A 55,954-nucleotide genomic window follows, 5' to 3' on the forward strand; every position below is an offset into this window, starting at 1 on the left:
TTGGTGGGTACGACCTCCATGCTACGGGTAACGGTCCAGCCCTTCCCCCCCCCCCCCCCCCTCGGGCCGCTGGTTGTCGCCAACGAGGGCCACCGCTTCATGGCCGCGGAACAATTGCGCCAGGTGGGCTGCGCGCCGGCCGCGATTCTGCTCGAGCCCGTCGGCCGCAACACCGCGCCGGCCATCGCCATTGCAGCGCTGGAGGCCACGGCAGCAGGCGCCGACCCCTTGCTCTTGGTACTGCCATCTGACCACGTGATCAACGACGACGTGGGCTTCCGCGCTGCGGTGCGCGTGGCTGAGCCGGCGGCGCAGGCCGGTCGACTCGTCACTTTCGGCATCGTCCCGACCGGCCCGGAAACGGGTTATGGCTACATCCGTGCGGGCACACCGTTGTCAATGGAGTCCGGCGTGCGCGCCGTGGCGGAGTTCGTCGAGAAGCCCGACGCCGTGACTGCTGGGGCCTATGTGACCTCGGGCGAACACGTGTGGAACAGCGGCATGTTCCTGTTCCGGGCCTCGGTGTATCTTGCGGAACTTGAGCGCCACCAACCGGCGATGCTGGCTGCCTGCCGTGCCGCGTTGGCCGGGGCCAAGCGCGATGAGGATTTTGTGCGTTTGGACAAGGCGGCGTTTGAAGCGTGTCCGTCGGACTCCATCGACTATGCGGTGATGGAGAAGACGGCCGATGCCGCGGTGCTGGCGATGGACGTGGGGTGGAACGATGTCGGCAGCTGGTCGGCGCTGTGGCAGGTGGCCGAGCAGGACGATGACGGCAACGCCCACCACGGTGACGTGGTGGCAAAGAACTGTCGCAACACCCTGGCTTGGGGTGACGGCCGGTTGGTTGCACTACTAGGGCTGAAGGACGTGGTGGTGGTGGACACCGCCGACGCGGTGCTGGTGGTCCACAAGGACCACGTGCAGGATGTCAAGGCGATAGTGTCCGAGCTCAAAGCGGCCGGCCGCGCTGAGCCGACGGTGCATCGCAAGGTTTACCGGCCATGGGGTAGCTACGACTCGATCGACATGGGCGAGCGTTTCCAGGTGAAGCGCATTACCGTGAAGCCGGGCGCGCAACTGAGCCTGCAGATGCACCACCATCGCGCCGAGCACTGGGTCGTCGTCAGCGGCACCGGTCGCATAACGCGGGGTGAAGAAGTGATCCTGCTGACTGAGAACCAGAGCACTTACATTCCGTTGGGCGTGACTCACCGGCTGGAGAACCCTGGTCGGTTGCCGCTCGAATTGATCGAGGTCCAGTCCGGAAGCTACCTCGGCGAAGACGATATCGTCCGCTTCGAGGATGTGTACGGGCGTAGGTGATGGTTCGCTCCCGTGAGCAATTCACTGAGTGGCGCGTTACGGGTGATGGGCTTTGCCATAATCGCGCCACAAGATTGCAATTGCGCCACAATGAGGCGTAATCCCGGGGCCGTCTTAGTTCGGCCACTGACTGCAGCTGCAAGTGGAGACGAGAATTGATGTCTGGCCGTGATATGACCGGGCGCAAGATCGTCCTCTTCGCCAACACCGACTGGTATCTCTACAACTTTCGCCGTTCGCTGGCCCTGGCGCTGCAGGCGCATGGCTATGACCTGTTGCTGATTTCACCACCCGGTCCGTACGGGGAGAAGCTGCGCGCCCTCGGCCTGCGGTGGGAGCCGGTGCCGATGGACCGCCGCAGCCTCAACCCGCTGCGCGAGGCGAAGTTGCTGGCATGGCTGGTGTCGTTGTTCCGCAGGGAGCGCCCGGCGCTGGTGCACGGCTTCACCATCAAGTGCGCGGTGTACGGATCGCTTGCCGCGCGCCTAGCTGGCGTGCCGGCGCGCGTCAACGCCGTGGCCGGCATGGGTTACGTGTTCACCAGCAACGATACCAAGGCCCGCGTGCTGCGCCCGCTGGTACGCTCGTTGCTGCGTACCGCGCTGGATGGTGACAACGCGCGGCTGATACTGCAGAACCCGGATGACGTGGCGCTGTTCGGCGCTGCGGGGCTTGTGGATCGCGAGCATGTCCGCCTGATTCCTGGTTCCGGGGTGGACTGCTCGCGATTTGTTGCACGCGAAGGCGAGCGCGATTCCTCGCGGCCGCTGCGCGTGCTGCTGGCCGCGCGCCTGCTGAGAGACAAGGGGCTGGCGGAATTCGTGGAGGCTGCGCGGAGGCTGCGGGACGAGGGCAGGGCGATCGAGTTCCTGCTTGCCGGCGACCCCGACCCGGGAAATCCCGCCGCGGTGCCGGAAGCCACCGTGCGCGCATGGGCGGAAGAGGGTGTGCTGAAGTGGCTCGGTCACGTCGATGACATGTCGGCGCTGTTCGCGTCGGTCGACGTGGTGGTGCTGCCCAGCTATCGCGAAGGCCTGCCGAAGGGCTTGATCGAGGCCGCCGCCTGCGGGCTGCCGCTGGTGACTACCGATGTGCCCGGCTGCCGCGAAGTGGTGAGCGACGGGGTCGACGGACTGCTGGTGCGGGTGCGCGACGCCGGTGCGCTCGCGAAGGCCATTGCGCGGCTGCAGGATGATCCGGAGCTGGCCGCACGCCTAGGCAAGGCTGCGCGTGCCAAGGCGCTGGCGGAATTCGACGAGAAGATCGTCATCGAACGCACCATGGCTGTGTATCGCGATTTGCTGCCCGCGCCATGACCGGCACCGATGTGCTGCTGGCGTTTTTGGCGTTGGGTGTGGCAAGGGGGCGCATGCCAAGAATGGATTCACATCTGATGGCAGTCGGGGGAGGTGAGTCATGAGCGAATTGAATGCCAACGCGCAACCAGCAATTGGCATGCACGGACCCGCCTCAGAGGACAGTAAACTCCGACGGAATCAGCTTGTTGATCTGGTCAAAGGACTGGCAATTATCGGTGTCGTTTGGATTCATGCAGGTCTACCAGCTGCAGGAATATTCAGATTCTCGGTCCCGGTATTCGTGGGCCTCTGGGCTTTTTACCTTGAACGTTCGTGGATGCGTGGTGAAACGCATCAGCGTATGTACATGCGATTTCGTAGGCTTTTTATCCCCTATGCCCTCTGGACCCTGCTTTACTTGTCGATCAAGTATACGATCGATGAAGCTATGGCAATGCCCGTGCATACGTTAATTGGGGGGCAGTTGGGTGGGTTTGGCTGGTCGGGGCAGTATTTTTTCGTGCTGCTGTTCCAGATGCTGTTCTTGTTCCCACTCATAAGGGCGGCTATAAATGCAAAGACCGTCTGGATGCTGATAGTGATCGGCTTGTTATTCAATGTCATCGCCACTTACATTCTCTCATCAAACGAAGTGGTGGTGAAATTAGGCTATCGCGTTTTCATATACTGGCTTCCCTATGTGTTCATGGGTATTGCCTTGGCCCGAGGCTATATAGCGCCAAACCACCGTCTCCTCATTCCTGCTCTCGGCCTTCTGGCCCTTGCGCCGATCGAGCTGGCGCGCCTCGACGAGTTCGCGTCCTACATTGCACCCACGGTCTCAGTGGCTTCAGTGCTACTGCTTGCAGCAGTTGCGCCGAGTTTGTTGCCGCACCATGGGTTGTCAGGCGTCGCCGCGAAATGGTCTAAATCCAGACTACTGGGTTATGCCAAGGCCGGAGTGGAAGTTCTTGGCCGAAATACGTTTGTGATTTTCGTCAGCAATGTCCTCTTCTTGGCGCTTGCACGATGGCTTTGGGGTGAAGATGTCAATCGCTTGCTGGCCGCCTGCTTCGCGATTGCTGCAGGCTTTGGGTTAGGCGCGACAATGCGACGTTTGGGAATAGGGGTTCTTGTGGGTGAGAAATGAGTTCTCCCCTATCTTCATGGAAGTGCAAACTCGAAGATGCAGCGCGCGCCGCGCAGTAGCCGGCGTGCTCGGCAGCAATGACGCTAGGGCGCGCACGCTGCGCCCCCTGGTAAGAGCGTTGCTGCTTGCCGCGCTGTACGGCGACAACCCGCAGCTGGTGCAGCAGAACTCGGATTATATGGCGCCGCTTGCAGTCGTGGGGCTGGTGGCATGCCTCGGTAAGGCCGCGCGCGCCAAGCCGCTGGCGGAATTCGGCGAGAAGATCGTCATCAAAGGCACCATGGCCTTGAATCGCGAATTGCTGCCCCCGCCATGACCGGTGCCGACGTATTGCTGGCGGTCTTGGCGCTGGGCGTGGCGATGCTGCTGGCCCGTGGCAGCCATCCGGCGGTGGCGGTGTTGCTGGTCGCGTCCGCACTGGCGGTGTCGGCGATGTTGTTCCTGCCCACCGCGATGCTGAGCGAGTGGTTCGGCATGGACCGCGTGCATCGTTTGTACAGCCTGACACGCGACACGCCGCTGGACCCGCCGGAATGGATCCACCTCTTCGCCTTCGCTTGGCTGGGCCTGCTGGTCTGGCTGGCGCGCAAGGACGTGAGGAACGGCTGGGGCGTGCTGCTGGTCGCGGCCTTCGGCGTGGCCGCGGAGCTGTCGCAGTGGCTGACGGATGGGCGGCAGCCGAAGCTGGAGGACGCGGCGCTGAATGTCATCGGGGGATTGGCCGGGGTGCTGCTTGCCCATCTGGTGTGCTTGGCGGGCACGTACGCGCGGCGCAAGAACGCCGCGTAGAGCGCCAGGATCTCCCGCAACGGCGGCGCTGCTTGCCGTTGACCATCAGGCACTTGCCACTGGCTTGCCGACGAGACCGGTACGCTTGGCGGCGATATGACCTCCAACGTGGTGGCGTCCATGTGCTACTCCGCCCTCGTCTACACCGAAATCCGCAAACTCGAACGCACCCTCGGCGTCAGGATCGACCCCGACTGGTACGTCGAGGAATTCTGGATCCGCAAGGGCAAGGACCCCGGCAAGCGCCGCAGGATGCCCCGCGCGGTCGAGCGCGAGGCCATGGCGCTTGCACCGCCTGGCATCGCCGCCGCGGTGCGTGCCGCCGACCAGGCCGAGATCGACCAACTCACCCGGCTCGTCTTCGCCCAGCGCACGCGCGTCGCCGAGGCCGAGCGGTCGCTGCAGGCGCGCGAGACCAAAAAGGCGCGCGAAGACATCCGCATCGGCACCGGCAAGGTGGAGGCCGCGATGCGCCGCCTGGACGAACTGCGCAAGCCGCCGGCCGATGCGGGCGTCGGCCGCATCTATCCGGGCTACTGGTGTCCGGTCGTCATCCGCGAGGACGGCCGCTACGTTGCGCGCCTCATGCGCTACCAGTGCCGGCTGCCCGACTGGACCGAGGCCATCGAGCGCAAGTATCCCGGCACCTACAACGCCCGCCGCGACAAGCTGGAGACGTCCTGGGGCAAGGTCTTCGGCCACGGCCACGGCGTGATGGTGGCCAGCGCCTTCTACGAGCACGTCGACCGCGGCGGCCAGGACCAGGTGCTTGAGTTCCGCCCCAGCGACGGCCGCGACATGATCGCCGCCTGCCTGTGGACGCGCACCACGGAACGGGACGGCTCGGAGCTGTACTCGTTCGCCGCCATCACCGACGAGCCGCCGGCCGAAGTGGCCGCGGCGGGGCATGACCGCTGCATCGTGCCGATCAGGCGGCAGAACCTGGAGGCCTGGCTGACGCCGGACGCGGGGAACCTGGCCGCGCTGCACGCGATCCTGGATGACCGGGAGCGGCCGTATTACGCGCATCGCGAAGCGGCGTGAGTGGCCAACTGCACAGAAGCCCCAGGCCGCGGGCGCGGCTCTGGTCCGGCGCGGCGAGCCCGGCTATGGCCCGCATCTGGACCGCGACAACGATGGCGTGGGATGCGAGCCGTATCGCGGCAGGTAGACGCAACGCCGCGGTAAAAGGAAAGTCGACTGGTGGAACGGTTCGTGACGATTTCATGACTTCGTTCCGGATGTGAGGCCTCCATGTTCTGGGATGTGACTCACAGAACACAGGAGCTCCAACCATGAACACCACCAAGCTGCTTACCGGTACCGTCCTTGCCGCCGCCCTCGGCGCGCTGTCCTTCGGCGCCCAGGCCGCGGAGCCCGTCGGCTGGTATGCCGGCGCCGGCGTTGGCCAGTCGTCGATCGACGAAGGCGTGATTGACGAAGAAGAAACCGGCTTCCAGGTCTTCGGCGGCTACCAGCTGCACCCGAACTGGGGCTTCGAACTGGGCTACACCGACTTCGGCAAGATCGAGTACGGCAACGTGGCTTCGCTGGAAGCCGACACGGTGTCGCTGGTCGCGGTCGGCACGGTGCCCTTCACTGACAAGTTCTCGGGCTACGCGAAGGCTGGTATGCACAGCTGGGACGCCGACGCCCGCGCGGCCGGCATCGGCAGCGCCTCAGACGACGGCACCGACCCGACCTACGGCCTGGGCCTGCAGTACCGCTTCACCGACACCTTCGCGCTGCGCGGCGAGTACAGCCGCTTCGAGATGGACGACGTCGACGTGGACCTGGCGCAGGTGCAGGTGCGCTTCGACTTCTGATCCCAGCGGGCATCACAGCAGGACAGCAGGCCGGGAATTCCCGGCCTGCTTGCGTTTGGAGTTCGGCGGCCTCTTTTTGTTTTTCCTTGCATTCGTGAGGATTCGTGTCTCCGTCGTGGTCTGGATGATGTTTTCCGCACGATCGAAAGGATTCTGCGTAAAAGTCCTTGCAATCGTAAGGAAATATCAGATAATCCTCAAGTTCGTAAGGAATCGTGAGGACGGTGCCGTGAGAGTCAGGCTTGACGCCGCCGGCGAGCTGGGACCGCTGGTCAAATCCGTACGCAGGAGCCAGGGCTTGCGCCAGGACGCCACGGCTGAAGGTGTCGGGGTGAGCGAGAACTTCCTGGCCAAGGTCGAGCGAGGCAGTGAAACCGTGCAGTGGGGCAAGCTGTTCGCGGTGCTGGCTGAATTGGGCATGCACGTGGAAATCGATATCCCGGCCCCTGTAGCGGCAGGCATCGACTCCCAGGCCAAAGCTCAGCGGTGATGAGCGAACCGCCTCCCGGTGTGGTCGACCTCGATGGCTTCAGGTATCCCCTGCGTGCCCTGGTCGCCAGCATCGACGGCGACCCGGTGGGCGTGCTTGCTGAATCCGCCGGCGTGTGGACGTTCACCTACAGTGCCGAGTGGTTGCGGCGCCCGGACCGGTACCCGCTGTCCCCATCACTGCCGCTGGTGACGGAGCCCGTCCAGGATGGGAGCTCGCTGCGTCCGGTGCAGTGGTACTTCGACAACCTGCTGCCGGAGGAAGCACAGCGGCAGCTGATGGCGGGCGAAGCTGGCATCAGGGTTGCCGACGCGTTCGGCCTGCTGGCCTATTACGGATCCGAGTCCGCCGGCTCGCTGACGTTGCTGCCACCCGATACGCCAAGGGCGGCCGGGGGGACGGTTGCACTCTCGGACGCCGAACTCTCCGCCCGCATCCGCGCGCTGCCGCGACAGTCATTGGCCGCGGGAGCGCCGAAGAGGATGTCGCTCGCCGGTGCCCAGCACAAGCTGGCAGTCGTCGTGGCAGGCCGGCAGCTGTTGCAACCCGTGGGGTCGGCGCCCTCGACGCACATCCTCAAACCGGATCATCCGGAGGCCGAATACCCGCACAGCGTCGCGAACGAATGGTTCGTCATGCAGCTGGCCAGGCGGATGGGCCTGGATGTTCCACGGGTCGAGCGCCGTTACGTGCCCGAGCCGGTCTACCTGATCGAGCGCTTCGACCGCGCGATTTCAGCCGACGGAGTGCATCGATTGCACGCGATCGACGCCTGCCAGTTGCTCAACCTCGATCGCCAGTTCAAGTACCAGCAAGGCAGCATCGAAGTGCTGGGCAGGATCGCGGGTCTGTGCCGGGCCCGGCTGCAGACGCGGTGGCGGCTCTACGACTGGCTGGTTTTCAATCTGCTGACGGGCAACAGCGATGCCCACCTGAAGAATCTCAGCTTCCTGATTGGTCCCGGCGGCGTGGCCTTGGCCCCGCACTACGACCTGCTTTGCACGGTTTGCTACGAGTCCCGGGCCTACGACATGGACGTGTGGCCTTCGGAGTCCACGTTGGCCTGGCCGGTCCTGGGCGCTACCAGATTCTCCGACCTGGATTTTTCCCTGATGGTGCAGGCTGGCATCGGGATGGGGCTGACGGAAAGGCGCGCCCGTGATCAATTGGACCGGATGCGAACCCGCATCATGGGCGAGGCGAAGGCGTTGTTGTCGGCTACGGAAGCGGAGAACGCCGCGCTGCCCACGGATCTGCGGATCGGACCCACGCTTGCGGGTGAAGGCCGTTGCCTGCGCACGGTCACCTACGGGGTGATCCAGGAGATGGTGAGGCGGCTGGCACCCGCTTGATCGCTCAAAGGTGGCTTGCGGCGTGCAAGCGCCCTGCCAGACGGCGCACGTAGGGGTGGCCGGCCACTCGTCATGCCAACATTACCTGCTGCATTCACGGCCATACCCCGGACACCAAGGAGCCCCTTTTGACCTCACAGCAAGCATTCAAGGCCTACGACATCCGCGGCCGTGTACCCGATGAACTCGACGAATCCCTGGCCGCCCGCATCGGCATGGCCATGTCAGACCTGCTGCAGCCGGGCCCGGTCGTGCTCGGCCGCGACGTCCGCCTGAGCAGCCCCGCGCTGCAGACCGCGCTGGCCGGCGGCTTCCGCGACGCGGGCCGCGACGTGATCGACATCGGCCTGTGCGGCACCGAGGAGGTCTATTTCCAGACCGATGCGCTGGGCGCGGCCGGCGGGGTGATGGTGACCGCCAGCCACAATCCGATGGACTACAACGGCATGAAGCTGGTGCGCGAGGGCGCGCGGCCGATCAGCGGCGACACCGGGCTGTTCACGATCCGCGATGCGGCGCTGGCCGCCGATGCGCCGGCGGCCGCGGCCACCCGCGGCGGCGAGCGTGCGATGGGCGACAAGTCCGCTTACTTCAAGCGCCTGCTGGGCTACGTGGAAGGCGTTGCGCTGAAGCCGCTGAAGATCGTGACCAACGCCGGCAACGGCGGCGCGGGCGCGGTGATTGACGGGCTGGCGCCGCAGCTGCCGTTCGAGTTCATCCGCGTGCATCACGAGCCCGACGGCAGCTTCCCGCACGGCATCCCCAATCCGCTGCTGCCCGACAGCCGCGCGGCCACCGCCGATGCGGTGCGCGCACACGGCGCTGACCTGGGCGTGGCCTGGGATGGCGACTTCGACCGCTGCTTCTTCTTCGATGCCGACGGCCGCTTCATCGAGGGCTATTACCTGGTGGGGCTGCTGGCGAAGGCGCTCCTGGCCAAGCATCCGGGCGGCAAGGTGATCCACGACCCGCGCCTGGTCTGGAACACCATCGAGATGGTGCAGCAGGCCGGCGGCGTGCCGGTGGTCAGCAAGACCGGGCATGCCTTCATCAAGGAGCGCATGCGCGCAGAGGATGCGATCTACGGCGGCGAGATGAGCGCGCACCATTACTTCCGCGACTTTGCCTTCTGCGACTCGGGCATGGTGCCGTGGCTCTTGATCGCGTCGCTGATTTCGAGCAGCGGGCTGTCGCTGGCGGAGCTGGTGGAAGACCGGATGCGCAAGTTCCCGTGCAGCGGCGAGGTCAACTTCACCGTGGCCGATGCGCCGGCGGCGATTGCGGCGGTGCTGGCGCGCTACGCGGCGCTGGATCCGGTGCTGGACCATACCGATGGCCTGTCGGCCGACTTTGGCGAGTGGCGGTTCAATCTGCGCAGCTCGAATACGGAGCCGCTGGTGCGCTTGAACGTGGAGTCACGGGGCAATGCGGCGCTGGTTGCCGAGCGCGTGGCGGAGATCAGGGAGCTGATGGAGGCCTGATGGTCCACGGCTGCTGACAGGCAGTATGGCTTCACGACCTGCTGCCGGGATTCAGCGCGGCAAGCGCGGCGGTGCGGGCTTCGGCCAGGTCGACGATGGGGCTTGCGGGGTAGTCGCCCGTGGCGGCGCGCCCGGCCCCTGTCGCAAGCCACGGCGCATGGCGCGCACCTGGCGCCAGGCCGCGCAGCTCCGGGATCCAGCGCACGATGTATTCGCCCTGGGGATCGAACTTCCGTGCCTGCAGCACGGGGTTGAAGATGCGGAAGTAGGGTGCGGCATCGACGCCGGTGCCGGCGACCCACTGCCAGCCGAGGGTGTTGTTGGCGAGGTCGGCGTCGACCAAGGTGTCCCAGAACCAGCGCGCGCCGTGCAGCCAGTGCATGCGCAGGTGCTTGCTCAGGAAGCTGGCCGCGACCATGCGCACGCGGTTGTGCATCCAGCCGGTGGCCCACAGCTCGCGCATGCCGGCGTCGACCAGGGGCACGCCGGTGCGGCCGCGCTGCCAGGCCTGCAGCAGCTGCGGATCGGCGGCGGCCCAGGGAAAGTCGTTGAAACGCAGGTTGAAGTTGGCGTCGGTGGTGTGTGGGAAGTGGTGCAGCACGTGCTGGGCGAATTCTCGCCAGGCGAGCTGGCGGACGTAGGCGCTGCGCTCTTCGGGCGCGCCGGCGGCGGCGAGTTCGGCGACGATGCGCCAAGGGCTGATTTCGCCGAAGTGCAGGTGCGGCGAGAGCCGCGAGGTCAGGCTGGCGGCGGGCAGGTCGCGGCCGGCGCTGTAGTCCTGCAGGCCGTCGGCAATGAAGGCGCGCAGGGCGGCATCGGCGCCGCGTTCGCCGGGCGTCCACCGCTGCCAGAAGCCGGCGTCCCAGCCGCGGGTGGGCTGCAGCGCGAGGGCGTCGATGGTGGTTTCGCCGCGCAGCGCTGCGGCGGGTGGCAGGGTGTCGGGCGCGGGCCGGGGCGCGCGCGGGTTCCAGGCGCGCTGGGCGGCGTTCCAGAACGGGGTGAAGACGCGGAAGGGTTCGCCGCCGCGGGTTTCGACCTGCCAGGGTTCGAACAAGAGGCTGCCGTTCCAGGCTTCGGCACGGAGGCCGGCCGAGCGCAGCGCGCGGCGGATGCGGGTGTCGCGGGCGTCGATGGCGGGTTCGTGGCGGCGGTTCCAGAACACCGCGGCCGCGCCGGTGGCGTCGGCGATGGACTGCAGCACGGCCAGGCTGTCGCCGGCGAACACGTGCAGGCGCGAGCCGCGCTCGCGCAGATCGGCGTCGAGGGCGTGCAGGGCGCGGTGGCGCCACGCATCCGACGCCGCGCCCGGTGCCCACGTCCCGTCTTCGTGCGGGGCGTGGATGTACACCGGGAGCGGCGCGAGGTCGGCGTCCAGCGCCGCCTGCAGCGCGGGGTTGTCCCGCAGCCGCAGGTCGTCGCGGAACCAGATGAGCGCGGTAGCCGTCATCCGGGGCGGTTGATCGTCCGCAGCAGGGGCACGATCTGGTACAGCGCCGAGAGGCCCACCAGCACGTAGACGATGCGCGCCAGCATCGCGTCCTGGCCGCCGAAGATCGCGGCCACCAGGTCGAACTGCGCGGCGCCCACGAGGCCCCAGTTGATGCCGCCGACGATCACCAGCAGCAGGGTCACGATGTCGAGGACCTTCATGGCATCAGCACCTTGTCGATGACGTGGATGACGCCATTGCTGGCGGCGATGTCGGCGCTGACCACCTTGGCGCCGTCGACGGTGACGCCGCCGGCGCTGCTGGCGATGTCGACGCTGGCGCCGTTCACCGTGGGCGCCTGGGTGAGCGTGGCGACGCGGGCCGCAGGGTAGCTGCCGGCAACGACGTGGTAGGTGAGGATGGCGACCAGCTGGTCCTTGTTTTCGGGCTTCAGCAGCTCGTCCACGGTGCCCGCGGGCAGCGCGGCGAAGGCGGCGTCGGTGGGCGCGAACACGGTAAACGGACCGTCGCCCTTGAGGGTGTCGACCAGGCCGGCGGCGGTGAGGGCCGCGGCCAGGGTGTTGAACTGGCCGGCGGCGACCGCGGTGTCGACGATGTCGGCGCTGGCCCTGGACTGGCTGGCGCGGCTGGCGTCGGCGGTGGGCGTGGCGGCAAGGGCGATCGGGGCGGCGAGGCCCAGCGCCAGGGCGAGGGCCGCAGTGTGCAGCGGGCGTACGGCGCGAGTGGACGGGGTGGTGGTGCGGGTGGACATCTGCGGTCTCCGGTGGGTCGGGTTGGGTCGGGTGTGCAGTGTCCGGTGGCGGGTGTTAGATACGTGTACAACACATGCATGTACAAGAGTTGTACGCTTGCGCCATGTTTCCCGTCAAAGCCGCCGCCGAACTCAGTGGGCTGACCCCCGAAACGCTGCGCGCGTGGGAGCGCCGGCACGCGGCGGTCACGCCGCAGCGCGACGCAAAGGGCCGCCGTGTCTACGACGTGGCCATGATCGAGCGGCTGGCGCGGCTGCATCGCCTGACCGACCGCGGGCATCCGATCGGGCAGATCGCGGCGATGGACGACGCTGCGCTGGACCGGCTGCTGGAGGACAGCCGGCACGCGGCCTACGGCGGCGTGGAAGCCCTGCCGGAGCGGATGCTGGATGCGATCGCCGACTACCAGGTGGACGTGTTCGACCGCGAGCTGGCGGTGGCGATCACCAGCCTGCCGCTCTCGGTGTTGCTCACGCGCGTGGTCACGCCGCTGCTGCGCGAGGTCGGCGTGCGCTGGGCAGACGGTCGGCTGGCGATCGCGCAGGAGCGCCTGATCAGCAGCCTGCTGCGCGCGCGGCTGCTGTCGGTGCTGAACCAGTACCCGCGCGAGCGCCAGGCGCGCGTGCTGTTCGCCACCCTGCCGGGCGAGCGCCACGAACTGGGCCTGCTGGGCGCGGCGCTGCACGCCTGCGATGCGGGCATGCCGGTGCTGTACCTGGGCACGGAGCTGCCGGCGATCGAGCTTGCGCGCGTGGCCGGGCGGCTGGGTGCGGCGGCGGTGGCGGTGAGCTCGGTGGATCCGGGCCAGGCGCGGGTGGCGCTGGATGAGCTGCGGCAGCTGGACGACGCGCTGGCGCCGGGCGTGCCGGTCTGGCTTGGCGGCGCCAACGCGCGCTACCTGGCGGAGGCGCTGGGGCGTGCGCGCGTGCGCGCGGTGGTGGAGGCGGCCTCGCTGGCGTCGTTGGCCTACCAGACCAGGTCGTCGGGCACCTGGAACTGCGCGTAGTAGGCGTCGTCTTCGGAGCTTGAGGCGGCGGGCTCTGCGCCGGCCGTCTGGCCGTGGTCCAGCACGATCATGTCGGGGTCGCGTTCGCGGACCTTTTCGGCCGCGGTGCGCGGCAGGAGTTCGTGGCGATCGCCCAGGCGGGCGATGACCAGCGCGCCGGAGGCCAGCAGGCGGCGCTGTTCGTCGTTGATGAGCAGGGTGCGGATGGCGCCGTCGGCGTTGAAGCGGTATTCGCTGTCGCCCGCGCGCGGGAGCTTCTTGTCCTGGACGATCTGCCGCGCCTGGGCGCGGAGCTCGGCGGTGCGCGCCTGGGCCTTGCGCTCGGCGGCAAGGCTGCGGTCGCGCTCGGCCTTCTCGGCACGGGTGCGTTCGGCGTCGAGCGCGGCGTCACTGGGTGCGGCCGCGGCGGCGGCCCTGGCGTGGCGGGCCACGTGCTGCTCGCGCGCGACTTCGGCCACTTTGGATTTCTTGACCAGGCCCGCTTTCAGCAGCTGTTCCTGCAATGGATTCGCCTTGGCCATGTCGTCTCGTCCGGTGGGGGTGCCCGGCCATGATAGTGGGCCGGCAGGCGGCTTTGCCCATTGAGTGGGTGCGCGGGCAGCCACACACGATGCCGACGCGGCTTTTTGTGTAATGGCGCCATGCAAGACGCCATTGGGCCAATGACTGATGCCGCGTCCCTGCCCACGGTGTGGACCGTGGGCCACTCGACGCGCAGCTGGGAAGACTTCCTGGCCGTGCTGGCGGCGCAGGACATCGCTGCCATCGCCGACGTGCGGCGCTTTCCAGGCTCACGCCGGTATCCGTGGTTCGCCAGCGAAGAGATGGCCAGGGCGCTGCCCGCCGCAGGGTTTGGCTACCAGTGGCTTCCGCAGCTGGGTGGCCGGCGCAAGGTGCAGCCCGGTTCGCCCAACGGCGCCTGGCGCAATGCGTCCTTCCAGGGCTATGCGGACCATCTGGCCAGCGCGGAATTCGCCGAAGGGCTGGCATTGGCGCTGGAGATGGCGTCGCGCACGCGCACGGCGCTGATGTGCGCGGAAGCGGTGTGGTGGCGCTGCCACCGGCGGCTGGTGTCGGACGTGCTGACGCACCGCGGCGGCGAGGTGCTGCACATCATCGATGCGACGCACGTCCAGCCGCATCCGATGCACCCCGACGCACGGCCCAGCGGCGATCTGCTGATCTACCCGCCCGCGCAGGCCGGCCTGTTCGATTCCTCATGACCGAAGGCTGCCCGACACCGGCTTTTGTGGGAGCAGCTATAGCTGCTCCTGGAAGGGCGGATCCTGGTTGGCGGCGCTTTGGCAGAATGGTGACGTGGAAGAATCCTGGAAGACACTCGCGCGGGACTTCTATCGGCGCCATCCGGCGCTGGTGGCGCCGGACCTGCTGAACAAGATCCTGGTACGGGCCGACGGGCGCGCGGGGCGCATCGTGGAGGTCGAGGCCTACGCCGGCAGCGAGGACGCGGCGGCGCATTCGTTCCGCGGGCAGACGGCGCGCAACGCGACGATGTTTGGCGAGCCGGGGCATCTGTATGTCTACTTCACCTACGGCATGCACTGGGGCTCGAACGCGGTCTGCGGCGAGCCTGGCGTGGGTTGGGGCGTGCTGCTGCGCGGCATGGAGCCGCTGCGCGGGCTGGATGCGATGCGCGCGCTGCGCCCGGCGGCGCGCCGCGACCGCGACCTGGCCAGCGGGCCGGGGAAGCTCTCGCAGGCCATGGGCCTGACCCGCGAGCAGGACGGCGCCGACCTGGTCACGGGCGCGCAGGGCGTGGCGATCGTGGACGATGGCAGGCCGCCGCCGCAGGAACCGGCCATGGGGCCGCGTGTCGGGATCAGCAAGGCGATCGAACTGCCCTGGCGCTTCCATGTCCCGGGAAACCTGCACGTGTCCGCTCGAAGAATCGCGTAGTTTTCCCGCTTTTTTTTGCGGGCTCCTCGTTACTCTGCGCTTTCGCTCCAGCGCGCGAGGTTCTGCTTGATTGCGTCGATCCCCGCCCATGGGTCCCTGCGCCGCCGCTTCAGCATCGCGGGCACGTCGCGCAGGGTGAAGGCGTCGGGGCGCTTCAGCTTGCCCAGCGCGCTCCACATGATCGGCATCGCCACGGGCGCGCGGGGGCGGGCGCGCAGGGAGTAGGAGGCCACGGCGGTCGCGCCGCGGCCGTTGCGCAGGTAGTCGATGAAGATGCGCTTGTTGCGCTTGCTCTTGGTGGCGGTGGCGACGAAGCGCTCGGGTTCGCTCTGCGCCAGCGCCTGCGCGAAGCCCTGGGCGAAGCGCCTGGTCAGGTCCCAGTCGCAGCCGGGATTCAGCGGCACCACCACGTGCAGGCCCTTGCCGCCGGACACGCGCAGGAAGGATTCGAGCTCCATCTGCAGCAGCAGCTTGCGGATGTGGGTGGCGGCGGATTTGATTTCGGGAAACGACACGCCGGGGCCGGGGTCGAGGTCGAACACGACGCGGTCGGCGGTGTCGGGGTTCTCGGCGAAGGCGCCCCAGGGGTGGAACTCGATGGCGTTGAACTGCACGAGTTCGAGCAGGCCGGCGGCGTCTTCGATGACCAGGTAGTCGGCGTTGTTGCCGCTTTCTTCCTTCAGGCGCTGGGTCGAGACGAGTTCGAGGCCGGCGGTGAGGTGCTTCTGGAAGAAGCAGGTCTTGTCGGTGCCGGAGGGGCAGCGGATCACGGAGACCGGGCGGCCGGCGACCTCCGGAAGGATGTGGTCCATCACGGCGTTGTAGTAGTCCCAGACATCCTGTTTGGTGGCGCGGATGTCGGAGTAGATGAGCTTGGTGGGGCTGGAGAGGGTGGGGGGGCTCGCGGCTGTACCCGCTCCCACAGGGGATTTTTTGGACTTGTCCTTGCCCGTGCCGCGATCACTGTCGGCCAGGTCTTCGATGTCCTTGTCCATGCGAACCGCCTTGAGCGAGGGTTGGCGCAGCAGCTGCTGGCGGCCGATGCCGCGGTAGAAGACTTCCACCACGAAGCGGGGGGCGAACCAGGTGGCGCTGCGCAGGTCGGTGTCGGTGGTGCCGACGTGTGCGGTCGGCTCCTTGCTGCCGCGCTTGGGCAGCTTGGCGGTCACCTCGGCCATCAACGCGTCGTTGAAGCCGCTGCCGACGCGGCCGACGTACAGCCAGCCGTGTTCGGCATCGGGCTTGGCCAGCAGCAGCGAGCCGAAGCCGGTGCGGCTGCCCTTGGGCTGGGTGTAGCCGACCACCGCGAACTCGTCGCTTTCCAGGCGCTTGGCCTTGCGCCACTCGTCGCTGCGCCCGGGATGGTGCGGGCGGTCGCCGCGCTTGGAGATGATGCCTTCGAAATCGTTGTCGCCGGCGAGCTCGAACGCGCGTTCGCCGTCGCCCAGGGTGTGCGAGCTGTAGGCCAGGTGGCCGGCGGCGCCCTGCAGCAGCGCTTTCAGCAGTTCCTTGCGCTCGACCAGCGGCGCGGCGGAGACGTCCACGCCGTCCAGGTGCAGCAGGTCGAACAGTGCATAGGCGAGGCTGCCCTGGCGCTCGCCGGACAGGGTGGCCTGCAGCAGGTTGAAGTCGTCCTTGGTGCCGCCGCCGGCGATGAGCTCGCCGTCAAGCGCGGCGGACTCGAGCCGCAGCGATTCGATGGCGGCGCGGATCTCGGGCAGCTTCTGCGTCCACTCAAGCGCATTGCGCGACCACAGGCGCACCTCGCCACCGGCGATCGTGGCCAGGATCCGGTAGCCATCCCATTTGATCTCGTGCAGCCACTGTTCGCCTTCGGGCGGTGAGTCATGCAGCTTTGCGAGCTGCGGTTCGAAGGGGCCGTCGGGCGCCTTGCCGCGCCTGGCCTTCGTGAGCGCGAGCGCCTTCTTCGCCCAGTCCTTGCGCCTGCCCTTGCGCGCAGCGGGAACCGCGGCCAGCTTCTTTTTCGCGGCCTTGCCGGCGCCGGCGCGCTTGACGTCGGCGGCCGGCGCGGCGGTGACGTCGGCCAGCAGGTCGTCGGCCTCGAGCTCGCCGGCCCAGGCGTCCTTGTCCTTGAACAGCAGCCACTGCGGCTGGCGCGCGGGCTTGCCGGAGCGCACCAGGTGCCAGCCGCCCTTGAGCTTGTCGCCGAAGAGTTCGAAGCGCAGGTGCCCCTTGGCGAGCTGTGCTTCCGGATCGCCCTCGGTGGACCAGATGCCGTGGTCGAAGCGGGCGACGTGGCCGCCGCCATATTCGCCCTTGGGGATCTCGCCCTCGAAGCCGGCGTAGTCGACCGGATGGTCTTCCACCTCCACCGCCATGCGCTTGACCGCGGGGTCGTAGCTCGGGCCCTTGGGCACCGCCCAGCTTTTCAGCGCGTCGCCGACCTGCAGCCGGAAGTCGTAGTGCCGCCGGCTGGCATGGTGCAGCTGCACCACGAAGATCGCGCGCTTGCCGCGCGGCAGGGGCTTGCCCGGTTCGGGTTCGCGGGTCTTGTCGAAGCTGCGCTTGCGGCGGTATTCGACCAGGCTCATGCCGGTGCGCCGGTTCTGGAGGTCCCCGAACCATCGCCCCCGCGCCGTGAACATCCTGTAGGAGCAGCTACAGCTGCGCGGGCGCGCTTCAAAACGAAAACACGCGCATCACCAACCATCCGGCAACCTCGGCCCTTCCTCCCCCCGAAAGGCCGTCCCCATGCAGGCACTCACCTACCAGGGATCCCGCAACGTCCGCGTCGAATCCGTCCCCGATCCCGCGCTGGTCGCGCCCGACGACATCATCCTGCGCGTGACCGCGACCGCCATCTGCGGCTCGGACCTGCACATCTACCGAGGCAAGATCCCGGCGATGGAAGACGGCGACATCCTCGGCCACGAATTCATGGGCATTGTCGAAGACGCCGGCCCGGCGGTGACCCGGGTGAAGCGCGGCGACCGGGTGGTGATCCCCTTCGTGATTGCCTGCGGCACCTGCTTCCACTGCCTGCTCAGCGAATACGCCGCCTGCGAGACCACCAACCCCGGCCGCGGCGCGATCATGAACGCGAAGAAGATCAAGCCGCCGGCGGCGCTGTTCGGCTACAGCCACATGTACGGCGGCGTGCCCGGCGGCCAGGCCGAGCTGGTGCGCGTGCCCAAGGCCAACGTCGGCCCGCTGGTGGTGCCGGACGTGCTGTCGGACGAGCAGGTGCTGTTCCTGTCCGACATCCTGCCCACCGGCTACCAGGCGGTGCTCAACGCCGGCGTCACCGCGGGCTCGACGCTGGCGATCTTCGGCGCGGGCCCGGTCGGCCTGATGTCGGCGGCCTGCGCGCGCATGCTGGGCGTGGAGACGATCTTCATGGTCGACGAGAACGCGCACCGCCTGGCGTTTGCGCGCGACACCTACGGCGTGATCCCGATCAACTTCGATGACATCGACGACCCGGCCGAAGCGATCGTGGAGGCCACCGCCGGCCGTGGCGTGGACGCAAGCGTGGAGGCGGTCGGCTTCGAGGCCAAGGGCAGCCCGACCGAAACCGTGCTGACCACGCTCAAGCTGGAAGGCTCCAGCGGCAAGGCCATCCGCCAGTGCATCGCGGCCACGCGCCGCGGCGGCACGGTAAGCGTGCCGGGCGTGTACGCCGGCTTCATCCACGGCTTCCTGTTCGGCGACGCCTTCGAGAAGGGCCTGACCTTCAAGATGGGCCAGACCCACATGCAGCGCTTCATGCCGGAGCTGCTGGACGCGATCGGCGAGGGCCGGCTGGCGCCGGAGGTGATCATCTCCCACCGCATGAAGCTGGCCGATGCGGCGCGCGGCTACGAAATGTTCGAGGCGCAGGAAGACGACTGCAGGAAGGTGGTGCTGACGCCGTGAGCGATCGCGGCGTGGCCCGGGGCTGCCTGGTCGGCCCCGGCTGCGCTGGCGCGCGAGCGGGCGCCGGTACGGCGCAGCGCTGATGCACATGCGCGGGTATCATTTCGGCTTTCCGTCTCCGGGTATCGGGCATGAAGATTCTCGTCACCGGCACTGCCGGCTTCATCGGCAGTCATGTCGCGCAGGTGCTGCTGGCGCGCGGCGACGAGGTCATCGGCTTCGACAACCTCAACGACTACTACGACGTCACCCTGAAGCAGGCGCGGCTGGCGCGCTTCAAGGACCATCCGGGCTACACCCACGTGCAGGCCGACCTGGCCGACCGCGCGGCGGTGGAAGACACATTCGCCAGGCACCGGCCCGACAGAGTGGTGCACCTGGCGGCGCAGGCCGGCGTGCGCTATGCGGCAGAGAACCCGCACGTGTACGTGTCCAGCAACGTCACCGGCACCCTGCACATCCTTGAAGGCTGCCGGCACCACGGGGTGGAGCACCTGGTGTTCGCGTCCACGAGTTCGGTCTACGGCGCCAACCTGGACATGCCCTTCAACGAGCACCAGGGCACCGAGCACCCGCTGACGCTGTACGCGGCCACCAAGAAGGCCAACGAGTCGATGGCGCATTCGTATGCGCACCTGTACGGCGTGCCCTGCACCGGGCTGCGCTTCTTCACCGTGTACGGCCCCTGGGGCCGGCCGGACATGGCGCTGTTCCTGTTCACCAAGGCGATCCTGGCCGGCGAGCCGATCAAGGTCTTCAACCACGGCCACCACCGCCGCAGCTTCACCTATGTCGACGACATCGTTGAAGGCGTGGTGCGCGTGCTGGACCGCCCGGCCGCGGCCGATCCGGCTTGGAACGGCAGGGCGCCGGATCCGGGCACCAGCGGCGTGGCGCCGTACCGGATCTTCAACATCGGCAACGAACAGCCGGTGGAGCTCTTGCGCTACATCGAAGTGCTTGAAGACTGCCTGGGCAAGAAGGCGGTGATGGAGCTGCTGCCGCTGCAGGCCGGCGACGTGCCCGACACCGAGGCCGACGTGTCGGCGCTGGTGGAAGGCGTGGGCTACCGGCCCAGCGTCGGCGTGGAAGAGGGCGTGGCCAACTTCGTGCGCTGGTACCGCGACTACTACTGAGCGCTTTCGGCGCAGGCCCGCTGCAGGGCTTCGTCGCCGGTGGCCTGGCAGCGCAGCGCATAGTCCGAGGCCGCGTCGCGCTTCCCGGCCTTGCGGTTCAGGCGCACGCTGTGCGGAAGCAGTTCATCGGTATCGCCGAGGCTGGCGCGGCTGACCTCCAGCGCCTCCAGGGCGCGCTGGCTGCTCGATTCGGCCATGCGGTCCAGGGCCATGAAATGGGTCCGGTACAGCGAATCGGGCCGGGTGAGCTCGGCGACCGCGCTGGCCTCCCAGTCGCGCCGGCGATTATCCGGCAGGAACAGCAGCGCCGAACGCGCATAGGGCGTGTTCGCGGCCGGGCCGCTGCGCACGCGCGCGGCGGTGGCGGTGGCGGCGCCGCTGTCGCCTTCCTCGACCTGGCGCATCAGCTGGTGCACCTCGTCGACGCCTGACAGCAGGCTGGCGATGCCGGCATTGCCTGCCCAGGGCAGGGGCCGGAGTTCGGGGCGTTCGTGGTCGGGATGGGCCTTGTCCAGGTGCGCCAGGACCTTGTCCAGGCGCAGGTCGGCGGTGTCGTGCTGGCGGCGCAGGCGCTTGATGCCTTGCCCGAGCTTGTTGAACGCGTCGCCCAGGCCGGCCGCGATCAGCTGGTTGCGGTCGCCGCGTGCGGTGCCGTCCATCCGGCTGTCGGTGGCATGGGCGGTCAGCACGACCTGCAGCGAGGTCTGGCGCTGCTCCTGCTCCTCGCGGGTCGCCTGCAGCCGCGCCTCCCAAGCCTCCATCCGGCCGAGCATGTCGGCCAGGCCCACGGGGCTGTAGCCCGCGGCCAGCAGCAGGTCGGCGGCCAGCGCATCGGCGCTGGTCTCGTCCTTGCGGCTGCGTGCGGGCGCCAGCGCGGTCTGCATGCCTTCGGCCACCAGGTGCCTTGCCAGCATGTCGCGCACCAGCGCCTGGCTGGGGTCGCCGCGCAGCGCGCCGTGGCGCATGCCCAGGTAGGTGTCGGCGGCGCCGCCGAACTTGCGCGCGGTGGTTTCGAGCAGGCTGGGCGCGTTATGACCGAGCAGCAGGTGGGCGTATTCGTGCGCGATCAGGGCGGCGAGTTCGTCCTCCGACTCCATGCTGGCGAGCATGCCGGCGGCGATGATGATGCCGCCATCGGTGGTGGCGAAGGCGCGGAAGGCGGGGTCGGGCGTGGCGTACACGCGCGCCGGGGGCGGCGGCTCGTGCCAGGTCGACTGCAGGCGCTCGAGGACGCCGTTGAGCTGCGCGTCCAGCTGCTCGTTGCCGAGCACGCCGTAGGTCTGGCGCATGGCCTGCCAGGTGTCCGGGATCTCCTGCGGGTTCAGGACCTCGCTGCCGGTGATCCACAGCGCCCTGGCCTGGGCCATCTGGTCGCGGGTGATGGTCTTGCCGCCGATCTTCCACTGCGCCTGCGCCGCCACCGGCAGCAGCAGGCAGGCGGCCAGGGCCAGGGCGAACGCGCGCTGCCGGCGCATGTCAGCAGTCCTCGCCGGCGCCCGAGACGCCCGCCACCTTGCGCGTGGGGTGCGCCGACACCGAGCCCAGGCAGCGCGCCTTCACTCCCGGCGGCGGGTCCTGCACCACGTCCATGGCGTCGAGCCACAGCGGGCCGGAGGGGCCTTCCACCTGGACATAGCCGCGCGGCGACACCAGGGCGACGCGGGCCGGCAGCGGGAGCTGCGCGGGATCGAGCGCGTCGCCACGCCGGAAGCGGCCCTCTTCGACGTTGAAGCGGCTGGCCTGGGCGCGGCGGAGGCGGATGACGTTGGTGGGCTGTGCAGGCGGCGAGCCCAGCGCGGCGTCGTGTGCAGCGGATGGTTCGGCGGCGTGCGCCGGCCCGGGTGCCGCGAGCAGGAGCGCGAGCGCGATGGCCAACAGCGGCAGGGTCGGCGAAGGGATCGAAGTGCTGGTATCCATGGCGTCCTCTCAGGGCGGTGTGGTGGATGCGGGCGGGACTGCGGGCGGCGCTGGCGCGGGCGGCGTGGTCATCGTCTTCATGACCCTGCGCGCGGCCAGCACGAAGAGCGCGAAGCCGGCCAGCCAGTTGGGCGCCGGCAGGTGGAACACCGTGCCCAGCAGGTAGCTGGTCAGCACGGCGAGCAGCAGCGCGAGGCCGGCCAGGGCCAGGCGCCGGGCCATTGGCCGGCCGCCGATGCGCGAGCGCAGCACCATGGCCAGCAGCAGGCACAGCGCGAAGCCGGCCAGCATGCTCACCCAGCGCGCGGTGCGCCCGTCCCGGTGGCGGTACCCGGCGCCCTGGTGCATGAGGTTGTCCAGGGCCATGGCGTGCAGGTACGCGCCGGGCAGGCGGCCGTGGACCGGCGTCGCCACGCTGTCTTCCAGCCCGGGCAGGTTGACGCCGAGGATGACGATGCGGTCGGACAGGACGTCGGCGGGCAGGTGTTCGAGCTCGTGCTCGGTGACGGTGAGCGTGTACGGGCAGCGTTCGCGCGTGCTGGCCTCGGCTTCGCTGTCGCGGCCGGAAAAGAAGCTGTGGCGCAGCGCCTTGAGCGCGGCGCCGATGCGCCAGCCCGCACCCGGCGCGGCCTCCGTCCGGGCACAGGCGGGCTGCCAGCCGTCCGGCGCGGCGTCGTGCCATGGGCGCTGGAGGCCCCACCGCACGACCAGGTGCGGGACGGGCTCGGGCAGCGCGGCGGTACCGGCGGCGATGTTGCAGCCGGGCAGGGGCGGCAGCGCGGCCTGCGGGCCATAGCCGGGGCAGGCCCGGGCCGCCGGCAGCAGGCCCGGGCAGGCGTGGCGGTACAGGCGCAGGGCCACGGAATCGAAGTCGCAGGCATCGGCGGCCGGCTGCGCGGTCCCCCAGGGCACGACGTTTCCCCGGGCCAGGCGCAGGGGGTAATCGCTGTCCGCGGCCTGCCAGGCCATCGGGGCCACGCTCACGCCGCGCCTGTTGGAGAACAGCGAGGGCGCTCCGGGCGTTTCGGTCGCAAAGATCACCGGCACGCCGGACGCGTCGCTGGCCCGCGAGATCTCCTTCTTCGCATAGTCCAGGCTGTTGTCGTAGTCGCGCTCGTGGCGGGCCAGCACGTCGACATAGAGCGCACGCGGCGCGTGCGAGAGGATGCGGTTCACGACCTCGGCGTAGTACTCGTAGCGCGGCGGCCACGCGAAGCCACGCTGCTCCAGGGTATCGCGCGTGACCAGCACCACGACGATGTCGCCCTGGGCGGTGGAGTCGTAGAACGGCGCCTCCAGCCGCGCGTTCAGGCGTTCGGAATAGGCCTGCGAGTTGCGCTCAAGGCCGAAGGGGTCCAGCCAGCTGAGGATCCCGGCGCCCACGAACATCACCAGGAATGCGGCGAGCGCGATGGAGACGTTGCGGCGGAGCGCGGCGAGGGCGTGCGCGCGCTCGTGCGGCGGCTGCGGGTCGTGGGGCGGCAGTGGCAGTGGTGCCTGGCGCGGGGGCGGACCCGCGGTCAGCCGCTGGAGCCATGCGTCCAGGGTCCCCAGCCAGCCGGCGACCATCTCCGGAACGCCGCGAAGGCCGTCGGCAGCGGGCTCGCGCGGGAGGCAGCGCCGGGCAAGCGCATGCAGCCGGCGGCGCAGGCCGCTCGGCAGGCGACCCGGCCGCCGCGGCGCGCGCGCCTTCCCCTTGGGAGTGTCCTGCCCTTGGTCGCTTCCGTTCGACATCGGCCGTATCCCCGGCGGGCCCTCTTGGCCCAACGGGGTTTCAGCAGGAAGCATGCCAACGCAGCGCGTGCGCCCGCGGCCGGAGGCGGGGGCTGGCGCCTGTGGCGGCGCCGGCCGGTGCCGTTTTTTTTTCCCGCCAGGCGCGCTTGGCGGCACTGGGTGCCCATACGCGTCGGTAGCTTTGCTGCGGCGCAGCAAGGCTGTAGCATGAAGCACTTGGCGCGCTTTCTCACGCCGTGTGCATCGCCGGGATGGCAGCTTGGTCGGGTTGCCGGGCTTCGTACGTCGTCCCCGTCCGCAGGTGCCGACAGTGTTGGCCCGTTTGTTGCTTGATCTGGTCCAGCCATGCATGAGTGATCAAGGGCGATCAAATCAATGGAGTCAGGGATGAACTGGGTGTTGGAGATCGGACTGGGCTATGCACTGCTTGCCGCGGCGATCTCCTGGGGCGTTCTCAAGATCCTGCACCCGCTGGCGCCGCGACTGAACCTGCTGGACTTCCCCCTGGGCCGCAAGGACCACGCGCATCCGACGCCGATCATCGGCGGCCTGGCGATGGCGGTCGGCTGCCTGGTGGTGATGCTGCTGTTCCTGCCCGGATACGCCCCTGCGACGACGCTCTCGTTCGTCGCCGCCTCGGTGCTGATGGTGGGCGTGGGCTTGTACGACGACCGCTTCGATCTGCGCTGGTACTGGCGCATCCTGGCCCAGGTGGTGGCCGCGCTGATCATGATCTACGGCGCCGGCGTGCGCGTGGAGAACGTGGGCGGGATGTTCGGCATGGGCGAGCTGGGCTGGCTCTCGGTGCCCTTCACCGTGTTCGCCACGGTGGGCATCATCAACGCCATCAACATGGTCGACGGCGCCGACGGGCTGGCCGGCTCACTGGTCGCCGTCTGCCTGGTCATGCTGGCCGCCGCGGCGATGTACGCCGGCAACCCGTCGCTGGCGCAGGTCGCCCTGGTGATTGCAGGCGTGGTGTCCGCCTTCCTTGTCTACAACATGCGATTTCCCTGGCAGCCGCGTGCCAAGACGTTCATGGGCAACGCCGGCAGCGCCTGGCTGGGGTTGGTGGTGGCGTGGGTGGTGTTCCGCCTGACGCAGAACACCGGCCATCCCGTGAACCCGGTGCTGGCGCTGTGGCTGATCCCGATCCCGGTGATGGACTGCCTGGTGCTGACCGTGCGCCGCAGCCGCGAAGGCCGTTCGCCGTTCTCGGCCGGGCGCGACCATATCCACCATTTCATGCAGGACGCCGGCTTCGGCCCGACCCAGGCCGCCGTGGCGCTGGCCGCGTTCAGTGTGTTCACCGGCCTGGTGGCCGGCCAGATGATGCGCCTGGACGTGCCCAACCCCGTGATCCTGGCCGGCTTTGTCGTCCTGACGCTGGGCTGGTACGCGCTCAGCAGCAACCGCGCGCGCACCCTGCGCTTCTTCGCCGCCTTCCGCAGCCTGCCTGTATTCGGCCCCGTGCCGGCCCGGCCGGCCTCGAGCTCCGCCCCGGCGAGCGACGCCCGCGCAGACGGCACGCTGTCGGCGGCCGAAGAGCTTGCAGCCACCCGCGAGCGCAAGCGCTTACGCGACGCCGCCTGACCCCGGGGCCACACTGGCCCCGACACCTGCCCGGGTGGCGAAATCGGTAGACGCAGGGGACTTAAAATCCCCGGGCCTTGCGGCCATTGTGGGTTCGAGTCCCACCCCGGGCACCATCTTAGAAGGCCGCTTCCGCGGCCTTCGCGCGTTTGACGGTTTGCGTGTCGCGATCGCTGCGGCCGCCACTGCCCGGGTGGCGAAACCAGGTAAACGCAGGAGACTTAAAATCTTCCGGCCGCAAGGCCATGTGGGTTCGATTCCCACCCCGGGCACACCTTTCGAAGTCACGTCCCCACAGCGCTCTATGTGATGATTGGCCCGCGTCGCGCCGGCGCGCACCCCTTGTTGCCAATGACCTACCGCTACACCGCCTGGTTCGCCTGTATCGCCCTTGCCATTGCCGGGATCGTCCTGGCCTTCACCTGGTCATCGGGCTGGTGGTGGCTGGCGGTCGTGGCCGGCGCGCTGTCGCTGCTCGGCCTGGCCGATGTGATGCAGCGCACCAGCACGCTGCGCCAGCTGTATCCGGTGCTGGCGCACTTCCGCTACGGGCTGGAATCGATCGGGCCGGAGATCCGGCAGTACTTCATCGAGCGCGACACCGAAGAGGTGCCGTTCTCGCGCGAGCAGCGGGCGCTGGTCTACCAGCGCGCCAAGCGCGAGCAGGACACGGTGCCCTTCGGCACGATCCACGATGTCTACGGCAAGGACTACGAGTGGATCAACCATTCGCTGGTGCCGACCCACCTGGCCGACCACGACTTCCGGATCCGCATGGGCGAGGAAAGCAGTGCGCCCTACGAGGCGAGCGTCTTCAACATTTCGGCGATGAGCTTCGGCTCGCTGTCGGCCAACGCCATCCGTGCGCTCAACCTGGGCGCGAAGCGCGGCGGCTTCCACCACGACACCGGCGAGGGTTCGATCTCCAGCTACCACCGCGAGCATGGCGGCGACCTGGTGTGGGAGATCGGTTCGGGCTACTTCGGCTGCCGTGACGACCAGGGCCGCTTTGATCCGGCGCGCTTCGCGGACAACGCCGCCGATCCGCAGGTGAAGATGATCGAGATCAAGCTGTCGCAGGGCGCGAAGCCCGGCCATGGCGGCATGCTGCCGGGCGCGAAGGTGACGCCGGAGATCGCGCTGGCGCGCGGGGTGCCGGTGGGCGTGGACTGCATTTCACCGGCGCAGCACTCGGCGTTCGGCTCGCCGATCGGGCTGCTGGAGTTCGTGGCCGGGCTGCGCCAGCTGGCCGGCGGCAAGCCGGTGGGATTCAAGCTGGCGATCGGGCATCCCTGGGAATGGTTCGGGGTGGCGAAGGCCATGCGCCAAACCGGAATCCTGCCGGACTTCATCGTGGTCGACGGCGCCGAGGGCGGGACCGGTGCGTCGCCGGTGGAGTTCATGAACCACATCGGCGTGCCCATGAACGAGGCGCTGATGCTGGTCCACAACACGCTGGTGGGCGTGGACCTGCGCGACCGCATCCGCGTGGGCGCGGCGGGCAAGATCACCAGCGCGTTCGACATCGCGCGCACGCTGGCGCTGGGCGCGGACTTCTGCAATGCGGGGCGTGCCTTCATGTTCGCGCTGGGCTGCATCCAGGCGCGCAGCTGCCACAACGACCTGTGCCCGACCGGCATCGCCACCCAGGACCCGCGGCGCTGGACGCACCTGGACGTGGAGGCCAAGGCCGACCGCGTGGCCAACTACCACTCCAACACCCTGCACGCGCTGCGCGAGCTGCTGTGCGCGGCGGGGCTGTCATCGCCGGCCGAACTGGGTCCGGAGCACATCGTGCGCCGCGTGTCGGAAATGCACGTCAGCTCGCTGGCCAGCATCTATCACTTCCTGCAGCCGGGCGAGCTGCTGTCCGGCGTGCCGGAGCGGCACGCGGTGTTCAAGAATTTCTGGGAGATGGCGCGCGCCGAGACCTTCGCGCCCCCGCCGCGGGTGTTGGAGATGCGGGCGTCGAAGTCGCATTAGGCAAGCGGGGATTGCGCGCAAGCGGATAGCGCCCGCAAGCGGCTGGCGCCCGATCACTGCGTGTGGCGCGAACCGCTGTGGCCGGGACGGTTCAGGCGTCGGGGATTCCGCCGTCCATGCGGTTCACGATGGCGGTGGCGGTCAGGTCGGCGCTGACGTTGCCGACGGTCGAGAACATGTCGGGGATGTTGTCCACCGCCAGCAGCAGGCCCAGCGGCTCGACCGGAAGCCCCATGGCCTGGGTCACCGGAAGATTGTTGGTCATGAAGCTGACCTGGCCGGGCAGGCCCACCGAGCCCATGCTGATCAGTGCCGAGAGCGCGATGGCGGTGACCACCTGCACGCCGCCGAGTTCGATGCCGTACATCCAGGCGATGAAGGTGACCACGCCGATGTACTGCACGGGACTGGTGATGCGGAACAGCGAGACCGCCATCGGCAGCACCAGCGCGGTGACGTGCAGCGGGTAGCCAAGGCGCGTGCGTGCGCAGTCGATCATCGCCGGCAGCGATGCCAGCGACGACTGGGTGCTGCCGGCGATCACCTGCGCCGGGAAGATGCCGACCATGAAGCGCCGCACGGGCTCCTTGGCGGCCACGCGCGCGACGCCGTAGAGCAACATGGTCACGCTGATGTACAGCACGCAGAGCAGCAGCACGTACCAGCCAAGCGCGCCCAGCACCGCCAGGCCCACGCGCGCGCAGACCGCCAGCACCAGGGCGAACACGCCGATCGGCGCCGCCCACAGCACCCAGCGCACGACCTGGATCATGGTGTCGGCGATCGACTGCACCAGTTCCAGCAGGCGTGCGCGACGCTCGGGATCGATGCGCGAGGCGGCGAAGCCGAAGAACAGCGAGAACACCACCAGCGGCAGCATGGCGTTGGCCGCGGCCGCCGCCAGCGCGTTGCTGGGGATCACGGTGGTGATCCATTCGCCGAAGGCCGGCGCGCGGCCGATCGCGGTGTCGTCGGCGCCGATGGCGAGGCGGAAGCCGTCCACCAGCGCCTGGTCGCGCGGCACCAGCGACAGCAGGCCCGGCGCCATGAAGGCGGTATAGGTGCCGGATGCGATCAGCAGCACCGCGAACACCGCCATTGCCCGGCGCGCGGTGCGGCCGGAGGCGGCGGCGTCGGCGGCGGCGTTGACGCCCAGCACCACCAGCGCCGCGACCAGCGGCACCACGGTCATCTGCAGCGCGTTGAGCCAAAGGCGGCCGATGGGCTGCACGAGGTCCGCGACGTCGGCGCCGAGGGCCGGGTCGCTGTATGCAAGCGACAGGCCGACGACAGCGCCGAGGGCGAGGGCGAGCAGGACGCGCGCCGCGTTGGAAACCCTGTTCTTCATCCCCGCATCATCACTCGATCGGCGCCGCGTTTTCCACCAGCATGCGCAGGTGGGCCTCGTCTTCGCACAGCAGCAGGAACACCAGGTCGAGCAGGTGCTGCAGCGCGGCCTGGTACAGCAGCAGCTCCACCTGCGGCCTGGGATCGTGGGCACTGACCAGGAGCGCGATGTCGGCATGCGCGCGCAGCGCATTGGCGGTGTGGCGGGTGATCGTGACCACCTTGCCGCCGCGGCGGCGGAACAGGCGCGCGGTGTGGCACAGCGCCGCTTCCTGGCCGTGCTCGCACAGCACCAGCAGGACATCGCCGGTGGCGGCCGACGAGGTGCCCATCGCCATCAGCGCCGGATCGAACAGGTGGATGGCGGTGCGTCCGATCAGCGCCAGCTTGATGGCGATCGCGCGCGCGTAGAGGCCGTCGTTTCCGACGCCGATCGAATAGACCTTGCCGGCGCCGCGGATGGCCTCGGCGACGGCGGCGACGTCGGTGTGCGCATTGAGCGCACGGGTGACGTTGACCGCTTCGGCCTTGGCGCGCCACAGCGACTCCGCCAGCAGCGCACCGGGCTCGTCGTCGCGCTGGTCGGCCTCGGCAATGGCGTTGTCGCCGTTCGGCCCGCCGCGCCGCGCCAGTGATTCGCCGATCGAGAACTTGAGGTCGGGATAGCCCTTGAAGCCGAGCTTCTGGCTGAACTTCACCACGCTGGACTGGCTGATGCCCAGCGCGTTGGCCAGCTGCTGCGAGGAGTAGTCGCGCAGCAGGTGGGCGTTGTCGATCATGTAGTCGGCGATGCGGCGTTCGATCGCGGACATGCGATCGCGCTCGCCCCGGATCCTGGCCAGTGGCGCCATTCCGCGCTCAGGCCGCCGCAAGCGGCTCGAGGCCGCGCACCGAGCGGATGCCCAGGCCCGGCGCGTCGCTGATGGCGATCTCGGACTCGTTGAACTCGACGCCGCCCTCGACCGGATCGAAGGTGCACAGCGAAGGCCCGTCGAGGTCGACCTTGGTGATCGCGCCGGCCTTGGCCACCGCCAGGTGTACCGCGGCGGCAACGCTGATCGCGGACTCGATCATGCAGCCGATCATGCAGTCCACGCCGTGCCCCTCGGCGATGTCGGCGATGCGGATGGCATTGGAGATGCCGCCGGTCTTCATCAGCTTGATGTTGATGATGTCGGCGGCGCGACGCTGGATCAGGTCGATCACCTCGGACGGGCCGAACACGCTTTCGTCGGCCATCACCGGCGTGTGCACGCGCTCGGTGACGTACTTCAGGCCCTCGATGTCGCGCGCGGGCACCGGCTGCTCCAGCAGCTCCAGGTGGATGCCGGCGTCTTCCAGCGCGTGGATCGCGAACACGGCCTGCTTCGGCGTCCAGCCCTGGTTGGCGTCCAGGCGCAGCAGGGCGCGGCCGTCGACCGCGGCGTGGATGGCCTTGACCCGTTCGATGTCCAGGCCGATGTCCTTGCCGACCTTGATCTTCAGCGACTCGAAGCCGCGGTCCACCGCCGCCAGCGAGTCGGCGACCATCTTGTCGATGTAGTCGACGCTGATGGTGAGGTCGGTGGTGACCACCGGGTCGCCGCCGCCGCCGAGCATGCGGTAGAGCGGGGCGCCGTACAGCTGCGCCCAGAGGTCGTACAGCGCGATCTCGACCGCCGCCTTGGCGCTGGTGTTGCGCTCCATCGCGCCCTGCACCAGCTGCACGTTGCGGTTGAGGTCGGCGACGTCGCGGCCGATCAGGCGCGGGCCGATGACCATGTTGATCGCCGCGATGATCGAGCCGTGGGTATCGCCGGTGATCACCGCGGTGGGCGCGGCCTCGCCGTAGCCGATGCGGCCGTCGTCGGTGTGGATCATGACCACGATGTCCTCGACCGTATCGACGGTGCGCAGCGCGGTCTTGAACGGGGTCTTGAGCGGAACCCGCAGCATCGCGAGCCGGATGTCGGTGATCTTCATGTGTGCGTGGTTCCCGTCAGGGCCTGATGCGCTGGATGCTGGTGATGCGGTCGACCGTGGGCGTGGTCGCGTTGGACATCATCGGCAGGACCGGCGTCACCACCACGCCGTTGAGATGCAGGCGGGTGAGCGCGGTGCCGCCCTCGGGCAGCCAGCTCATGCCGCTGGTGTCGTGGATGACGAAGGGCGCGCCGTCGACGTGCCCGATCACCATCATCACGTGGCCGGGGATGTAGACCAGGTCGCCGGGGCGCGCGTCGCGCAGTGCGTCGACGCGGGCCTCGTGGCCGTCTTCGGCGGTGAAGGGCAGGCGGTTGAGCGCGGGGCTCACCGCCTGCGCGCTGGTGTTGCGCGGGATCAGCACGCCGAAGCTGCGGTAGATCTCGGACGCGAAGCCGCTGCAGTCGCGGGCGTTGTACGAATGCCCCCAGCCGTAGCGCTCGCCAAGGAACTTGAAGGACTGGCGAATCAGGTTGGCTTCGGTCAGCGGCAGGTAGTCGCTGGCGACATCATTCGAACGCGGCAGCAGCGCCGGCTCGAACGACAGCGCGCCGTCTTCGCCGCGTACCGGCAGTTCGACCACGTGCGCCGCGGCCGGCAGCTGGCCGTTGACCTCGTCGGAGCCGGGCCAGTCGGCCAGCACCGGGACGCGCACGCCCATCTCCAGCTGCACGTCGGACACGGCCGGGTTCTCCGGCGTGTAGGCGGTGCGCGCGGTGGCGCCGGTCACCACCAGGAACGGCGCGCGCCGGCCCCAGGCGTGGATCGCGGCCTTGTCGCCTTCGGCCACGTACTGCTTTTCTATCCACGCGGCATAGCGCTGGCTGGCCACGAAATACCAGTTGCCGTCGCGACTCTCATGGACGATCGCCACAGGGTCGCCGGGGAACAGCGCGCTTTCCTGGAAGCGGTCGATGTCGCTGTCATCCGCGCTGCTGAAAACGCGCATGCGAGTGGGGAAGGCGCGCAGGTCGGCGCGGCCCACCACCATGCCGTGGCGCGTGGCCTGGCTGGCCGGCACCGCGTCCAGCGCCAGGTTGGCCTCGATGCGTTCGAGGTCGCCTGGTGCGACGGGCTGGCCGTGCACGTTGTAGAGCGCGCGCTCGGGGAGGACCGACAGGTCTTCGATCCAGCCGCGTACCCGGGCGCCGTCAAGCGAATCGGGCAGCGCCTCGATGTCGTGGATCGACCCGTCTTCGGCCTGCATGCGCGCGTTCTGCGCCGCGATCTGCGCCGGCGTCAGGATCACCCGGTCCGGCTGCGCGAGCGCTGCGATCCAGTGGCCGGGCGACAGATGCGCTTCGGCCAGCCCGGGTACCGCGAGCGGCTGCGAAGACGTGGGCGTGGTGGTGGTCTGTGGCGGCTCGCGCGCGGCCAGCGTGGCTGGCATGGCGAGCAGCAGGCCAAGGAACAAAGCCGTGATGCGCATGATCATCCCCTTCCCGGCGAACCGGTTCGAAGATCCATCATGGAATACATCATTCAAGGAAATCAATCGGAAAGAATAAATTATTGACGACCTGTGAACGCCATGTTACACAGCCAAGGCAATACCCCGATGGACGAGGAGAGGCGTTCAGTGCAGGCGGCATGCAGGTTCAAACCCGAGACACGACGCGCACGTCTGGCCCGCACTATGGCCAGCGCCAACGCCGTGGCATCCGGTTTTGCGGGAGCCGGTTTTGCGGCGACAGCTTTCGTATCCACAGCTCTTGTGTCCACAGCTTTTCTGGCGAGCGCTTTTGTGGGAGCAGCTATAGCTGCGACCACCGTCCCGACCGGGGAAGTACCCGCGTTGGAATCGGCTGATGCCGGCCCCGACCTCGGCGCCCTGCTCGCAGCGCCTCCGCGGATCGTGGCGCTGGTGGATGCCGGTGACTTCAAGGGTGCGGAGGCCGCGATCGCCGCTGCGCTTGCCGATGCTTCGCTCGACCACACGCAGCGCACGGCGCTGGAGTTCCAGCGCGAACGCATGCGCCGCATCCTGATGGACTTCAGCCTGGACGAGGCTGCTGCCAAGGCGCGCTTGCGCCGCGACATCCCCGACATGACTGACGAAGAGTTCGCGCGCTGGGATGCGGCCAACCTGGTCGAGGCGCGCGTGATCGACGGTGAACGCCGCTGGTTCGGCCGCGGGCCGTCCAATCTTTTCCGCCTCAGCGAGGAGGCGCGCCAGCGCCGGGCCACGCCGCTGACGTTCTACGACAGCCCGCTGGAAACCGAGCATCCGCACCATGCCGAAGTGCGCGATGCCGCACTGGCCAGCGGCCACAGCTCGGTCGCACCGCGTCGGGTGCGGGTCACGCAATCGCTGACGGTCAAGCCCGATGCGGTGCCCGCCGGCGAAACCGTGCGCGCCTGGCTGCCGTTCCCGCGTGCGATACCAGGGCAGCAGGAGGCCATCGAGCTGGTCTCGACCACGCCGGCCAGCCACAGGCTTGCGCCGGAGCCGACGCTGCAGCGCACCATCTACATGGAAGCGCCGGCGGTGGCGGGCGAGCCGACCGGGTTCTCGGTCAGCTACGAGCTCACCGTCCACGCGCAGTACGTCGATATCGATCCGGACAAGGTGGTGCCCGCCGAGATCACCCCGGAGCTCGCGCCCTTCGTCGCCGAACGCGCGCCGCACGTGCTCTTCACGGAGGCCATGCGGCTGAAGTCCGCGCAGGTGGTGGGCGACGAAACCAATCCGTATCGCATCGCGCAGAAGTTGTTCGCAGCGGTCGATTCGATCCCCTGGGCCGGCGCCCGCGAATATTCCACGATCACCAACATCGGCCAGCACGCGCTGGAACAGGGCCACGCCGACTGCGGTCAGCAAACCCTGCTGCTGATCACCCTGCTGCGCATGAACGGCATTCCCGCACGCTGGCAGTCGGGCTGGATCTTCTCCGACGACAGCTACAACAACATGCACGACTGGGGCTGGATGTACCTGGCCCCGTACGGCTGGGTGCCGATGGACGTCACCTTCGGCCGCCTGCCGGACGCCGATGCCGGACTCGCCGACTTCTATCTCGGCGGCCTGGACGCGTATCGCATCGCGTTCAATGACGATTACTCGCGCGAGTTCGTGCCTGCCAAGCAACATCCGCGTTCGGAAACGGTCGACCTGCAGCGCGGGGAAGCCGAGTGGGACGGGGGGAACCTGTACTTCGATCAATGGAGTTATGACTTCGAGTGGCAGCTGCTGCCACCGGTCATGGACGAGAACACCTGAGCCAAACCATACGTAGCCAATATCTGTTCCGGGGAGTATCACAATGAAGCGCAGCCATACCAAATTCCGCAGAGCCGCACTCTGCATCGCGCTCGGGGCGTGCCTGTCCACCATGGCGCCCGTCGTCATAGCCCAGAGCGCCACGGGTTCGGTCGCCGGTTATGCCAACGCCGGTGACCAGATCACCATCACCAATGCCAACACCGGGGTTGCCCGCAGCGTGACCGTGGGCTCGGACGGAAACTACCGGCTTGGCCAGCTGCAGGTTGGCGACTATGACCTGCAGGTCGTGCGTGGCGGCCAGCCGATGGGCGCCCCGATCAAGGTCAGCGTCCCGCTGGGCGGCACCACGACCGTCAACGTCGGTACCGAGGGAGGCGTGGCCAACTTGGCCGCGGTGACGGTGGTCGGTTCGCGCGTGGTCAATCGCGTGGACGTACGCTCCACCGAATCGGCCACCAACGTGACCCGCGAGGAGATTTCGCGCCTGCCCGTGGCGCAGAGCCTGGCATCCGTCGCGCAGCTTGCACCCGGCGTAGTCGGTGGCAACTCGTCGCTTGGCGGCATTTCGTTCGGCGGCTCGTCGATCGCCGAGAACTCGGTCTTCATCAACGGCTTGAACGTCACCGACTTCTACAAGCGCCACAGCTTCTCGACGGCGCCCTTCGCGTTCTTCAGGGAATTCCAGGTCAAGACCGGCGGCTACTCTGCGGAGTTCGGCCGCAGCACGGGTGGCGTCATCAACGCCGTGACCCGCTCGGGCGGCAACGAGTTCGAGGGCGGGATCGAGCTCACGTTCGAACCGAGTGCCTGGCAGACCGAGGCCGATGACCGCTACTACGACGATGGCAGCGTCAACGTCCGCGGCAGCCACGATCGCAGCAGCTTCAGCAAGGCCAACGTCTGGGCGTCGGGACCGCTGGTGCGCGACAAACTGTTCCTGTTCGCCATGTACGAGCAGCGCGAAAGCAACTCCGGGTTCACCAATTCCAGTGGCAGCAACTGGACCACCAACGACGGCGGCAACGGCTTCTGGGGCACCAAGCTGGACTGGAACATCTCCGACAACCATCTGCTGGAGCTGCTGGCGTTCTCCGACGAAGGTGATTCCGACACCGCCGTGCGTCCATACGACTTCGACACCGGAACCATCGCTCCCGATGCGCCCAGCCGCTCCTCGGCCTCCAGCGGAGGCACCAGTGGCTCGCTGACCTATACCGGGCGCTTCGGCGAGAATTTCACGGCCAAGGGCATGTACGGCGTCAACAAGAGCAGCAGCTTCAACCGCTCGCCCGCGGATCCGCTCTGCGACCTGGTGTCCTACAACAACGATTCCTATGGCGATGTCTACAGGGCGATGGGCGAGCCGACGCTGGGCTGCCATCCGGGTGGCTCGGTGATCGCGCACGAGGACGAGCGTCGGGTGAAGCGCCTTGATTTCGAGTGGGTCCTGGGCGATCACATGCTGCGCTTCGGTTGGGACCACGAGCTGATGACCACCGACCGCACCACGCGCTATCCCGGCCCGACCGGGCAGCTGTTCACGGCGTACGGCGGCACTCCCGGCGACGTGCTCGGCAACGGTGCCGTGCTGCCGGCGGGGGTCGATGTCTTCATGATGGCGCGGCGGCGTTCGGATGGCGGCGTGTTCGACATCGACACCAGCGCGTTCTACATCGAAGACGAATGGAGCGTGGCGCAGAACCTGCTGCTCAACCTCGGCTTGCGCGTGGACAACTTCGAAAACTTCGACGCGGGCGGGAACAGCTACATCAAGCTCGACAACCTGGTGTCGCCGCGCTTCGGCTTTTCGTGGGACATGAAGGGCGACGGCAGCACGAAGCTGTTCGGCAACCTCGGCCGTTACTACATGCCGGTGACCAGCATCATCAGCTATAACTTCGCTGGTGGCCTGACCGACGAATACACCTATTACGTGCTCAACGGCTGGCAGCCTTCGGTCAATCCCGTCAGCGGCGCGCCCTACATGGCGCCCATCCTCGGCGACCAGATCGGGCCGGTGGACGACAGCTACAACCTGTCCAACGAGCCGGTGGACCGTGGCCTGGACGCGGTGTACCAGGACGAGGCCATCCTTGGCTTCCAGACGATGATCAACCAGGCCTGGTCGTGGGGCGTCAACGCGACCTACCGGCGCATGCCCAACGCGATGGACGACGTCCGTATCAACGCGCTGTGCGGACAGCGCCACAGCAACCTCTGGCCGATCGCCAACCCGGGTGAGTCGCTGACCCTCTGGGGAACGACCGACATGGGCTGTGCGCAGGATGGCTGGGTCACCATCGATACCTCGAAAGAGGGGTACATGAAGGCCGGCAGCGACGAGATCATCGGTTACTCGGATCCGAAGCGGACTTACAAGGCGGTGGAGTTCCAGATCGACCGTGCCTGGGACGACAAGTGGGCGTTCAACGCCTCCTACCTGTGGTCGCGCCTGGAGGGCAACCATGAGGGCCCGGTCAACTCCGACACCAACTACGGCGATACCGGCATGGTCCAGCACTGGGACCACCCGGCGAACAACGACCGGTATGGCGACCTGTTCAACGACCATCGCCACCAGATCAAGATCCGCGGCAACTACAAAATCAACGAGATGTGGTCGATCGGCGGCACCGTGAGCGCTCTCTCGGGTGGCCCGATCAGCGCGTTCGGCGTGTCCTGGCCGGGCGAGAGCGGCACGGTCGCAAGTCCCACCAGTGAAGGCAGCGGTGGCGGTACCGGCTGGCTATGCGTTGCCAACTGCGGCTCGGGTGACCCGTGGCAGGATCGCGTCTACGAACGTTCCGGGCGTGGCGCCTTCGGCCGGATGCCCTGGACCTACAACGTCGGTGCGACGCTGTTGTGGACGCTGCCCGTGGACAATGTCGACCTCAAGGCACGCCTGTCGGTCTACAACCTCCTCAACGACCAGGAAGTGATCAACGTGCGTGGGCGCTATGAAGGCCAGCCCGGCGAGCGCCGTTCGACGTTCGGCACCGGCACCCGCTGGCAGGCGCCGCGCTACGCGCAGCTGGTGGTGACCTGGAATTTTTGACGACAGGACCCAGCCATCGATGATGGCGACGCCGCCGGCACGCGCCGGCGGCGGTTCCAGCAGGAGCGGGTGATGGTGTGCAATCGAATGTCAGTCCCTGTCGCGGCCGTACTCACGGCCGCTTTTTTTCTTGCGCCGGGCGCGTTGCCCGCTGCCGAGGTGCGACCTGACGCGATCACGGCAGCGGTTGACGATGTCGTGGCGCGCTATGACCTGCCGGGGATCGCGGTGGGCGTGGTCGTGGACGGCGCGGAGCCGCAGCTCGAGCTCCGTGGCAATGCCGTGGCAGGCGGTGGCGAGGCCATTGCCGGCGATACCCTGTTCAAAGTCGCCTCCAACTCCAAGGCCATGACCGCGGCCCTGCTCGCGCGCCTGGTCGATGCCGGCAAGCTGGCCTGGGACGATCCTGTGGTGAAGCACCTGCCGGCCTTCCGCATGCACGAAGACTGGGTCACGCGCGAGATCCAGGTGCGTGACCTGCTGGTCCACAACAGCGGCCTGGGCCCGGGCGCGGGCGACCTGATGCTGTGGCCGGAACCCAACTCCTTCACCCGCGACGAGGTCATCGCCGGGCTGGCGCACCTCAAGCCGCGCTGGAGCTTCCGCTCGCGCTACGCCTACGACAACACGCTGTACATCGTGGCCGGGGAAGTGGCCGCGGCGGCCGGCGGCGCGCCCTACGAGGTGCTGATGCGGCGCGAGGTATTCGGGCCGCTGGGCATGGACGGCTGCAGGATCGGCGAATGGCGCGTGGACGAGGCCGGTAGTGTCGCCGCCCCGCACGTGTGGCGCGATGGCGCGTGGGTGGCGCGGCCCGATGGCGAGGTGGTGGCGGACATGCCGATGGCGGCCGCCGGCGGCGTGCGCTGCGGGCTGGACGACATGCTGCGCTGGACGCGCGCCTGGCTGGACCCCGACACGACTGACGGAGCAGGCGGGAGCGCGGGTAGTCGCAGCGGGCAAGGGCAAGGCCCCTGGCTCTCGTCCGAACAGCGTGCAGCCGCATGGACGGCGCACATGCCCATGCCGCTGGCGCAGCGGATGCGCGACTGGAACCGCAGCCATTATTCGGCCTACGGCCACGGCTGGCGGTTGAGCGACGTGGACGGCACGCAGAAGGTGGCGCATACCGGCACGCTGTCGGGGATGTACTCCGCGGTCACGCTGCTGCCGGAGCTTGGCGTCGGCTTCGTGATCCTGATCAACAGCGACGCCGGCGAGGCGCGGACGGTGCTCGAGCAGGCGCTGTCGAAGCTCGTCACCTGCGCGGCGTCAGCCTGCGGGCCGGGACTTCCCACGGCCTCCGGTGGTGGCCTGGTGGATCACTATGCGGAACTGCTTGCCGCTGAACGCTCTGCGGCGGCGCCTGTTCCCGCGGACGGTGCGCCGCCGGTTCCTCCCGTCCGCCAGCCGGTTCCGGCGGGCGGAGCGGCGCACTGGCGGGGTCGTTACCGCGACCCGTGGTTCGGCGAGGCGACGGTGTGCGGAGCAGGCGAGGGCGTGCGCTTCGAGTCGCTGAAGTCGCCGCGGCTGGCGGGACCGGTGCTGCAGGCGGGCAAGCGCCTGCTGGTCGACTTCGACACCCTCGGCCCCGATGCCGACGCCTGGCTGGAATTCCGGGCCGGCGACGGCGGTGGACCGCCGCGCCTGAGCATGGCAAAGGTCGATCCGGACGCGGATTTCAGCTACGACTATGAGGATCTCGCCTTCGAGCGCATCGGCGACTGCTCCTGATCCGGTGGGACTGAGTCGCCGTTTGCCCCGGGGCTCTGTCCGGTCTGTGACATGCGGCACGGGCCCCTTCGCGCCGGGCCGGTAGCATGCTGCAGAGCAGCAACGGGCATTCCGCTGCGTCCACGGAGGGGGCATGAGGAACGACCCGGGCACCGGCCGGCACATTCTGGTGGTTGAAGACGAGGCCATGAACCGCAGCGTGCTGTCGCGGCAGCTGGCCATGGTCGGCGTGGCCGCCGAGATGGCGGTCAACGGCGACGAGGGCCTGCTGCGCTGGCGCGAAGGGGACTTCGCGCTGGTGCTCAGCGACCTGCACATGCCGATCAAGGACGGCTTCGCCATGGTGCGCGAGATCCGCGCCGAGGAAGGTGGAGGCCCCCGCACGCCGGTGCTCGCCTTCAGCGCCGACGCACGCCTGGGGCAGGCCGAGCGTGCGCGCGAGGCCGGATTCGATGCGTTCCTGGCCAAGCCGCTGCAGCTGGAAGGGCTGCGCGCGGTGCTGGGCCGCTGGATGGCCCACGCGCCGCCCCCGGGGACGCGCGGAGTGCCGCCGGCCGGCGCAACGCCGGCACCGGTGGCGGTGTTCGACGTGCACGCGCTGCGCGAGATCGTCGGCGACGAGCCCCTGGTGATGGTGGAGATCGTCGCCTATTTCGACACCGTCGCCACGGGCATCCGCGCCGAGCTGCTGCGCGCGGCCGCCAATGGCGACACCGGCGAAGCGGTGATGCTCGCCCATCGGCTCAAGTCCTCTTCGCGCTCGGTCGGCGCGCTGCCGCTTGGCAGGCTGTGCGCGATGCTCGAGGAGCAGGGCGCGGCGGGCAGCAGCGAGGCGCTGGCAGCGATGGTGTCGGAGGTGGTTGGAGCACTGGACGCGGCGCTTGCCGCGATGCGCGTCTGGCGCGGCGCACAGCCCGCCGCCGGCGAATGGCAGATCACGAGGAACTGGCTTTGAAAATCCTGGTAGTCGACGACGACGACTTCACCACCCGCCTGCTGCAGATCCAGCTGCGGGCGATGGGCCTGCGCGACAGCGGGTATTCCGGCATCGAACTGAGTTCGCGCGGCGAGGACGCGCTGGCGCTGCTGTCGGCCGACCCGGCGGGCTTCGGACTGGTGTTCTGCGACCTGCGCATGCCGGGCATGGATGGCGTCGAGTTCGTCCGCCACCTGGCGGCGATGGACTACAAGGGGGCGCTGGTGCTGATCAGTGGCGCCGAAGCGCGCGTGCTGCAGGCGGTCGAGCAGCTGGCTCGCGACCAGGGGCTTGACGTGCTGGGGCGCCTGGCCAAGCCGGTCACGCCGGTCGATCTGCGCCGGCTCCTCAAGGCGGGCGAAGCCAACGTCGGGCCAGTGGCCGGGGCCAATGCCCCATCGCCGCCCGTGGCCCCGGCAAGCGCCGCCGACACCGCTGCGCTCGAGGCGGCGATCACTGCCGGCGAACTGTTCAACCTCTACCAGCCCAAGCTGGACCTGCACACCGGCGAGATCGTCGGCGTTGAAGCGCTGGTGCGGTGGCAGCACCGTACGCGCGGCATCCTCATGCCCCTGGAGCTGGTGCCGCTGGCCGAGGACGGGGGCTTCGTGGGCCCGCTGACGCGGGTGGTGCTGGCGAACGCGCTGCACGATGCGCGCTGCTGGAGCGGATCCGGCCGCGCCCTGGACGTGTCGGTGAACGTATCGATGGCGGCCCTGGCGAGCCTGGAATTTCCCGACCGCGTGGCGCGGCTGGCGGATGCCGCCGGCTTCCCGCTGGAGCGCCTGGTGCTCGAGTTCTCGGAGGGCCGCCTGCCGATGGAGCCGCGCGCCCAGCTCGACATCATGACCCGCTTGCGGCTGAAGGGCGTGCGCCTGGCGATCGACGAGTTCGGCACCGGGTTCTCCAACCTCGCCCAGCTGGGCGGCATACCGTTCTCGGAGCTCAAGATCGACCGCGGCTTCGTGCGCGGTGCCGCCGGGGACGCGCCGCGCCGGGCCATCGTGCAGGCCGCGCTGGCACTGGCCCGCGAGCTCGACGTGCAGGCCGTGGCCGAGGGCCTGGACGCGAGGGACGACCTCGACTGCCTGCGCACGCTGGGCTGCCACCTGGGCCAGGGCGCGCTGTTCGGCGAGCCCATGCCAGCGTCCGAGGTGGCTGCATGGATCAGGACCTGGCCCAGCCGGCGGGACGGCCTGTTGGCCGCCTAGGCTGGAAACAAAATGGCCACCCGCAGGGGTGGCCATTTCGATTCAACTGGTGGGCGGTGCAGGGATCGAACCTGCGACCCTTGCCGTGTGAAGGCATGAAACCCCGTTAATGCCTGTTCCGCGAGTTGTCTAACCCACTGATAGACAAGTGATTTGACCTTGTGTTCTGTAATTGCTGTCTGCTAGTGTTTTCCGTACCACGTCCGTACGGAAACGCCCAGATGGCCAAGCTCGACACCAAGAAGGCTCGCAAGGAACGGGAAGTCCGCCGGGAGCCTCACTGGGGAACCCCGGTGGCCAAGGGGCTGTTTGTCGGCTTCCGCGCCCTCGACGCCGAAGGCAACGGCACATGGATCGCGCGTTACCGGTTCGAGGGCCAGCAGAAGTACAAGTCCCTGGACTCGACCGAGCGCATGGATTACGCGGAGGCCGTGGCCGCGGCCGGCGACTTCAAGAAGACGATTGACGCGGGTGTGACCGACACCAGCTTGCGCACCGTGGGCGACGCCTGCAGCGCGTATGTCGCTGCCCTGCGCAAGGAAGGGCGCACGGCCACCGCCGACGACGCGGAGCGCCGCTTCGAGCGCACCGTCTACGCCGACCGTCTCGGCAAGATCGCCCTGCACCGCGTCCGCGAGGCCGACATCGAGGCGTGGCGCGACCGGGTGGAGCAGGGCGACCTGCGCGCGCTGCCGGTGCGCAAGGGGCGCCCGCCTGTTGCCAAGCCACTGAGCAAGGCGTCCGTGAACCGGATGCGGACCACCCTCGTGGCCGCGCTCAATCGTGCGGTGGCGAAGCGTGGCGTGGCTGCGGAGCGCGCAATCGAGTGGCAGAGCGTCAAGCCCTTCAAGAAGGCGGGCGTGCGGCGCGACCTGTACCTCGACCGCCAGCAGCGCGGCGCCCTACTGGCACACGCTGACGCCGGGATCCGCGATGTCATGGAGTGCATCATCCTGACGGGCTGCCGTCCCGGCGACCCTGCGGCGGTGCTGCGCAAGGACTACGACGGCAAGAGCGGATCCGTCACGTTCCGCACCAAGGGCCACGAGCGCCGGGTGCCGCTGTCCCCGCCGGCCAAGGCGCTGTTTGATCGGCTGGCCAAGGGCAAGCTGCCCAATGCGTACATGTTCACCAACGGCGGCGCCCCTTGGCAGCCGCACGACTGGCGCCAGCTCGTGAAGACCGCAGCCGCGAAGGCGGGGCTGCCCCCGACCGTCGTGCTCTACACCCTGCGGCACGGGTGGATTACTGACGCGATCGTGGGCGGCATGGACCTGCTCACGGTGGCGAAGCTGGCGGGAACGTCCCTGGCGATGATCGAGAAGCATTACGGGCACCTGGTACACGGTGCCGCGCGCGACAAGCTCGCGCAGATCCAGATGATCTAATCGCCCGCGTCCGCGGGCACTAAGGGGGCAACATGGCAGAGGAAGCGAGGGGGGCGGCTATTGAGCCGATGGTGCTGGCGTTCGCAAGCAAGCGGCGCGAGCCGCAATTGACCGACGACGAGCTGCGCAGGGTGCGGGCAATGCTGGCGTCTGTCGACACGGTGCATAGCACCTGCCCGATGGCACGCGGGCTGTTGGGGAAGGACTGAGTTTGCGCAATGCCTCGCCGCGCAGCGAGCCACGGCAACGCAGAATCAATGACTTAGGGTGGAAGCTGGCGTCAGTGGTTGACTTGATATTCTGAACCGGTGCAAGATTCTCAACGTGGGCAAGCTATAAGCAGCCCACACGCACAAGCCCGCCACCCGCGGGCTTTTTTTTCGCCCCCAGAAAGCCCTGCGCCGCTCCCGCGGCCGGGGCTTTTTGCATTTCAGAGGCCTACACCATGTCCGACCATCCCGCCGCGCTGGCGTACTCGCCCGGCAAGGCTGCCGAAGTCATCGGCTGCAGCCGCCCCTTCATCTACACGCTCATCAACGAGGGCGAGATCCGCGCCTTCAAGATCAAGGCCCGCACCTTCATCGCGCGCTCCGAGCTGGAAGCCTTCATTGCTCGCAACCTCGAGCGGGTGGCGGCATGAAGGCGCAGCCCAGCTTCCGAGTGATCGAGGTGCCGAACCTCATGGGCGACGAGGGCGTCAACGCGCTGCTCGCCATGACGGCCGAGCAAGCCTTGGCCTACGTCCGCAGCGCGGCTTTCATGGCCATCAACTGCGGCAACCTCGCCCGCGCGCAGCGTGAGGCGCTTCTGCTCCACGTCGCGCACCAGAAGGAGGCGTCGGCATGACCGCCGCGCATCGCCCATTCCGCGGGCAGGAAGCCCTGCAGCAGAAGCTGGCCGAACGCGAGATCACGCTGTATGTCCGCTCGCAGACGGTCGCCAACGCCCGCAGGATGATCGACTGGCCGGCGCAGTACCCCGAGGGCCGGAAGATGCTGCGCGAGCACCTGCGGCGCGGCAAGGCGACCCTGCGCGATGCCGCAAGCCATGACCTCGAGGACGTGCTGTGGGCCGGCTGGCTTGTCGACCGGATCGAGAAGGCGCTGGCCAAGTACAAGCGCAAGCAGCCGACCCCGAAGGCGCAGAAGGCGCAGCTGGCCAGCATCGAACGGCTCGGCGAGCGCGTCGCAAGCCTCACGGGCATGGTCGCGTTAGACCCGCACAAGGGCAGCCCGCAGCAGAACCATGACGACATCCGCGAGGCCAACTGGTGCGCGCGTCGTCTGCTCGAGTATGCAAGGGGGGAACGATGATCGGACCCCAGACACACGAAAGCCCGGTTGCAGCCGGGCTCGTGCAAAGCAATGAAGCGGTCAACTTCAAGGCCAAAGCTACCGGAGCGGTAGCCTCAACGCAAGTGGACCTCGCCCAGGCGGACAGGTTCCTGACCCTGCTCGACGAGGATGCCGACCGCTGGCATTTCCGCACGATCCATCCGACCAGCGCGGCCGTGCGGAACTATGCCGGCAGCCTGGACCAGGTGGCACCGCGGCTGCAGGCCGACAATGCGGCGGGCTTCGGGATCTATGTGACCATTAACGAGGGCGGCACCACGGCCGCGGATATCACCCGCGTCCGGGCGGTGTTCGCAGACTGGGATCCGCCGAAGACCGCGGCGATGCCGTCAAACCTGCCGCTCGACCCGCACATGATCGTGGAGAGCAGCCGGGGCAAGCACCACGCCTATTGGCTGCTCGACGGCCTGCAGACTCACGAGTTCAAGGCGACGCAGCAGGCGATCATCGCGGCCCACGGTTCCGACGCCGAGGTGTGCGACCTGCCGCGGATCATGCGGCTCCCCGGCTTTCTGCACACAAAAGGCGAGCCGTACCTGTCGCAGCTCATCCACGAGTCGGGCACGCAGGCGTACACCGCCGACACCATCCGCACGGCCTTCAAGCCCCGCCAGCCCGCACCAGCGGCGCCACAAGGCGAAGGCCCGCGCGTGGTGGACGCTGACCGCCACGGGGACGCCCTGACGCTTACGGGGCGACTGGCGCGGGAGGTGGTGGCCGGTGGTATGTCCGAGGACGTGGCGTGGCTTGCCATCGTCGCCGAACGCGACCGCGGGCGATGGACCCGGCACGTCGACGACGGCGAGCTGCGTCGGCTGTTCGCCGGGGCGCTGGCCAAGCTGCGCGGTGGCGAGTGGAAGGCGCCCGCGGTGCCGGCGGTGGCTGATCCCGCTGCACCGCGGCCGGCAATCCTGCGGCTCACACGGCTGGGGAAGATCCAGTCCGGGCCGATCGAGTGGCTGATCGAGGATTACCTGGTCAAGGAGACGGCGGCCGGCATCATCGGCCCTTCCGGCGGCGGCAAGTCGTTTGTGGCCGTCGACATGGCCGCGTGCATCGCCACTGGCACGCCCTGGCACGGTCGCCCGGTATCGCAAGGGGTGGTGTTCTACCTTGCGGGCGAAGGCCAGCGTGGCCTGCGTATGCGGTTTGACGGTTGGGCCAAGGAGCACGGCGTCGCGATCGACGACGCCCCGGTGTACGTCTCCGGCGGGCTTGCGTCGCTGTGCGAGCCGGACCAGCTGGCCATTTCGGTCGACGAGATGGCCGAGGCAGCGGCGGCAGAGAACCAGAAACCCGCACTCATCATCATTGACACGCTCGCCCGTGCGATGGGTGGCCGCAACGAGAACAGCGCCGAGGATATGGGCGCCTTCATCGCGGCCAAAGACCTGCTCAAGGCGCGCTTCGGCTGCACCGTGCTGTCGATCCACCACACCGGCCACGACAAGGACACGCAGGGGCGCGGGCGCGGTAGCTCGGCACGTTACGGCGCGCTCGACTCCGAGTTCCTGGTCGCGGGTGGCGAGAAGACGATCACGCTCACCGGCACGAAAGAGAAGGACTGGGACAAGCCCCGGCCGATCACCTTCGACAAGGTGCCCGTGAACGTGGACGTAGTGGGGGCGGACGGCTCCCCGGAGCAGTCGGGAACGCTCGCGCTGCGGGACAAGGTGGGCGCCATCCTCGATAGCAACAAGCGCCAGAAGGCAATCGAGCTGGCGGAGGCTGGACAGTCGGTGCGGACAATCGCTGTCCAGTTGGGGGTGTCCAAGTCATCCGTGGCTGTTTGGCTGAAAGCCCCGCAGGCCGCATAAAGCCTAGGACGGCCGGGTCTGTCCAGCCGGGGGTATACACCCCCCCCGGCGCTGGACACTTGACCGATGGACACCGTGTCCAGTGGTCACTGTCCAGCTGGACAGCAGGGGAAAGAGGGCGGGGAGGGACGCAATCCCGCACCCCTAAGGCCCTAAAAAGGCAATGAAATCAATCACTTACAAGCGCCTGCGGCCGTTCTGGCCGTTAGACCAGTAGGTTTTTATCTTCACAAACATGAACAGACCCAGCCTGCGAGGGGTTCGTTTGCCCTCGCACGGCAAAGGTTAGAACGCTTAAACCCCTTGTTTATAGCTGTTTCATCAACCGAACCGCTCCACTACGGACGCGAGTACGGAATCACACACCCAAAAGAGGATTACCCGCATGACCCAGATGACCCCAGAAGCTATGGCCGCCGAGCTGGAAGCCCTGCGCGCCAAGAACATCGAACTGCTCGCCGAGGCGAAGGCCGCGAAGACGACCGCACGCGAGGCGCAAGCCGCGCTCGAGGCCGCACACGGCGAGCGTGACGCAGCCCGCGCCGAGGTGCGCGCCGTGCGCCTGGACGCGCCTGTAGAGGCCATGCTTGACCGCGTGGCCATGCCCGGCACGGCGGACGTGTTCGCTGCCCTGTTCGGGCGGCATTACCGCTTCGAGCTTGGCGAGTCCGGCCCCGTGATCCTGACCGCGGACGGCGAGCCGGCCACGCTCCCCGACAAGGACGGCACGCGCCCGGCCAACTTCACTGAGGCCGACGTGTACGCGCTGGTGGAAGCGTGCCCGTCGGCGGGTGTCCTGGCGTCCGTCACCGTGGCGTCGCGTGCCACGGGCTGCGGTGCGAGCGGCAGCCGCGGCGGGATCCCGGCGCCGTCCGGCCAGCCCGCGCAGCCCGTCGAGCCGGCGCCGTCGCCCTATGGCTTGAAGTGATGAACGGCCCCGCGCGCGACACCTTGAGTTAACGCGCGGGGCTTAGTACGTTGGGATCGTGGATACCGGGGCGCTCGTGGCGCCCCGCATACGCCACACGGTAAGACGCCACTGGTGGTGGCAACTGGCAAGGCCGTGCCTCGCCCGAATCCTTCCTTTCCGATTCGAGGCTCTACCACCATGTCTACCCGTCTTTCGGACGTTATCGTCCCCGAAGAGTTCACCGCCTACGTCGCCCAGAACACCGCGCAGAAGTCTGCCCTGGTGCAGTCCGGCGTCATGGCCCGCAATGCGGCGATCGAGGCCCAGCTGTCCGCTGGCGCCGATGCCTTCACCATTCCCAACTGGAACGACCTCGGCAACGACGAGGCCGATATCGTCAACGACGACCCCGACGACGAGTCCGCCCCCGGCAAGATCGGCGCGGCCCGCGTGCTCGTGCGCAAGGCGTTCGTGGCCAAGAGCTGGGGCGCGATGAACTTCGCCAGCGAGATGGCCGGCGACAACGCCATGAACCGCATCCGCGATCGTTCGTCGGCCTACTGGACCCGGCAGCTGCAGAGCCGGCTGGTGTCGACCCTCAACGGCGTGCTCGCGCGCAACGTGGCGGCCAATGGCGGCGACATGCGCGTCGACATCACCGCCGGCACCGGCGATGCGGCCAAGTTCAGCGCGGGCGCCGTGATCGACGCGGCGCACACGCTGGGTGACAGCCTGCGCGACGTGACCGCGATCGGTATGCACTCCGACACCTACGCGGCGGCGCTCAAGGCCGACCTGATCCAGACCATCCCGCAGTCGAGCGGCGGCTTCATCCAGACCTTCCGCGGCCTGGCCATCCTGGTCGACGACGACATGCCGAAGGTCAACATGGCGGCCGACCCGGAAACCGATCCGGCGGTGTGGGCGTACACGTCCGTGCTGTTCGGGCCGGGCGCCATCGCCTACGGTTTCGTGCCCCCGCGCGTCGCGGCCGGCACCGCGATCGAGTACCGCGAGGCGGCCGGTAACGGCGGCGGGCAGGAGATCCTGCACAACCGCTTCAACCTCGCGCTGCAGCCGGTGGGCTTCTCGTGGGTCGAGACGGCCGTCGCGGCCGAGTCGCCGACGATCGCCGAGCTGGCCAACGCGGCCAACTGGAACCGCGTCTACGAGCGCAAGAACATCCCGCTCGCGTTCCTGCACCACAAGCTCTAACCGTTACGCCCGGCGTGGGGATGGGGGGAGGTTCTGGGCTCCTTCCGGTTCTGCCCCACGTCGGGCCTTTTCCTGCGTGTGACATGGCAGGCGAAGTACAGGGAACGACGCTCAGGCGCATCGCCAATCGGGCGCTGCGATGAATGGAAGCCACGGCCTCAAGGAGGCAATTTGATGAACGCAATGACTGGCGGCCAATTGGTTGTGACTCCGCACCCAGTGACGCTGGAAGGCCAGCGCCACATCCCCTGCGACCTCAAGGAAGGCGAGACGCTCGCCGAGTTCCTCGGTCGCCACATCGACCTTGCAGCGGATACGTGGGAAGCCAAGCTCGGCGGCGTCGTGGTGCCGGCTCACCTGTGGAGCCGAGTGAAGCCGAAGCATGGCGCGGTGATCGAGGCTCGCGGTGCCGTCAACAAGCAGGCGCTCTACATTGTCGCGTTCATTGCGCTGATGTACTTCACGGGCGGCATGGCAGCGGCAGGCGGCTTCGCGGGCGTTGGCGGCATGGTGACAGGCTCCGCGATGGGCGCTGCGCTGATCAACGCGGGTGTGTTCATCGCCGGCGCCGCCATCGGCGAGAGGGCGAGCGGATGAGCATCTGCAACGCGTACGTCACCGCCGACATGGCGCTTGTGGCCGTCGACACTGCGGCGGCCAATTACCGCGACCCGCAGAACCCCATCTACCTAAACGTGCAGAAGGCCATGATTCACGGCGACGTGCTCGTGGCTTCCGTCGGCGGCCTGGGTCTGTCGGTAGAGCTGCACACCGCGCTTCTTAGGACAGGCATGTTCTGGCGCATTGATGAGGTGCTGGCCCAGTTGCCGTCACTTCTCACCGCCGCCGAGCACCTGCACCACGGCGCCATGAAATCCGAAGGCGTCACGGCTGATAGGCCCCTGATCGGACAACACCAGATCACCGTCGTCGGCTGGTCAGAACGCCTCGGGCGGATCAAAGCGTGTGTCGCGGAACTTCGGCCGCATGGCTGGCAGATCGATGAGATTGTGAACTGGAGCCTGTCCCCGAAGGTTTCGGGCATCACCGCGGACGATCTGTCGACAATTTCAGGCATGAAGGCTACCGCTGCGCACCAAGTAGCTGGCGCCAAAGAAGCCGACTCGGCGATCCCGATCGGTGGCGAATTGATCCTCTACCAGGTGGTGCGAGACGGGATCACCGTGCGGAAGCTGGGTGCGATCTAATGTCCGTCGTCGAATACATCGAGGTCGACACGCCCATCCTGCCACTGGGGCCGGAGACGCAGGGCCTGGTGGATGCGTTGGCCAAGGAAGAGGAGGCGGACAAGTGACCCGCCAGCGACTCCCATCGCCTGACAAGGCGCCGCGCGGCGCGGCCGACAAGCTCCGCAAGTGGGCGGCCGAAGCCGTCCCGCAGAAGGTCATGGCCCGGCGCTTCGGCGTCGGCGTGGCCACGCTCAAGCGGTGGATGGAAGAGGACGAGCGCCTAGAGGCGGCCTATGACGAGGGCGTCGAGGAAGAGCACCAGATGCTCTACCAGGCACTCAAGCGAAAGCTCGCCACCGACAACGGCGCCGCGGCCATGTTCCTGCTCAAGACCCGCCACGGCTACCGCGAAGGCGACCAGACCGGGCAGGCGAACCGCGTGCAAGTGACATTCACCCTGCCGGGCGCTGCGACCAAGGAACAGTGGACGCAGGGCCGCGTGATCGAACCGGACAAGAGGGCGCTAGAGCATGACGCTTGAGCTAAACGAGTTTCAGCAGGGCGCGCTGGCCGTGCCGGAAGACTTCGACCTGTTTCTCGGCGGCGGCCGTGGCGGTGGCAAGAGCTACGCCCTCGCGCTCCTGGCGCTGCGTCATGTCGAGCAGTACGGGCAGCGCGCCCGCGTGCTCTACATCAGGCGCAGCTACAAGGGGCTGGCCGACTTCGAGCAGGTGTGCCGGGACGTGTTCGGCATGGTGTACGGCACCGATGCCCGTTACAACGCCAGCGAGCACCTTTGGCGCTTCCCCAACGGCGCCATCATGGAGCTGGGGCAACTCGAGTCGCAGGCCGACTACGCCAAGTATCAGGGCCGCAGCTTTACGCTGCTCATGGTCGACGAGGCCGGACAGTTCCCGGATCCGTCCCTGCTCGACCTGTTGCGCTCCAACATGCGCGGCCCCAAGGACATCCCGATCCGCATGGTCATGGCGGCCAACCCCGGCGGCCCCGGCCATCACTGGCTGGCGCACCGGTATGCCCTGCGGGCTCCCGCGTGGACGGTGTTCCACGAGCCGCGCAGCAAGCGGGAATGGATCTACGCCCCGTCGACCTTCTCGGGCAACCGCTTCATCGACCGGGAGCAGTACCGGGACCAGCTCGAGGCAGCGTGCCCGGACGATCCCGAGCTGTTGCGCGCATGGGTCGATGGCGACTGGGCCGTGAACCGTGGCGCGTACTTCGCCAGCGTGCTCGACGAGAAGCGGAACATGGTCGAGGCGTGGGGCAGCATCCCCGAGGGCTGGAAGACGTACCTGGCGCACGACTGGGGCAGCAGCGCCCCATCTGCCACCTACATTTGCGCCGTGTCGCCCGGTGGACGCGAGGGCACCGTCGCCGGCCGCTACTACCCGCGTAACAGCATCGTCCTGGTCGACGAGCTGGCCACGCACAAGACCGGCAACCTGACCGCCGGCCTCGGGTGGACGGTGCCGGAGACGGCCGAGAACATCGCGGCGCTGTGCCGCAAGTGGAAGATCCCCGCGCAGGGCGTGGCGGATGATGCGTGCTTCGCCAAGGCAGGCCACGCGGCGGGCTCGATCGCCGACGAGTTCCGGCAATGCGGCGTCCGCTTCATCCCGGCCCGCAAGGCCGACCGCATGACCGGATGGAACCGGATGCGCAAGCTACTGGCCAACGCCGGCAAGCCGGACGTGGCCGGGCTGTATGTCTCGAGCGAGTGCCGTTACTGGTGGGGCACGGTCCCGTACCTGCCGCGCGACGCCAAGAAGATCGAAGACCTGGACAGCAGCGCGCCGGACCACGCCGCCGACGCCACGCGCTATGGCTGTTTGCGCATCCAGATCGCCACGAGCATCAACCTGGGCTTCGCGGCGTAGCGTTGCGGCAGTAGAAGCGCCGCTCACGCGTTACCCGGCGGGTTGTCGCGCCTGGCGCCACACGTGTTTGAGCGGGCAGGGGTTTAGACACTCCATGCGTGAGGCCGGAGGTAGAAGCGCCCGTTCGACCTGTGTGGAACACGCTCTGGCAACTGAGAAATCGCTAGATGCTTCAGCGTGAAGTAGCGGACATGGTCCACGCACTCGCGCAGCGATTTAGGAACCGACCGTTCCTCATCGTTCAACGTGTCTGGCATACGTTTGGTTAAGTTCACCGTCGAAAGCAAGGTCGCTTTCTTCTCAAGTTTCCTCACGAGCTTGAGTGCGCCGCATTGATCAGTGTCATTCGTGATCACGGCTGCGCAGTCGTATAGATCGGCCCAAGCGTCGTTAACCATATGCGCCGCCAGGCTTACGTCAGAGCCCTTCTCGTCGCGCTGTAGAATGCGCGCGTGCTTCATGGGCGGGTCAATACAAGTAGGCGCCTCCACCAGACGGCGCCATTTCGGCCGTTCGGTAAACTTGCCCCAGTGCACCTCAAAGCCACCGATGTGCTGCTCGAGGGCGCGAACGTACGTGTCTTGCCGCTGAGGGCCGCCTGAGCCGTCTTGACCCTTCACCCGAGCAGTAAAATACTTCACGGCGACAACCGTGTGATTCGGCGGTAGCACCGCCGTTGCGAATGCCTTGAGATCCAGCCATTTCATTTCAGGCCGGGACTCAAGAGCAGAGTGATACAGGTTGAACCCGTCAACATAGACAGCGGTGCGCATTCATTCCCCCACAAAGGCAAACGGCCCCTTTCGGGGCCGCTGCGGTCCGGGGTCACGAGGGGCCACCGGAGATGTGCTGACAAATTGTCACGATCTGGAAAGCTTGTCAAGCTAGCTTAACTTTGGCCTCCGAGCCGGGTTCGCTCCCCGCCCATCCCATTCAACTCGTCGGCCAGCTCCTGCATTTCCTCCCGCGTGGACCCCGTCACGATCCCGCCTTCCGGGTGAACGTACGGCTCGCCCTCGTCATTGACGAGAATCCAGCCGACCTTTTGGACCCAGCCATGCTGGTCCGGCGGTTCCGTTGCAAGCTTGGGCGCCACATGGCGCGAGACTAGTCCGGGCACGGTGAGGCTAGCTACCGCTGCGACGGGCGGGCGTATCCTGAGCCCATGGCCGACCACGACAAGCCCGCCCCGCCGACACCTGGACCCGATCCCTTGGCACACCTGATGCTGCGCGACACGCGGACGCCGGAAGAACGCCGCGCTGCCGAAGCGAAAGAGAACGCTCGCAGGAAAGGGCGGCATCGCAAGGACTGGTGGAAGGACTGCCCGCCGAAGGCGTAGCTGCCAGCACCGCCGCTATCCATGCGACGGCCCGCAGGGTGGATGGCTGCGCCCTGCATTGCGAGGGGCGCCGCGCCTGCGGTTGCTGGCATGGGCGCAGCGTGGCATTTCGCGCAATCGTGCGGGATCGGAGAATGCCGCGTCATGCCGTGGGGGAGTCGCCCCAGCCTTTCCGTACAAACGTCCGTACGGCTAGGGCCAAGGTAGGCCAGGCACAAAAAAACCCTTGAGAATCAAGGGTTTAGATGGTGGGCGGTGCAGGGATCGAACCTGCGACCCTTGCCGTGTGAAGGCAATGCTCTACCGCTGAGCTAACCGCCCCAAGCAGGGCGCGAAGTATACGGTATAGCCCAGGGGCTGTGGCAAGCGCCGCTCGGGGTCAGGCCGTCGCCTGCGGCGCGTGACGTGCCCCGGTTCGCGTCGAATTGCTCCGCAGATCCTCCATGGTACGGGCATGCTCGCGCAGCGTGGAGAGCGCCCCGGCTGCCAGTGCGGCTCCGGGACCATCGGCGTCGGCCGCGCGCTGATACAGGCGGATCGCGCCGGCATGGCCGCGCGCCATGTGCCGCAGCCAGGCGCGATCGTAGGCCGCGCCCTGGTGGTCATCGAGCGCGTGCAGCGCCTTGCGCTGGCGGTCATCGGGTTCCGGGAGATCGATGCCGGCGGCGTCGGCAAGGCCTTGGTTGAGCTGGCCGTGGTCGTGCTCGAGCTGCTGCGCGAAGCGCCTCAGTTCTGCCGATGCGCCGCGCAGCTGGGCGGAACGCGCGGCCTCGACGTCAGCAACGCCGCGTTGCAGCGCCTCCTGGAAGAACGAGCCGGCGGCCTGCGTTCCGCCCTGGCGATTGTTGAAGGCTTTCCAGGCCGCGACGCCGGCGCCGGCGAGCATCGCAAGTCGGATGGCTTTGAGGATCATGGGGGACTCCTTTCGGGTGGGGGTGACCCGGTGCAGCACAGCAATCCGCGGGTCGGGCAGGCGTGAAGACCGGGGGTGCCCGCGCATGCTTCACGGCCGGCCGTCGGGCTTCACCGCTGTCTCACCGCGCCGCGCCTAAGGTCGGCGGTCCGCCCCCACCGCTGCGAGGCCACCATGGCGCGACCGATCTGGACCGGCACCCTGAGCTTCGGCCTGTTGAACGTGCCCGTGTCCTTGATGTCCGGCGAACGGCGCGTGGACCTCAGCTTCCGCATGCTCGATTCGCGCGACAACCACCCCGTGCGCTATGAGCGGGTCAACGCCGAAACCGGCGAGGAGGTGCCCTGGAAGGACGTGGTCAAGGCCTTCGAGTACGACAAGGGCAGCTACGTGGTGCTGGAGAAGGACGACATCCGTTCGGCGGCGTCGGAGAGCCACGAAACGGTGGAGGTGGAGAACTTCATCGATGCCACGGACATCCCGCCGCAGTTCTTCGAGAAGCCCTACATCCTGGTGCCCGCGAAGAAGGCGGAGAAGGGTTACGTGCTGTTGCGCGAGACCCTGCGCGACACCGGCAAGGCCGGGATCGCCCGGGTGGTGGTCCGCACCCGCGAATACCTCTGCGCGGTGCTGCCGCAGGGTGATGCCCTGATCCTGATGCTGCTGCGCTATCCGCAGGAGATCGTGGACCCCGCCGACCACCGGTTGCCGGAGGGGAACACCGGCGACTACCGGATCACCGACAAGGAGCTGGAGATGGCCAAGCAGCTCATCGAGTCGATGAGCGGCGACTGGGATCCGTCCGGCTACAAGGACGAGTTCCGCGAGCGCCTGGAGAAGGTGATCCGCGACCGCATGAAGTCGCAGGGCGTGGTCGCCAGGCCCGATGACGAAGAGCGCGATGTCCCGGAGGATGCGACCACCAACGTGGTCGACTTCATGGCGCTGCTGGAGAAGAGCATCGGCAGCAAGCGGCGGACGCCGGCCAAGAAGGCCGCCAAGGGCGCGAAGAAGTCGGCTGCAAAAGCCGCGAAAAAGACCACGAAGAAAGCGGCGAAGAAGAAGTCCGCAAAGGGCGCTTCGCCACGCAAGGCGGCGAAGGCGCCCGCGCGCAAGGCTGGATGAGGCGTGCGCGGTGCGTGCGCCGCCGCGGCGTGACGCGGCCTGCACGCGGCGATGACGTCGCGGAAACGCCGGCGGCGCTAGCGTCCAGGGCCATGTCCTGTGGTGGAGTGTCCGATGGCAACGAAGAAGGCAGCGAAGAAGACGGCGACAAGCGCGGCGAAGAGCCCGCAGACCGCAGCGAAGCAAGCGGATGCCAGCCGCACCGTCGAGCGTCAGCGCGACATCCAGCAGCAGGCCGGCCAGGCCGCCAAACGCGCAAGGAAAAAGGCGCCGGCGAAGAAGAAGGCTGCCCAGGCAGGCACGCGACGTCAGCCGACCAACCCGATGCCGGAGCAGCACCTGGCCAAACCGGGCAATGAACACGCGCTGGATCTGCAGCCGCGCTTCCTGGCGCCGGACTACGCCGGCAGCGGCAAGCTTGAAGGCATGGCCGCCATCGTCACCGGGGGCGACTCGGGCATCGGCCGGGCGGTGGCGGTGCTGTTCGCGCGCGAGGGTGCGGACGTCGCCGTGCTGCACCTGGCCGAGGCCGCCGACGCCGAGGAAACCCGGAGCCATGTCGAAGCCGAAGGACGGCGCTGCCTGGTCATCGCCGGCGACGTGCGCGACCCGGAATTCTGCAAACGCGCCGTAGGCAAGGTCGCCAAGGCCTTTGGCAGGCTCGATGTGCTGGTCAACAACGCGGCCTTCCAGCAGCACGTCGAGCGGCTGGAAGACCTCACCGACGAGCACCTGCAGGAAACCCTGCAGACCAACCTCGCCGGTTACTTCCACATGGCGCGCGCCGTGCTGCCGCACATGGAGGAGGGCGCCAGCATCATCAACACCGGTTCGGAAACCGGGATCTTCGGCAATCCGAAGCTGCTCGACTATTCCGCGACCAAGGGCGCGATCCACGCCTTCACCAAGTCGCTTGCCAGCAACCTGCTGGGCCGCGGCATCCGCGTGAACTGCGTGGCGCCTGGCCCGGTGTGGACGCCGCTCAATCCCGCCGACAAGGCGGCACCGGACGTCGCCGACTTCGGTAAGGACAGCGACATGGGTCGCCCCGCGCAGCCGGAAGAGCTGTCGCCGGCCTATGTGTTCCTGGCCTCGCCGGTGATGTCCTCGTACGTGAACGGCGCGATCCTGCCGGTGATGGGCGGGCCGCGCGGATGATCCATCAACAGCCCAGGAGGCCGTCATGAGCCGTGGAGACAAGTCGTCGTACACCGACAAGCAGAAGCGCCAGGCCGAACACATCGAGGACAGCGAACGCGAGCAGGGGCGGTCTAAGGAAGATGCCGAGCGCATCGCCTGGGCCACGGTGAACAAGCAGGACGGCGGCGGCAAGAAGTCCGGGTCGGGTCGCAAAGACTCCTAGCCCGCGGGAATGCCGCTCGACGTGCGCTTGCGCGGGGCGCTCACACCAGCCGCTGGATGCCGTGCACCAGGACGTACAGGATGCCGCCGATCAGCGCGCCCACCGCGGTGCCGTTGTAGCGGATGAACTGGAGGTCCGAACCGACGGCGAGCTCGAGTTCGCGCGTCAGTTCGTCCGCGCTCCACTGCCGCACGCGCTCGACGATGAAGCCGCGGATGCCTTCGCGGTAGCGCTCCACCTCGGGCAGGATCAGGTCGACGATGCCGCCGTTTATCCATGCCCGCATGTCGTCGTCGGCCGCCAGCCGTGCGCCGATCTCTGCGCCCACGCTGGCGGTGCGCGCCGCGATGGCTGAATCCCCCCGCTGCACGTCCTCGCGGATCCAGCCGGACAGGTCCTGCCACAGGCTGCGCAGGTAGCGCGACAGGTCGGAGTCCTGGATCAGCTGGTCGCGGAACGCGTTCACGCGCTCCTGCAGGCCGGGGTCGTCTTCCAGGCGCAGGATCAGGCGCTCGAATTCGACGCCGATGCGCTGGCGCATCTCGTGGTCGCGGTCGCTGGCCATGTCGTTGAGCATCCCGCTCATGCCGGACACCAGCTTGTCCGCGACCTTGTCGGCCACCACGCCCTCGAGCTTCAGGTAGCGCAGCACGTTCCACAGCTCGCGCGAGGCCATGTCGGAGATGCGTGCGTGGGTACCCGGTGCGGCCAGCACTTCGCCCGCATACGCGAGGCCCGCATCGACCAGCGCCTGGTGGCGGCCTTCGTCGGTGAGTTGGCGCAGCACCACCGCGACCACGCCGGACAGGTCGACCTGGCGCAGGCGGGCATCGGCGATGCGGTGCAGGAAGCGG

The 55,954-nt window shown here is 68.0% G+C and carries 52 protein-coding genes, 3 tRNA genes and 1 pseudogene (1 of these 56 cut by a window edge); 40 read left to right on the plus strand and 16 right to left on the minus strand.

Annotated elements, in window-relative coordinates; genetic code table 11:
• From WCE37_RS03205 to WCE37_RS03250, 10 genes are all read left to right on the plus strand, one after another.
• The coding region (locus WCE37_RS03205) for a mannose-1-phosphate guanylyltransferase/mannose-6-phosphate isomerase (RefSeq protein WP_343278108.1) at positions 1-1,326 on the plus strand (1,326 nt) is incomplete at its 5' end.
• 158 nt (positions 1,327-1,484) lie between these two features.
• On the plus strand, positions 1,485-2,642 hold the full coding sequence (locus tag WCE37_RS03210; protein ID WP_343278109.1) for a glycosyltransferase family 4 protein: 1,158 nt from the start codon (positions 1,485-1,487) through the stop codon (positions 2,640-2,642).
• Between the two features lie 100 nt (positions 2,643-2,742).
• Complete coding sequence (locus WCE37_RS03215) at positions 2,743-3,774, plus strand: acyltransferase (protein ID WP_343278110.1); 1,032 nt, start codon at positions 2,743-2,745, stop codon at positions 3,772-3,774.
• Complete coding sequence (locus WCE37_RS03220) at positions 3,764-4,090, plus strand: hypothetical protein (protein WP_343278111.1); 327 nt, start codon at positions 3,764-3,766, stop codon at positions 4,088-4,090. The genes WCE37_RS03215 and WCE37_RS03220 overlap by 11 nt, the downstream gene beginning before the upstream one ends.
• Positions 4,087-4,563, plus strand: a complete 477-nt coding sequence (locus WCE37_RS03225; protein ID WP_343278112.1) for a VanZ family protein — start codon at positions 4,087-4,089, stop codon at positions 4,561-4,563. Before WCE37_RS03220 ends, WCE37_RS03225 begins: the two co-directional genes overlap by 4 nt.
• A gap of 96 nt (positions 4,564-4,659) precedes the next feature.
• Entirely contained in the window at positions 4,660-5,607 is a 948-nt protein-coding gene (locus WCE37_RS03230) for an SOS response-associated peptidase family protein (protein ID WP_343278113.1), read from the plus strand.
• A gap of 251 nt (positions 5,608-5,858) precedes the next feature.
• Positions 5,859-6,389, plus strand: a complete 531-nt coding sequence (locus WCE37_RS03235) for an outer membrane beta-barrel protein (protein WP_343278114.1) — start codon at positions 5,859-5,861, stop codon at positions 6,387-6,389.
• 49 nt (positions 6,390-6,438) lie between these two features.
• Positions 6,439-6,879: a helix-turn-helix transcriptional regulator gene (locus WCE37_RS03240; protein ID WP_343278115.1), complete on the plus strand. Its 441-nt coding sequence runs from the start codon at positions 6,439-6,441 to the stop codon at positions 6,877-6,879.
• Entirely contained in the window at positions 6,879-8,231 is a 1,353-nt protein-coding gene (locus WCE37_RS03245; protein ID WP_343278116.1) for a HipA domain-containing protein, read from the plus strand. Before WCE37_RS03240 ends, WCE37_RS03245 begins: the two co-directional genes overlap by 1 nt.
• A gap of 128 nt (positions 8,232-8,359) precedes the next feature.
• Entirely contained in the window at positions 8,360-9,712 is a 1,353-nt protein-coding gene (locus WCE37_RS03250; protein ID WP_343278117.1) for a phosphomannomutase, read from the plus strand.
• Between the two features lie 31 nt (positions 9,713-9,743).
• Here WCE37_RS03250 and WCE37_RS03255 read toward each other — a convergent pair whose 3' ends face one another.
• Genes WCE37_RS03255 through WCE37_RS03265 form a run of 3 tightly spaced genes read right to left on the minus strand, consistent with a single transcriptional unit; the run spans position 9,744 to position 11,913 of the window.
• On the minus strand, positions 9,744-11,159 hold the full coding sequence (locus tag WCE37_RS03255; protein ID WP_343278118.1) for a deoxyribodipyrimidine photo-lyase: 1,416 nt from the start codon (positions 11,157-11,159) through the stop codon (positions 9,744-9,746).
• Positions 11,156-11,362, minus strand: coding sequence for a DUF378 domain-containing protein (locus WCE37_RS03260; RefSeq protein ID WP_343255325.1), 207 nt, complete (start codon positions 11,360-11,362; stop codon positions 11,156-11,158). The genes WCE37_RS03255 and WCE37_RS03260 overlap by 4 nt, the downstream gene beginning before the upstream one ends.
• A complete protein-coding gene (locus WCE37_RS03265; RefSeq protein WP_343278119.1) occupies positions 11,359-11,913 on the minus strand; it encodes a fasciclin domain-containing protein in 555 nt (184 codons plus the stop codon). Before WCE37_RS03265 ends, WCE37_RS03260 begins: the two co-directional genes overlap by 4 nt.
• A 104-nt stretch (positions 11,914-12,017) precedes the next feature.
• Here WCE37_RS03265 and WCE37_RS03270 point away from each other — a divergent pair, with 104 nt between their 5' ends.
• Complete coding sequence (locus WCE37_RS03270; protein ID WP_343278120.1) at positions 12,018-12,920, plus strand: cobalamin B12-binding domain-containing protein; 903 nt, start codon at positions 12,018-12,020, stop codon at positions 12,918-12,920.
• Here the strand turns inward: WCE37_RS03270 and WCE37_RS03275 are convergent.
• Positions 12,881-13,441, minus strand: a complete 561-nt coding sequence (locus WCE37_RS03275) for a DUF2058 domain-containing protein (protein ID WP_343278121.1) — start codon at positions 13,439-13,441, stop codon at positions 12,881-12,883. The genes WCE37_RS03270 and WCE37_RS03275 overlap by 40 nt on opposite strands.
• Before the next feature lie 141 nt (positions 13,442-13,582).
• On the opposite strand from WCE37_RS03275, the gene WCE37_RS03280 reads away from it, so the two are divergent.
• On the plus strand, positions 13,583-14,143 hold the full coding sequence (locus WCE37_RS03280; protein ID WP_343278122.1) for a DUF488 domain-containing protein: 561 nt from the start codon (positions 13,583-13,585) through the stop codon (positions 14,141-14,143).
• A 94-nt stretch (positions 14,144-14,237) separates the two neighbouring features.
• Entirely contained in the window at positions 14,238-14,837 is a 600-nt protein-coding gene (locus WCE37_RS03285) for a DNA-3-methyladenine glycosylase (protein ID WP_343278123.1), read from the plus strand.
• Between the two features lie 29 nt (positions 14,838-14,866).
• On the opposite strand, the gene ligD is transcribed toward WCE37_RS03285, so the two are convergent.
• Entirely contained in the window at positions 14,867-17,389 is a 2,523-nt protein-coding gene (gene ligD / locus WCE37_RS03290) for a DNA ligase D (RefSeq protein ID WP_343278124.1), read from the minus strand.
• A gap of 160 nt (positions 17,390-17,549) precedes the next feature.
• On the opposite strand from ligD, the gene WCE37_RS03295 reads away from it, so the two are divergent.
• The gene (locus WCE37_RS03295) at positions 17,550-18,713 is read left to right on the plus strand and encodes a zinc-dependent alcohol dehydrogenase (protein WP_343278125.1); all 1,164 of its coding nucleotides are present in this window, start codon (positions 17,550-17,552) and stop codon (positions 18,711-18,713) included.
• Between the two features lie 131 nt (positions 18,714-18,844).
• Positions 18,845-19,849, plus strand: a complete 1,005-nt coding sequence (locus WCE37_RS03300; protein WP_343278126.1) for an NAD-dependent epimerase — start codon at positions 18,845-18,847, stop codon at positions 19,847-19,849.
• Here WCE37_RS03300 and WCE37_RS03305 read toward each other — a convergent pair.
• From WCE37_RS03305 to WCE37_RS03315, 3 genes are read right to left on the minus strand one after another with little or no spacing between them, the layout of a single operon-like run.
• Positions 19,843-21,324, minus strand: coding sequence for a M48 family metalloprotease (locus WCE37_RS03305; protein WP_343278127.1), 1,482 nt, complete (start codon positions 21,322-21,324; stop codon positions 19,843-19,845). The genes WCE37_RS03300 and WCE37_RS03305 overlap by 7 nt on opposite strands.
• Position 21,325: 1 nt before the next feature.
• Positions 21,326-21,766: a hypothetical protein gene (locus tag WCE37_RS03310; protein ID WP_343278128.1), complete on the minus strand. Its 441-nt coding sequence runs from the start codon at positions 21,764-21,766 to the stop codon at positions 21,326-21,328.
• Between the two features lie 9 nt (positions 21,767-21,775).
• The gene (locus WCE37_RS03315) at positions 21,776-23,500 is read right to left on the minus strand and encodes a CHASE2 domain-containing protein (protein ID WP_343278129.1); all 1,725 of its coding nucleotides are present in this window, start codon (positions 23,498-23,500) and stop codon (positions 21,776-21,778) included.
• 387 nt (positions 23,501-23,887) lie between these two features.
• Between WCE37_RS03315 and WCE37_RS03320 the strand changes: the two genes are divergently transcribed.
• The 4 genes from WCE37_RS03320 (at position 23,888) to WCE37_RS03335 (ending at position 27,076) form a co-directional block, all read left to right on the plus strand.
• The gene (locus WCE37_RS03320; RefSeq protein ID WP_343278130.1) at positions 23,888-25,093 is read left to right on the plus strand and encodes an MraY family glycosyltransferase; all 1,206 of its coding nucleotides are present in this window, start codon (positions 23,888-23,890) and stop codon (positions 25,091-25,093) included.
• A 28-nt stretch (positions 25,094-25,121) separates the two neighbouring features.
• Positions 25,122-25,209, plus strand: a tRNA-Leu gene (locus tag WCE37_RS03325).
• 71 nt (positions 25,210-25,280) lie between these two features.
• A tRNA-Leu gene (locus WCE37_RS03330) sits at positions 25,281-25,365 on the plus strand.
• A gap of 79 nt (positions 25,366-25,444) precedes the next feature.
• A complete protein-coding gene (locus WCE37_RS03335; protein ID WP_343278166.1) occupies positions 25,445-27,076 on the plus strand; it encodes an FMN-binding glutamate synthase family protein in 1,632 nt (543 codons plus the stop codon).
• 91 nt (positions 27,077-27,167) lie between these two features.
• On the opposite strand, the gene WCE37_RS03340 is transcribed toward WCE37_RS03335, so the two are convergent.
• The 4 genes from WCE37_RS03340 to WCE37_RS03355 are packed head-to-tail and all read right to left on the minus strand — an operon-like array spanning position 27,168 to position 31,814.
• The gene (locus WCE37_RS03340; RefSeq protein ID WP_343278131.1) at positions 27,168-28,424 is read right to left on the minus strand and encodes a cation:dicarboxylase symporter family transporter; all 1,257 of its coding nucleotides are present in this window, start codon (positions 28,422-28,424) and stop codon (positions 27,168-27,170) included.
• Positions 28,425-28,434: 10 nt separating this feature from the next.
• Positions 28,435-29,274 (minus strand): MurR/RpiR family transcriptional regulator, encoded by an 840-nt coding sequence (locus WCE37_RS03345; protein ID WP_343255338.1) that lies wholly within the window; start codon positions 29,272-29,274, stop codon positions 28,435-28,437.
• 7 nt (positions 29,275-29,281) lie between these two features.
• Positions 29,282-30,385 (minus strand): dipeptide epimerase, encoded by a 1,104-nt coding sequence (locus WCE37_RS03350; protein ID WP_343275393.1) that lies wholly within the window; start codon positions 30,383-30,385, stop codon positions 29,282-29,284.
• Positions 30,386-30,401: 16 nt separating this feature from the next.
• Complete coding sequence (locus WCE37_RS03355) at positions 30,402-31,814, minus strand: SH3 domain-containing protein (RefSeq protein WP_343278132.1); 1,413 nt, start codon at positions 31,812-31,814, stop codon at positions 30,402-30,404.
• 366 nt (positions 31,815-32,180) lie between these two features.
• Here WCE37_RS03355 and WCE37_RS03360 point away from each other — a divergent pair, with 366 nt between their 5' ends.
• The 17 genes from WCE37_RS03360 to WCE37_RS03440 all read left to right on the plus strand — a co-directional run bounded on the left by WCE37_RS03360 (position 32,181) and on the right by WCE37_RS03440 (position 50,357).
• Positions 32,181-33,605, plus strand: coding sequence for a transglutaminase domain-containing protein (locus WCE37_RS03360; RefSeq protein WP_343278133.1), 1,425 nt, complete (start codon positions 32,181-32,183; stop codon positions 33,603-33,605).
• A 43-nt stretch (positions 33,606-33,648) separates the two neighbouring features.
• The gene (locus WCE37_RS03365) at positions 33,649-36,663 is read left to right on the plus strand and encodes a TonB-dependent receptor (RefSeq protein WP_343278134.1); all 3,015 of its coding nucleotides are present in this window, start codon (positions 33,649-33,651) and stop codon (positions 36,661-36,663) included.
• Between the two features lie 87 nt (positions 36,664-36,750).
• Positions 36,751-38,397, plus strand: a complete 1,647-nt coding sequence (locus WCE37_RS03370) for a serine hydrolase (RefSeq protein WP_343278135.1) — start codon at positions 36,751-36,753, stop codon at positions 38,395-38,397.
• Between the two features lie 133 nt (positions 38,398-38,530).
• Positions 38,531-39,352 (plus strand): response regulator, encoded by an 822-nt coding sequence (locus WCE37_RS03375; RefSeq protein ID WP_343278136.1) that lies wholly within the window; start codon positions 38,531-38,533, stop codon positions 39,350-39,352.
• Positions 39,349-40,584, plus strand: coding sequence for an EAL domain-containing response regulator (locus tag WCE37_RS03380; protein WP_343278137.1), 1,236 nt, complete (start codon positions 39,349-39,351; stop codon positions 40,582-40,584). Before WCE37_RS03375 ends, WCE37_RS03380 begins: the two co-directional genes overlap by 4 nt.
• A 221-nt stretch (positions 40,585-40,805) precedes the next feature.
• Positions 40,806-41,972, plus strand: a complete 1,167-nt coding sequence (locus WCE37_RS03385; protein WP_343278138.1) for a tyrosine-type recombinase/integrase — start codon at positions 40,806-40,808, stop codon at positions 41,970-41,972.
• 32 nt (positions 41,973-42,004) lie between these two features.
• On the plus strand, positions 42,005-42,181 hold the full coding sequence (locus WCE37_RS03390; RefSeq protein ID WP_343278139.1) for a hypothetical protein: 177 nt from the start codon (positions 42,005-42,007) through the stop codon (positions 42,179-42,181).
• Between the two features lie 236 nt (positions 42,182-42,417).
• Positions 42,418-42,612, plus strand: a complete 195-nt coding sequence (locus WCE37_RS03395; RefSeq protein ID WP_343278140.1) for a helix-turn-helix domain-containing protein — start codon at positions 42,418-42,420, stop codon at positions 42,610-42,612.
• Entirely contained in the window at positions 42,609-42,818 is a 210-nt protein-coding gene (locus WCE37_RS03400) for a hypothetical protein (RefSeq protein WP_343278141.1), read from the plus strand. The genes WCE37_RS03395 and WCE37_RS03400 overlap by 4 nt, the downstream gene beginning before the upstream one ends.
• A complete protein-coding gene (locus WCE37_RS03405) occupies positions 42,815-43,285 on the plus strand; it encodes a hypothetical protein (RefSeq protein WP_343278142.1) in 471 nt (156 codons plus the stop codon). Before WCE37_RS03400 ends, WCE37_RS03405 begins: the two co-directional genes overlap by 4 nt.
• Positions 43,282-45,144, plus strand: a complete 1,863-nt coding sequence (locus WCE37_RS03410) for an AAA family ATPase (protein WP_343278143.1) — start codon at positions 43,282-43,284, stop codon at positions 45,142-45,144. The genes WCE37_RS03405 and WCE37_RS03410 overlap by 4 nt, the downstream gene beginning before the upstream one ends.
• A gap of 385 nt (positions 45,145-45,529) precedes the next feature.
• A complete protein-coding gene (locus tag WCE37_RS03415; RefSeq protein ID WP_343278144.1) occupies positions 45,530-46,072 on the plus strand; it encodes a hypothetical protein in 543 nt (180 codons plus the stop codon).
• A gap of 180 nt (positions 46,073-46,252) precedes the next feature.
• The gene (locus WCE37_RS03420) at positions 46,253-47,269 is read left to right on the plus strand and encodes a major capsid protein (protein WP_343278145.1); all 1,017 of its coding nucleotides are present in this window, start codon (positions 46,253-46,255) and stop codon (positions 47,267-47,269) included.
• A gap of 174 nt (positions 47,270-47,443) precedes the next feature.
• A complete protein-coding gene (locus WCE37_RS03425; RefSeq protein WP_343278146.1) occupies positions 47,444-47,866 on the plus strand; it encodes a hypothetical protein in 423 nt (140 codons plus the stop codon).
• Complete coding sequence (locus tag WCE37_RS03430) at positions 47,863-48,477, plus strand: hypothetical protein (RefSeq protein WP_343278147.1); 615 nt, start codon at positions 47,863-47,865, stop codon at positions 48,475-48,477. The genes WCE37_RS03425 and WCE37_RS03430 overlap by 4 nt, the downstream gene beginning before the upstream one ends.
• Positions 48,478-48,580: 103 nt before the next feature.
• Positions 48,581-49,000, plus strand: a complete 420-nt coding sequence (locus WCE37_RS03435) for a hypothetical protein (protein ID WP_343278148.1) — start codon at positions 48,581-48,583, stop codon at positions 48,998-49,000.
• Positions 48,990-50,357: a phage terminase large subunit gene (locus WCE37_RS03440; RefSeq protein WP_343278149.1), complete on the plus strand. Its 1,368-nt coding sequence runs from the start codon at positions 48,990-48,992 to the stop codon at positions 50,355-50,357. The genes WCE37_RS03435 and WCE37_RS03440 overlap by 11 nt, the downstream gene beginning before the upstream one ends.
• A gap of 83 nt (positions 50,358-50,440) precedes the next feature.
• Here WCE37_RS03440 and WCE37_RS03445 read toward each other — a convergent pair whose 3' ends face one another.
• Positions 50,441-51,130, minus strand: coding sequence for an NYN domain-containing protein (locus tag WCE37_RS03445; protein WP_343278150.1), 690 nt, complete (start codon positions 51,128-51,130; stop codon positions 50,441-50,443).
• A gap of 392 nt (positions 51,131-51,522) precedes the next feature.
• Between WCE37_RS03445 and WCE37_RS03450 the strand changes: the two genes are divergently transcribed.
• A complete protein-coding gene (locus tag WCE37_RS03450; RefSeq protein WP_343278151.1) occupies positions 51,523-51,699 on the plus strand; it encodes a hypothetical protein in 177 nt (58 codons plus the stop codon).
• A 246-nt stretch (positions 51,700-51,945) separates the two neighbouring features.
• Here WCE37_RS03450 and WCE37_RS03455 read toward each other — a convergent pair.
• Together WCE37_RS03455 and WCE37_RS03460 are read right to left on the minus strand one after the other, a co-directional pair.
• Positions 51,946-52,020, minus strand: a tRNA-Val gene (locus tag WCE37_RS03455).
• A gap of 58 nt (positions 52,021-52,078) precedes the next feature.
• On the minus strand, positions 52,079-52,699 hold the full coding sequence (locus WCE37_RS03460) for a DUF4142 domain-containing protein (protein ID WP_343278152.1): 621 nt from the start codon (positions 52,697-52,699) through the stop codon (positions 52,079-52,081).
• Positions 52,700-52,786: 87 nt separating this feature from the next.
• Between WCE37_RS03460 and WCE37_RS03465 the strand changes: the two genes are divergently transcribed.
• The 3 genes and pseudogenes from WCE37_RS03465 to WCE37_RS03475 form a co-directional block, all read left to right on the plus strand.
• A complete protein-coding gene (locus tag WCE37_RS03465) occupies positions 52,787-53,737 on the plus strand; it encodes a Ku protein (protein WP_343278153.1) in 951 nt (316 codons plus the stop codon).
• A 114-nt stretch (positions 53,738-53,851) separates the two neighbouring features.
• Entirely contained in the window at positions 53,852-54,895 is a 1,044-nt protein-coding gene (locus WCE37_RS03470; RefSeq protein WP_343278154.1) for an SDR family oxidoreductase, read from the plus strand.
• Positions 54,896-54,920: 25 nt separating this feature from the next.
• Positions 54,921-55,091, plus strand: a pseudogene (locus tag WCE37_RS03475) (HupB); the annotation flags it as partial.
• A gap of 49 nt (positions 55,092-55,140) precedes the next feature.
• Here WCE37_RS03475 and WCE37_RS03480 read toward each other — a convergent pair.
• Positions 55,141-55,954: the 3' portion of a DUF445 domain-containing protein gene (locus WCE37_RS03480; protein ID WP_343278155.1), read on the minus strand. 473 nt of this gene lie beyond the right edge of the window; only the last 814 of its 1,287 coding nucleotides appear in the window; its start codon lies beyond the right edge, outside the window — the gene reads right to left on this strand; its stop codon occupies positions 55,141-55,143.

The sequence above is a fragment of the Luteimonas sp. MJ250 genome (assembly GCF_039548455.1).
Classification (GTDB): Bacteria; Pseudomonadota; Gammaproteobacteria; order Xanthomonadales; family Xanthomonadaceae; genus Luteimonas.

Excerpts from the sequence above, each read along its gene's own strand:
- WCE37_RS03210 (WP_343278109.1), top strand. The coding sequence starts at position 1,485 with ATGTCTGGCCGTGATATGACCGGGCGCAAGATCGTCCTCTTCGCCAAC.
- WCE37_RS03215 (WP_343278110.1), top strand. The coding sequence starts at position 2,743 with ATGAGCGAATTGAATGCCAACGCGCAACCAGCAATTGGCATGCACGGA.
- WCE37_RS03225 (WP_343278112.1), top strand. The coding sequence starts at position 4,087 with ATGACCGGTGCCGACGTATTGCTGGCGGTCTTGGCGCTGGGCGTGGCG.
- WCE37_RS03230 (WP_343278113.1), top strand. The coding sequence starts at position 4,660 with ATGACCTCCAACGTGGTGGCGTCCATGTGCTACTCCGCCCTCGTCTAC.
- WCE37_RS03235 (WP_343278114.1), top strand. The coding sequence starts at position 5,859 with ATGAACACCACCAAGCTGCTTACCGGTACCGTCCTTGCCGCCGCCCTC.
- WCE37_RS03245 (WP_343278116.1), top strand. The coding sequence starts at position 6,879 with ATGAGCGAACCGCCTCCCGGTGTGGTCGACCTCGATGGCTTCAGGTAT.
- WCE37_RS03255 (WP_343278118.1), bottom strand. The coding sequence starts at position 11,159 with ATGACGGCTACCGCGCTCATCTGGTTCCGCGACGACCTGCGGCTGCGG.
- WCE37_RS03260 (WP_343255325.1), bottom strand. The coding sequence starts at position 11,362 with ATGAAGGTCCTCGACATCGTGACCCTGCTGCTGGTGATCGTCGGCGGC.
- WCE37_RS03265 (WP_343278119.1), bottom strand. The coding sequence starts at position 11,913 with ATGTCCACCCGCACCACCACCCCGTCCACTCGCGCCGTACGCCCGCTG.
- WCE37_RS03270 (WP_343278120.1), top strand. The coding sequence starts at position 12,018 with ATGTTTCCCGTCAAAGCCGCCGCCGAACTCAGTGGGCTGACCCCCGAA.
- WCE37_RS03275 (WP_343278121.1), bottom strand. The coding sequence starts at position 13,441 with ATGGCCAAGGCGAATCCATTGCAGGAACAGCTGCTGAAAGCGGGCCTG.
- WCE37_RS03280 (WP_343278122.1), top strand. The coding sequence starts at position 13,583 with ATGACTGATGCCGCGTCCCTGCCCACGGTGTGGACCGTGGGCCACTCG.
- ligD (WP_343278124.1), bottom strand. The coding sequence starts at position 17,389 with ATGAGCCTGGTCGAATACCGCCGCAAGCGCAGCTTCGACAAGACCCGC.
- WCE37_RS03295 (WP_343278125.1), top strand. The coding sequence starts at position 17,550 with ATGCAGGCACTCACCTACCAGGGATCCCGCAACGTCCGCGTCGAATCC.
- WCE37_RS03300 (WP_343278126.1), top strand. The coding sequence starts at position 18,845 with ATGAAGATTCTCGTCACCGGCACTGCCGGCTTCATCGGCAGTCATGTC.
- WCE37_RS03305 (WP_343278127.1), bottom strand. The coding sequence starts at position 21,324 with ATGCGCCGGCAGCGCGCGTTCGCCCTGGCCCTGGCCGCCTGCCTGCTG.
- WCE37_RS03310 (WP_343278128.1), bottom strand. The coding sequence starts at position 21,766 with ATGGATACCAGCACTTCGATCCCTTCGCCGACCCTGCCGCTGTTGGCC.
- WCE37_RS03315 (WP_343278129.1), bottom strand. The coding sequence starts at position 23,500 with ATGTCGAACGGAAGCGACCAAGGGCAGGACACTCCCAAGGGGAAGGCG.
- WCE37_RS03320 (WP_343278130.1), top strand. The coding sequence starts at position 23,888 with ATGAACTGGGTGTTGGAGATCGGACTGGGCTATGCACTGCTTGCCGCG.
- WCE37_RS03335 (WP_343278166.1), top strand. The coding sequence starts at position 25,445 with ATGACCTACCGCTACACCGCCTGGTTCGCCTGTATCGCCCTTGCCATT.
- WCE37_RS03340 (WP_343278131.1), bottom strand. The coding sequence starts at position 28,424 with ATGAAGAACAGGGTTTCCAACGCGGCGCGCGTCCTGCTCGCCCTCGCC.
- WCE37_RS03345 (WP_343255338.1), bottom strand. The coding sequence starts at position 29,274 with ATGGCGCCACTGGCCAGGATCCGGGGCGAGCGCGATCGCATGTCCGCG.
- WCE37_RS03350 (WP_343275393.1), bottom strand. The coding sequence starts at position 30,385 with ATGAAGATCACCGACATCCGGCTCGCGATGCTGCGGGTTCCGCTCAAG.
- WCE37_RS03355 (WP_343278132.1), bottom strand. The coding sequence starts at position 31,814 with ATGCGCATCACGGCTTTGTTCCTTGGCCTGCTGCTCGCCATGCCAGCC.
- WCE37_RS03365 (WP_343278134.1), top strand. The coding sequence starts at position 33,649 with ATGAAGCGCAGCCATACCAAATTCCGCAGAGCCGCACTCTGCATCGCG.
- WCE37_RS03370 (WP_343278135.1), top strand. The coding sequence starts at position 36,751 with ATGTCAGTCCCTGTCGCGGCCGTACTCACGGCCGCTTTTTTTCTTGCG.
- WCE37_RS03375 (WP_343278136.1), top strand. The coding sequence starts at position 38,531 with ATGAGGAACGACCCGGGCACCGGCCGGCACATTCTGGTGGTTGAAGAC.
- WCE37_RS03385 (WP_343278138.1), top strand. The coding sequence starts at position 40,806 with ATGGCCAAGCTCGACACCAAGAAGGCTCGCAAGGAACGGGAAGTCCGC.
- WCE37_RS03390 (WP_343278139.1), top strand. The coding sequence starts at position 42,005 with ATGGCAGAGGAAGCGAGGGGGGCGGCTATTGAGCCGATGGTGCTGGCG.
- WCE37_RS03395 (WP_343278140.1), top strand. The coding sequence starts at position 42,418 with ATGTCCGACCATCCCGCCGCGCTGGCGTACTCGCCCGGCAAGGCTGCC.
- WCE37_RS03400 (WP_343278141.1), top strand. The coding sequence starts at position 42,609 with ATGAAGGCGCAGCCCAGCTTCCGAGTGATCGAGGTGCCGAACCTCATG.
- WCE37_RS03405 (WP_343278142.1), top strand. The coding sequence starts at position 42,815 with ATGACCGCCGCGCATCGCCCATTCCGCGGGCAGGAAGCCCTGCAGCAG.
- WCE37_RS03410 (WP_343278143.1), top strand. The coding sequence starts at position 43,282 with ATGATCGGACCCCAGACACACGAAAGCCCGGTTGCAGCCGGGCTCGTG.
- WCE37_RS03415 (WP_343278144.1), top strand. The coding sequence starts at position 45,530 with ATGACCCAGATGACCCCAGAAGCTATGGCCGCCGAGCTGGAAGCCCTG.
- WCE37_RS03420 (WP_343278145.1), top strand. The coding sequence starts at position 46,253 with ATGTCTACCCGTCTTTCGGACGTTATCGTCCCCGAAGAGTTCACCGCC.
- WCE37_RS03425 (WP_343278146.1), top strand. The coding sequence starts at position 47,444 with ATGAACGCAATGACTGGCGGCCAATTGGTTGTGACTCCGCACCCAGTG.
- WCE37_RS03430 (WP_343278147.1), top strand. The coding sequence starts at position 47,863 with ATGAGCATCTGCAACGCGTACGTCACCGCCGACATGGCGCTTGTGGCC.
- WCE37_RS03440 (WP_343278149.1), top strand. The coding sequence starts at position 48,990 with ATGACGCTTGAGCTAAACGAGTTTCAGCAGGGCGCGCTGGCCGTGCCG.
- WCE37_RS03445 (WP_343278150.1), bottom strand. The coding sequence starts at position 51,130 with ATGCGCACCGCTGTCTATGTTGACGGGTTCAACCTGTATCACTCTGCT.
- WCE37_RS03450 (WP_343278151.1), top strand. The coding sequence starts at position 51,523 with ATGGCCGACCACGACAAGCCCGCCCCGCCGACACCTGGACCCGATCCC.
- WCE37_RS03460 (WP_343278152.1), bottom strand. The coding sequence starts at position 52,699 with ATGCGCGGGCACCCCCGGTCTTCACGCCTGCCCGACCCGCGGATTGCT.
- WCE37_RS03465 (WP_343278153.1), top strand. The coding sequence starts at position 52,787 with ATGGCGCGACCGATCTGGACCGGCACCCTGAGCTTCGGCCTGTTGAAC.
- WCE37_RS03470 (WP_343278154.1), top strand. The coding sequence starts at position 53,852 with ATGGCAACGAAGAAGGCAGCGAAGAAGACGGCGACAAGCGCGGCGAAG.